The organism is Virgisporangium aurantiacum, assembly GCF_016863635.1.
Lineage (GTDB): Bacteria > Actinomycetota > Actinomycetes > Mycobacteriales > Micromonosporaceae > Virgisporangium > Virgisporangium aurantiacum.
Window position 1 is genome coordinate 173015 of record NZ_BOPG01000033.1, and the last position, 56835, is coordinate 229849.

The 56835-nt window shown below is 71.7% G+C and carries 49 protein-coding genes (2 of these 49 only partly in view); 30 read left to right on the forward strand and 19 right to left on the reverse strand.

Annotated features, from left to right (window positions below; all coding sequences use genetic code 11):
- Window positions 1-6 carry the 3' end of a hypothetical protein gene (locus tag Vau01_RS26440; RefSeq protein WP_203997504.1) on the forward strand. 630 nt of this gene lie to the left of the window's left edge, so 6 of the gene's 636 nt are visible here — the last part of the coding sequence; its start codon lies beyond the left edge, outside the window; its stop codon occupies window positions 4-6.
- Here Vau01_RS26440 and Vau01_RS26445 read toward each other — a convergent pair.
- Complete coding sequence (locus Vau01_RS26445) at window positions 3-194, reverse strand: hypothetical protein (RefSeq protein ID WP_203997507.1); 192 nt, start codon at window positions 192-194, stop codon at window positions 3-5. The two genes, Vau01_RS26440 and Vau01_RS26445, sit on opposite strands and share 4 nt — an antisense overlap.
- A 469-nt stretch (window positions 195-663) precedes the next feature.
- On the opposite strand from Vau01_RS26445, the gene Vau01_RS26450 reads away from it, so the two are divergent.
- From Vau01_RS26450 to Vau01_RS26460, 3 genes are all read left to right on the forward strand, one after another.
- Window positions 664-1743: a hypothetical protein gene (locus tag Vau01_RS26450; RefSeq protein WP_203997510.1), complete on the forward strand. Its 1080-nt coding sequence runs from the start codon at window positions 664-666 to the stop codon at window positions 1741-1743.
- 74 nt (window positions 1744-1817) lie between these two features.
- Entirely contained in the window at window positions 1818-3116 is a 1299-nt protein-coding gene (locus Vau01_RS26455; RefSeq protein ID WP_203997512.1) for a DUF1996 domain-containing protein, read from the forward strand.
- Window positions 3113-3679 carry a DUF305 domain-containing protein gene (locus Vau01_RS26460; RefSeq protein ID WP_203997515.1) on the forward strand — a complete coding sequence of 189 codons (567 nt, stop codon included), beginning with the start codon at window positions 3113-3115 and terminating at the stop codon, window positions 3677-3679. Before Vau01_RS26455 ends, Vau01_RS26460 begins: the two co-directional genes overlap by 4 nt.
- Here the strand turns inward: Vau01_RS26460 and Vau01_RS26465 are convergent, their stop codons facing one another.
- Window positions 3680-4606 carry an NAD-dependent epimerase/dehydratase family protein gene (locus tag Vau01_RS26465; RefSeq protein WP_203997518.1) on the reverse strand — a complete coding sequence of 309 codons (927 nt, stop codon included), beginning with the start codon at window positions 4604-4606 and terminating at the stop codon, window positions 3680-3682.
- A 71-nt stretch (window positions 4607-4677) separates the two neighbouring features.
- Between Vau01_RS26465 and Vau01_RS26470 the strand changes: the two genes are divergently transcribed.
- Window positions 4678-5649: a GlxA family transcriptional regulator gene (locus Vau01_RS26470; RefSeq protein WP_203997522.1), complete on the forward strand. Its 972-nt coding sequence runs from the start codon at window positions 4678-4680 to the stop codon at window positions 5647-5649.
- Window positions 5650-5655: 6 nt separating this feature from the next.
- Here the strand turns inward: Vau01_RS26470 and Vau01_RS26475 are convergent, their stop codons facing one another.
- The gene (locus tag Vau01_RS26475) at window positions 5656-6465 is read right to left on the reverse strand and encodes a hypothetical protein (RefSeq protein WP_203997525.1); all 810 of its coding nucleotides are present in this window, start codon (window positions 6463-6465) and stop codon (window positions 5656-5658) included.
- Between the two features lie 108 nt (window positions 6466-6573).
- On the opposite strand from Vau01_RS26475, the gene Vau01_RS26480 reads away from it, so the two are divergent.
- On the forward strand, window positions 6574-7950 hold the full coding sequence (locus Vau01_RS26480; RefSeq protein ID WP_203997528.1) for a glycoside hydrolase family 43 protein: 1377 nt from the start codon (window positions 6574-6576) through the stop codon (window positions 7948-7950).
- 67 nt (window positions 7951-8017) lie between these two features.
- A complete protein-coding gene (locus Vau01_RS26485; protein WP_203997530.1) occupies window positions 8018-11665 on the forward strand; it encodes a S8 family serine peptidase in 3648 nt (1215 codons plus the stop codon).
- Window positions 11666-11714: 49 nt separating this feature from the next.
- On the opposite strand, the gene Vau01_RS26490 is transcribed toward Vau01_RS26485, so the two are convergent.
- Complete coding sequence (locus Vau01_RS26490; RefSeq protein WP_203997533.1) at window positions 11715-13520, reverse strand: carbohydrate-binding module family 20 domain-containing protein; 1806 nt, start codon at window positions 13518-13520, stop codon at window positions 11715-11717.
- 307 nt (window positions 13521-13827) lie between these two features.
- A complete protein-coding gene (locus Vau01_RS26495; protein WP_203997536.1) occupies window positions 13828-14874 on the reverse strand; it encodes a LacI family DNA-binding transcriptional regulator in 1047 nt (348 codons plus the stop codon).
- A 130-nt stretch (window positions 14875-15004) separates the two neighbouring features.
- On the opposite strand from Vau01_RS26495, the gene Vau01_RS26500 reads away from it, so the two are divergent.
- Window positions 15005-17023 carry an amidohydrolase family protein gene (locus tag Vau01_RS26500; RefSeq protein WP_203997539.1) on the forward strand — a complete coding sequence of 673 codons (2019 nt, stop codon included), beginning with the start codon at window positions 15005-15007 and terminating at the stop codon, window positions 17021-17023.
- Between the two features lie 50 nt (window positions 17024-17073).
- On the opposite strand, the gene Vau01_RS26505 is transcribed toward Vau01_RS26500, so the two are convergent.
- Both Vau01_RS26505 and Vau01_RS26510 read right to left on the reverse strand, forming a co-directional pair.
- Entirely contained in the window at window positions 17074-18249 is a 1176-nt protein-coding gene (locus tag Vau01_RS26505; RefSeq protein WP_203997542.1) for a WD40/YVTN/BNR-like repeat-containing protein, read from the reverse strand.
- A complete protein-coding gene (locus Vau01_RS26510; RefSeq protein WP_203997545.1) occupies window positions 18246-18731 on the reverse strand; it encodes a sigma-70 family RNA polymerase sigma factor in 486 nt (161 codons plus the stop codon). Before Vau01_RS26510 ends, Vau01_RS26505 begins: the two co-directional genes overlap by 4 nt.
- 315 nt (window positions 18732-19046) lie before the next feature.
- On the opposite strand from Vau01_RS26510, the gene Vau01_RS26515 reads away from it, so the two are divergent.
- The gene (locus Vau01_RS26515) at window positions 19047-21413 is read left to right on the forward strand and encodes an ATP-binding protein (protein ID WP_203997548.1); all 2367 of its coding nucleotides are present in this window, start codon (window positions 19047-19049) and stop codon (window positions 21411-21413) included.
- Here Vau01_RS26515 and Vau01_RS26520 read toward each other — a convergent pair.
- Complete coding sequence (locus tag Vau01_RS26520) at window positions 21410-22411, reverse strand: hypothetical protein (protein ID WP_203997551.1); 1002 nt, start codon at window positions 22409-22411, stop codon at window positions 21410-21412. The two genes, Vau01_RS26515 and Vau01_RS26520, sit on opposite strands and share 4 nt — an antisense overlap.
- On the reverse strand, window positions 22408-22974 hold the full coding sequence (locus tag Vau01_RS26525) for an RNA polymerase sigma factor (RefSeq protein WP_203997554.1): 567 nt from the start codon (window positions 22972-22974) through the stop codon (window positions 22408-22410). The genes Vau01_RS26520 and Vau01_RS26525 overlap by 4 nt, the downstream gene beginning before the upstream one ends.
- A 95-nt stretch (window positions 22975-23069) precedes the next feature.
- On the opposite strand from Vau01_RS26525, the gene Vau01_RS26530 reads away from it, so the two are divergent.
- Window positions 23070-24575, forward strand: coding sequence for an MDR family MFS transporter (locus Vau01_RS26530; protein WP_239151863.1), 1506 nt, complete (start codon window positions 23070-23072; stop codon window positions 24573-24575).
- A 1-nt stretch (window position 24576) separates the two neighbouring features.
- Here Vau01_RS26530 and Vau01_RS26535 read toward each other — a convergent pair whose 3' ends face one another.
- Window positions 24577-25359: a hypothetical protein gene (locus Vau01_RS26535; protein WP_203997557.1), complete on the reverse strand. Its 783-nt coding sequence runs from the start codon at window positions 25357-25359 to the stop codon at window positions 24577-24579.
- Complete coding sequence (locus tag Vau01_RS26540; RefSeq protein ID WP_203997560.1) at window positions 25356-25865, reverse strand: SigE family RNA polymerase sigma factor; 510 nt, start codon at window positions 25863-25865, stop codon at window positions 25356-25358. The genes Vau01_RS26535 and Vau01_RS26540 overlap by 4 nt, the downstream gene beginning before the upstream one ends.
- An 80-nt stretch (window positions 25866-25945) precedes the next feature.
- On the opposite strand from Vau01_RS26540, the gene Vau01_RS26545 reads away from it, so the two are divergent.
- The 6 genes from Vau01_RS26545 (at window position 25946) to Vau01_RS26570 (ending at window position 32106) form a co-directional block, all read left to right on the forward strand.
- Window positions 25946-26785: an ABC transporter ATP-binding protein gene (locus Vau01_RS26545; protein WP_203997563.1), complete on the forward strand. Its 840-nt coding sequence runs from the start codon at window positions 25946-25948 to the stop codon at window positions 26783-26785.
- A complete protein-coding gene (locus tag Vau01_RS26550) occupies window positions 26782-27756 on the forward strand; it encodes an ABC transporter substrate-binding protein (RefSeq protein ID WP_203997565.1) in 975 nt (324 codons plus the stop codon). Before Vau01_RS26545 ends, Vau01_RS26550 begins: the two co-directional genes overlap by 4 nt.
- Window positions 27757-27764: 8 nt before the next feature.
- A complete protein-coding gene (locus Vau01_RS26555; protein WP_203997568.1) occupies window positions 27765-29831 on the forward strand; it encodes an iron ABC transporter permease in 2067 nt (688 codons plus the stop codon).
- A 289-nt stretch (window positions 29832-30120) separates the two neighbouring features.
- A complete protein-coding gene (locus tag Vau01_RS26560; RefSeq protein ID WP_203997571.1) occupies window positions 30121-30894 on the forward strand; it encodes a hypothetical protein in 774 nt (257 codons plus the stop codon).
- On the forward strand, window positions 30891-31265 hold the full coding sequence (locus tag Vau01_RS26565) for a GntR family transcriptional regulator (RefSeq protein WP_203997574.1): 375 nt from the start codon (window positions 30891-30893) through the stop codon (window positions 31263-31265). Before Vau01_RS26560 ends, Vau01_RS26565 begins: the two co-directional genes overlap by 4 nt.
- A gap of 55 nt (window positions 31266-31320) precedes the next feature.
- The gene (locus tag Vau01_RS26570; protein WP_239151864.1) at window positions 31321-32106 is read left to right on the forward strand and encodes an ABC transporter permease; all 786 of its coding nucleotides are present in this window, start codon (window positions 31321-31323) and stop codon (window positions 32104-32106) included.
- On the opposite strand, the gene Vau01_RS26575 is transcribed toward Vau01_RS26570, so the two are convergent.
- Window positions 32048-32629, reverse strand: coding sequence for a helix-turn-helix domain-containing protein (locus Vau01_RS26575; protein WP_203997577.1), 582 nt, complete (start codon window positions 32627-32629; stop codon window positions 32048-32050). The genes Vau01_RS26570 and Vau01_RS26575 overlap by 59 nt on opposite strands.
- 66 nt (window positions 32630-32695) lie before the next feature.
- Between Vau01_RS26575 and Vau01_RS26580 the strand changes: the two genes are divergently transcribed.
- Entirely contained in the window at window positions 32696-33598 is a 903-nt protein-coding gene (locus Vau01_RS26580; RefSeq protein ID WP_203997580.1) for an NAD(P)/FAD-dependent oxidoreductase, read from the forward strand.
- Here the strand turns inward: Vau01_RS26580 and Vau01_RS26585 are convergent.
- Window positions 33570-35258 (reverse strand): AMP-binding protein, encoded by a 1689-nt coding sequence (locus Vau01_RS26585; RefSeq protein ID WP_203997583.1) that lies wholly within the window; start codon window positions 35256-35258, stop codon window positions 33570-33572. The two genes, Vau01_RS26580 and Vau01_RS26585, sit on opposite strands and share 29 nt — an antisense overlap.
- Window positions 35259-35382: 124 nt before the next feature.
- Between Vau01_RS26585 and Vau01_RS26590 the strand changes: the two genes are divergently transcribed.
- Both Vau01_RS26590 and Vau01_RS26595 read left to right on the forward strand, forming a co-directional pair.
- A complete protein-coding gene (locus Vau01_RS26590; protein ID WP_203997586.1) occupies window positions 35383-36822 on the forward strand; it encodes a pectinesterase family protein in 1440 nt (479 codons plus the stop codon).
- Window positions 36819-38240: an RICIN domain-containing protein gene (locus Vau01_RS26595; RefSeq protein ID WP_239151865.1), complete on the forward strand. Its 1422-nt coding sequence runs from the start codon at window positions 36819-36821 to the stop codon at window positions 38238-38240. The genes Vau01_RS26590 and Vau01_RS26595 overlap by 4 nt, the downstream gene beginning before the upstream one ends.
- A gap of 1 nt (window position 38241) precedes the next feature.
- On the opposite strand, the gene Vau01_RS26600 is transcribed toward Vau01_RS26595, so the two are convergent.
- Window positions 38242-40362, reverse strand: coding sequence for a sigma-70 family RNA polymerase sigma factor (locus Vau01_RS26600; protein WP_239151866.1), 2121 nt, complete (start codon window positions 40360-40362; stop codon window positions 38242-38244).
- Between the two features lie 310 nt (window positions 40363-40672).
- Between Vau01_RS26600 and Vau01_RS26605 the strand changes: the two genes are divergently transcribed.
- Genes Vau01_RS26605 through Vau01_RS26615 form a run of 3 tightly spaced genes read left to right on the forward strand, consistent with a single transcriptional unit; the run spans window position 40673 to window position 44429 of the window.
- Window positions 40673-42604, forward strand: a complete 1932-nt coding sequence (locus Vau01_RS26605) for a hypothetical protein (RefSeq protein WP_203997592.1) — start codon at window positions 40673-40675, stop codon at window positions 42602-42604.
- Window positions 42605-42613: 9 nt separating this feature from the next.
- Window positions 42614-43147: a hypothetical protein gene (locus Vau01_RS26610; RefSeq protein WP_203997595.1), complete on the forward strand. Its 534-nt coding sequence runs from the start codon at window positions 42614-42616 to the stop codon at window positions 43145-43147.
- A gap of 46 nt (window positions 43148-43193) precedes the next feature.
- Window positions 43194-44429 carry an NAD(P)/FAD-dependent oxidoreductase gene (locus Vau01_RS26615; RefSeq protein WP_203997596.1) on the forward strand — a complete coding sequence of 412 codons (1236 nt, stop codon included), beginning with the start codon at window positions 43194-43196 and terminating at the stop codon, window positions 44427-44429.
- Here the strand turns inward: Vau01_RS26615 and Vau01_RS26620 are convergent.
- Window positions 44418-45209: a class I SAM-dependent methyltransferase gene (locus Vau01_RS26620; RefSeq protein WP_203997599.1), complete on the reverse strand. Its 792-nt coding sequence runs from the start codon at window positions 45207-45209 to the stop codon at window positions 44418-44420. The two genes, Vau01_RS26615 and Vau01_RS26620, sit on opposite strands and share 12 nt — an antisense overlap.
- 72 nt (window positions 45210-45281) lie before the next feature.
- Between Vau01_RS26620 and Vau01_RS26625 the strand changes: the two genes are divergently transcribed.
- The 5 genes from Vau01_RS26625 (at window position 45282) to Vau01_RS26645 (ending at window position 50693) form a co-directional block, all read left to right on the forward strand.
- A complete protein-coding gene (locus tag Vau01_RS26625; protein ID WP_203997602.1) occupies window positions 45282-45869 on the forward strand; it encodes a TetR/AcrR family transcriptional regulator in 588 nt (195 codons plus the stop codon).
- Window positions 45870-45889: 20 nt separating this feature from the next.
- The gene (locus tag Vau01_RS26630) at window positions 45890-47059 is read left to right on the forward strand and encodes a hypothetical protein (RefSeq protein WP_203997605.1); all 1170 of its coding nucleotides are present in this window, start codon (window positions 45890-45892) and stop codon (window positions 47057-47059) included.
- A complete protein-coding gene (locus tag Vau01_RS26635) occupies window positions 47052-47378 on the forward strand; it encodes a hypothetical protein (protein ID WP_203997608.1) in 327 nt (108 codons plus the stop codon). Before Vau01_RS26630 ends, Vau01_RS26635 begins: the two co-directional genes overlap by 8 nt.
- A 70-nt stretch (window positions 47379-47448) precedes the next feature.
- Entirely contained in the window at window positions 47449-49905 is a 2457-nt protein-coding gene (locus tag Vau01_RS26640; protein WP_203997611.1) for an Hsp70 family protein, read from the forward strand.
- Complete coding sequence (locus Vau01_RS26645) at window positions 49902-50693, forward strand: hypothetical protein (RefSeq protein ID WP_203997612.1); 792 nt, start codon at window positions 49902-49904, stop codon at window positions 50691-50693. The genes Vau01_RS26640 and Vau01_RS26645 overlap by 4 nt, the downstream gene beginning before the upstream one ends.
- A gap of 58 nt (window positions 50694-50751) precedes the next feature.
- Here Vau01_RS26645 and Vau01_RS26650 read toward each other — a convergent pair whose 3' ends face one another.
- Window positions 50752-51690, reverse strand: a complete 939-nt coding sequence (locus Vau01_RS26650; RefSeq protein WP_203997616.1) for a serine hydrolase domain-containing protein — start codon at window positions 51688-51690, stop codon at window positions 50752-50754.
- A complete protein-coding gene (locus tag Vau01_RS26655) occupies window positions 51691-52932 on the reverse strand; it encodes a cytochrome P450 (RefSeq protein ID WP_203997618.1) in 1242 nt (413 codons plus the stop codon).
- A gap of 93 nt (window positions 52933-53025) precedes the next feature.
- Here Vau01_RS26655 and Vau01_RS26660 point away from each other — a divergent pair, with 93 nt between their 5' ends.
- From Vau01_RS26660 to Vau01_RS26670, 3 genes are all read left to right on the forward strand, one after another.
- Window positions 53026-53790 carry a hypothetical protein gene (locus Vau01_RS26660; protein ID WP_203997621.1) on the forward strand — a complete coding sequence of 255 codons (765 nt, stop codon included), beginning with the start codon at window positions 53026-53028 and terminating at the stop codon, window positions 53788-53790.
- Window positions 53775-54527, forward strand: coding sequence for a metallophosphoesterase (locus Vau01_RS26665; RefSeq protein WP_203997624.1), 753 nt, complete (start codon window positions 53775-53777; stop codon window positions 54525-54527). The genes Vau01_RS26660 and Vau01_RS26665 overlap by 16 nt, the downstream gene beginning before the upstream one ends.
- Before the next feature lie 92 nt (window positions 54528-54619).
- Window positions 54620-55357, forward strand: coding sequence for a class I SAM-dependent methyltransferase (locus tag Vau01_RS26670; protein WP_203997627.1), 738 nt, complete (start codon window positions 54620-54622; stop codon window positions 55355-55357).
- Here Vau01_RS26670 and Vau01_RS26675 read toward each other — a convergent pair.
- The gene (locus Vau01_RS26675; RefSeq protein WP_239151900.1) at window positions 55354-56163 is read right to left on the reverse strand and encodes a P-loop NTPase; all 810 of its coding nucleotides are present in this window, start codon (window positions 56161-56163) and stop codon (window positions 55354-55356) included. The two genes, Vau01_RS26670 and Vau01_RS26675, sit on opposite strands and share 4 nt — an antisense overlap.
- 13 nt (window positions 56164-56176) lie before the next feature.
- Window positions 56177-56835, reverse strand: partial view of an Lrp/AsnC family transcriptional regulator gene (locus Vau01_RS26680; protein WP_203997632.1) — the 3' portion only. It continues 298 nt past the right edge of the window; only the last 659 of its 957 coding nucleotides appear in the window; the start codon falls outside the window, past its right edge; its stop codon occupies window positions 56177-56179.

Genomic DNA, 56835 nt, shown 5'->3' on the forward strand with positions numbered 1-56835 from the left:
GGTTAGGTGGGATCCCCCGCCTCGTCGGACGTGTCGAGCGCCCGGCGCCGCTCCTCGACGACCCGGTTGATGGTCGCCGGTGGCACGCCGGCGTCGAGCGCCTCGTCGCGGATCCGGCGGAGCTCGGCGAGGATGGCGCGCTGCATCCGCTCACGCTGTTCCGGCGTCAGCGGCACACCGGTCGACTCGCCCATCCGCCGAGGATAGCCGGGTCCGCGCAGGTCAGCGCCCCCGCAACCGGGCGAGGCCGGCGCGGGCGACGCCGGCCCGGCCGACGCGCACGGCAGCAGCCGGACGAGGCGGTCGTGCTGTTGGTGGGTGAGTCTCAGCACCATTGGTCGCGACCGGTCGGTCCGGAACAGGTGGTTGTGCACGATGTGCTGTTCATGACCCGGAACTGACGGACGGCGGGTGACGGCGGTCCTCCGAGTGGCCGGTAAGCCATCGTCCGTTATGCGACACCGTGACCCACGCCGACACGTCGATCTACCCGTGCCGGTGCATGGCCGACCAAAGGTGCTGTTCCGGTGTCCGAAGCGCTGTGTTTGTGCGGAGCGTCTCGCCGTAGCGGCGTGGATCCGGCAGGCTACGTCGTGTTACCGGAGTTGCTCGCGATCGTTGTTGATGTGAAGCGAATTCAGACAACATGAGGGGGATCGGTTGATGAAGCGCGTCGCAACGGCGGACCGGACTCCGCGGTCGGTGGTCGTTCCGCGGCAGTGGCCCGCAGGATCCGCCGGCGGGGGAGCGGTGGAGCACGTCCGCGCGTTGGCCCGGGCCGGCGAACTCGCCGCAACCGCCGCCGCGGCCACCGACGACGATCGCCGCCACCTGACCGCGGCGGTGTATCGGCTGACCTGGCCGGTGGTTTTCGAGCAGTTGACCCGGCGCATCGAGATACAACGCGGGCATCCGGCGTGTGCGACGTCGTTGCGGCGGATGGCCGCGGACTGTCTGGACAAGTTCGAGGACGACGTCGAGGCCGTCGTGTTCTATGTGCTCAAATACGCCACCATGGAGATTTCGGATCTGGAGGCCTGGACGTGCAGCCGGCTCACACCGGCCACCGTCGACGCGCACCGGCGCCGTCGTGGTGCGCGCGGCGCGTTGCAGCGTCCCCGGTTGCCGCGCTGGCTGGCCGACGCGCTGGGCCACGACCGCTGGCTGACCGAACTGGCGACGGAGATCCTGATCTGGGTCGGCGTCACCGCCACCGCCGGCACCTGCCTGTGGCCGTTGGATTCCTGGACGCAGCGCCGTGCGGTCACCACCGGCGACTGGCGCGGAGCCGACCAGGCGACCGTCGCGGCGGAGGTGGAGTACGTGCTGCGCGTCATGCGGCAGCGGCCGGCCTGGTACGCGTCCTATGTGGAGTGTCCGCTCGGGCACAAGCAGCCGTCGGTCCATTCCGCACCGCCCGGCGACGGCGGCCGTGGTGTCGAGCCCGCCCCGCTGGCGCTGGTCGAGCGGCACGAGGTCGAAGACGCGCGGCTGCGTGACCTGGCCGCCTCGGCCGTCGAGGCGATCGGCGCGCGCATCGCCGGCGGCGAACCGGCACCGGCGGCGGTGGTCGACGTCCTGACGGTGGCGTTCGGCGGCAGCGACGATCTCGACCTGCTGAACGCGGCCGGCGCGGACGCCGACACCGCCCTCACGCTCCTCGGCGATCCGCGGGTCGTCGAGCGGGTGGCCGCGGCGGTCCTGTCGATAGTCGAGGAGATCGCGGAGGAGGATGCGCATTGACATACGTCACTTAATCTCTACCCTGGAGGCGGGAGAGAGCGCTCTCTCAACCCTCCGCCGAAGGGTTAACCCCCATGCTCTACGCCCGTCCGAGACCGCTTCGCGCGGCAGCATTCACTCTTATCCTGCTCGGCAGCATCCTGACGACCACCGCCGCTCCGGTGGCCGCCGTGCCGGCTGCTTTGGCGGACACCAACATCTCCCAGGGCCGCACGGCCACCGCGTCGTCGACGGAGAACGGTGGCACGCCCGCCTCCGCCGCGGTCGACGGCAACACCGGCACCCGCTGGGCGAGCGCCTTCGCCGATCCGCAGTGGCTGCAGGTCGACCTCGCCGCCGCGGCCACGATCAGCCGGGTGGTCCTGACCTGGGAGGGCGCGTACGCCCGCGCCTTCACCGTGCAGACGTCGGCCAACGGAAGCAGTTGGACCACCGTCCACACGACGACCGCCGGAACCGGCGGCGTGCAGACCCTCACCGTCTCCGGCAGCGGGCGCTACGTGCGGGTGTACGGGACCCAGCGGGCCACCCAGTGGGGCTACTCGCTGTGGGAGTTCCAGGTGTTCGGCTCGTACACCGGGACACCGCCGCCGACCACTCCGCCGCCGTCCGGTCCGATCGTGCGGGTCTCCGAGTTCCTCGCCGACTGCCCGTTCAGCCACCGGCTGCCCGACGACCCGATCGTCTTCCCGAACCTGCCCGGCGCGTCGCACATGCACAGCTTCTTCGGCAGCCGGGTCACCGACGCGTACACCGAGCTGGCCGACCTCCAGGTGGGTGCGAGCAACTGCAACCCCTCGGTGGACACGTCGAGCTACTGGGTGCCGACGTTCTACGTCGACAACGTCCCGGTCGAGCCCACCATCACCACGTTCTACTACCTCGGTGAGGGCGTGCGGGACGACATCGTCGCGCAGACCCAACCGCTGCCGCTGGGGCTGCGCATCGTCGCCGGCAACGCCAAGGCCACCGGCCCGAACGAGTCCATCGCCCGCTGGTCGTGCCTGCACCACAACGAGGCCGGCGCGTCGAAGGACTTCCTCACCTGCCCGGCCGGCAGCATGATCGAGTCCTATCTGGACTTCCCGCAGTGCTGGAACGGCCGCGACCTCGACTCGGCCGACCACAAGAGCCACATGGCCTACCCGGTGAACGCGGCCTGCCCGTCGACACACCCGGTGGCGGTGCCTAAGCTGCGTCAGGTGTTGCGCTATCCGGCGAACGGCAACCCGGCCCGGTTCCGGTTGGCGTCCGGTGCCGGCTACACGATGCACGGCGACTTCTTCAACGCCTGGCCCGAGGCCGAGATGCTCCGCCGGGTCCAGAACTGCATCCGTCCGGTCATCAAGTGCGGCGCCAACGGATATCCGTGACCCGATCCCGGATCACCCTGGCCGCGCTGGTCGCGGCCGCGGTGACGCTACCGGCGCTGGCCGCCTTCCACCTCTGGCGGCCGGCGCCGTCGCCGCGCGCGGCCGCGTCGGCCAGCGCGGCGCCATCGCCGGGTCTTCGGGGGACGGACGCAGCATGGCTGTCGTTGATGATCGCCATGAACGAAAGCACCCTGATCCTGCTGGAGCGGGCGTCGACCCGCGTGACCGATCCGCACCTCGCCACGTTCGTGACGACGCTGGTGGCGTCGCACCGCGCCGAGCTGGCGGAGCTGCTCGGCATCGCCAACCGCCAGAACGTGCTGATCACCAACGAACACGAGGGTCACGAGCTGCCCGGGATCGTCACACCGGCCGACCTGGCCCGCATCGAGGCATCGGCCGGGACGGCCTTCGACGACGCCGTCCGCGAATGCCTCCGCGAACACCTGGAGCAGGGCGCCCGGCTGGCCGGCTCCGAACAACGCGCCGGCAAGGACGACGAGACCCGCCGGTTCGCCGTGCGCATCGAACAGGCCCGGAAGGCCGACCTCGCCCGCATGTGACTAGGACTTGTCCCGGCCCGGCGCGACCAGCTCACGCAGCACGGTGTCGAGCGGGGTCGGGCGGACGCCGAGTACCGCGTCGGTGGCGGTGGTGTCGAGGAGCTGCGGGTTCTCGGTGCTGTACAGCATCTCGACGAGCTCGCCGAGCACCGGCGTCGCCGCGGCCAGCCCGGTGAGCTCGTCGGCGTGGATGCGGCGCAGCTTCGGCGCGGGCGCGCCGGCCAGCTCCGCCAACCGGGTGGTCAGGGCGCGCACCGACAGCGTCGAGGTGACCGGCGCGTGCCAGGCCCGGCCCCATACCCGGTCGTCGCGGGTCGCGGCGACCAGGCTCCGGGCGACGTCTTCGGTGTACGCCCAGCTCTGCGGCGCGTCGAGGTCGCCGGGGTAGGCCGCGACGTCGCCGGCCAGCACCGGCCCGGGCACGAACAGCGTGTAGCCGCTCACCGCGCCGGCGCCCAGGAACGTGCCGGCCCGCACCTCGGTGACGCGGGCCCGGCCGGCGTCGTGCGCGCCGAGCGCGTCGAGCCACATGCGGGCGCGCACGCGTCCCTTCACGGTGGTCGCGGCCATCGGCAGCTCCTCGGTGAGCCGACCGGTGACCGCGCCGTACCCGTACACGTTGCCGAGCATCACGTAGCCGGCACCGGTGCGCTCGACGGCGGCGAGCAGGGCGGCGGCCATCGGCGGCACGTCGGTCGCCCACCGGTCGTAGGCGGGGATGGCGCAGTTGACGAGCGCGCGGGCACCCGCGGTCAGCTCGGTGAGCCGGTCGGCGTCGGTGATGTCGGCGGCGATCCGTTCCACCAGCGGATGGTCGGCCCCGCTGCCGCTGCGGGTGAGCTGCCGGACCCGTTCGCCGCTCTCGGCGAAGCGGCGGGCGGTGGCGAGGCCGGTGGCGCCGGCTCCGGTGACGACGACGAAGGACATGGTCCTCACGGTGCCGCCCGCCGACCGGTTACGGTAGTGGCCCGATTGCCAGACATCCGGAGGTTCCGGCCATGCACCGGATCGCGGTCGTCGCAGTGCCGCCGGTCACCACGTTCGACCTGTCGATCCCGGAACTCATCTTCGGCGCGGTCGAGGTCGGCGGCCGGCCCGCGTACGAGGTGCGCATCTGCACGGCGGAGCCCGGTGTGCTTCCGGGCAGCGGCAGCCTCGCGGTGATCGTCCACGATGGACTCGACGTCGTATCGGCGGCCGACACCGTCATGGTCACCGGAACCTCGGCGCGCGATGGCCTGGACCCGCGCGTGCCGGCCGCGCTCCGCGGCGCCGCCGCCGCCGGAAAGCGGATCGCGTCGATCTGCACCGGCGCGTTCGTGCTCGCCGCGGCGGGGCTGCTCGACGGTCGCCGGGCGACCACCTACTGGGCGCAGTCGGCCGACTTCCGGCGACGGTACCCGGCGGTGCGGCTCGAACCCGACGTGCTGTTCGTCGAGGACGGCCCGCTCCTGACGTCGGCGGGGCTCGCGGCCGGTATCGACCTGTGCCTGCACATGATCCGCGCCGACCACGGTGCCGCCGTGGCCAACGCGGTCGCGCGCCGCGCGGTGGTCGCGCCGGTGCGGCCGGGCGGCCAGGCCCAGTTCATCGAGACGCCGTTGCCGCCCGAACGCGGCACGTCGCTGGCCGGCACCCGGGCCTGGGTCCTCGGCCACCTCGACGACCCGCTGACCCTCACCGACCTGGCCCGGCACGCCCGCACCAGCGTGCGGACGCTGACCCGGCGCTTCCGCACCGAAACGGGCCTGAGTCCCCTCCAGTGGCTGCTGCACCAACGCATCGACCGCGCCCGCGAACTGCTGGAGGCGACCGACCTGCCGATGGACCTGGTGGCCCGGCGTAGCGGGCTCGGCAGCGCCGACTCGCTGCGGCAGCACGTGCTGCGCCGCACCGGCCTGACCCCGACGGCGTACCGGCGGTCGTTCACCCGAATGCCGGCCCGACCGGCGGCGCGGGAGCGCGGGTGACCGCTCTCAGCCGCGCAGTCGTGAGGTTTCGGCCACGTTCAGGGTCAGCTTCGAGGCCATCGCGATGGCTTCCAGGTCGCCGCGCAGCAGGGCGGCCGCGACGTCGGGCTTTCCGATCGAGACGAGCCGGGACGCGGCGACGCCGGCGAGTTCCGTGTCGCCGTCGATCAGCTTGCGGGCCATGCGGGCCTGGAGCACGTTCAGTTCGGCGAACGCCGACCGGTCGAGCGACGTGATGATCTCGCTGTCGAGCCGTCCCTGCAGGGCGAGGTCGGTCGCGACCGACCGGAGCCAGTCCGGCCACCAGCGGTAGGTGCCCAGCGCGCGTCCCGCCCGCACCGCCTGCTCCGGATCCTGGCCGCGCTTGAGGAGCTCGATGGTGAACGCGGTGTGCAATGTCGACGATCGCAGCGACGCGAAGATCGCGTGCAGCAGCTTGTCCATGCCGACGCTGGCCTCCGCGTCCGCCGCCGCGGCGCCGTACCGCTGGCGCATCAGGTGGCAGATCGCCCGGCTCTCGCGCACGCCCGGTTCGTCGTCCTGGCCCAGGTCGCGGCGCTTGATCAGCAGGGTCTCCAGCCGCTCGGTCACCTTGAGCGCGGCGGCCTGCAGCTCGGGCGTGGGCCGGATGAGCGACGACACGACCCGGGTCAGGGCCAGGTCGGCCTCGCGACGCAGCATGCGCTGCGGGATGCGGGGGAGGATCAGCTCGGCCAGCCGCTCCGTCGCGACGGCGGAGTCGAAGTCGCCGCAGTAGTGCAGCAGCCCGTCCCACCACTCCGGCGAATGCGGGTCGGGGTGGGTCATCGTGGTCATCGCCGCTTTCCAGGGGTGGTATTCGTCTGCTCGGCTGGCACATCGGCGGCGACCGCCGCGTCCTGAGACTTTTGTTGACTTGCCGGTTGTTAGCGATAACATCGATGGATGTCCCTATCGCGACGAGACTTCATGGTCCTCACCGGCCTCACTACGACGTTCAGCGCCGCCGCCGCCGTCGCCGGTACCCGGGAGGCGTCGGCGGCCAACTCCGCCTACGTGTTCGCGTACTTCACCGAGTCGCCCAACCAGACCGCCGCCAACTACGGCCTGCACCTCGCGGTGAGCACCGACGGGCTGAACTGGCAGCCGCTGAACCAGAACAACCCGGTGGTCACCCCCACGGCCGGCACGCTCGGCCTGCGCGACCCGTTCATCCTGCGCAAGCAGGACGGCACGTTCGTGATCCTGGCCACCGACCTCAACGGCACCGACTTCAGCCAGAACAACCAGTACCTGCACGTCTGGGACTCGACGAACCTGACGAGCTTCACCGGCTACCGCCGGGTCAGGATGCACGGCCTGAACACGCACACCTGGGCGCCGACGGCGTTCTGGGACCAGGCCCGGGGCCAGTACGGCATCGTGTACTCGGCCAACAACGGCGCCGACGTGTTCATGGTCAACTACACGTCGGACTTCCGGACGGTCACCACCAACCAGGTGTACTTCAGCCCCGGATTCGGGGTGCTCGACGGCGACGTCGTGGTCGACGGCTCGACGTTCTACCTCTACTACAAGAACCTCTCCACCGGCCTGCTGTACGGGGCCCGCTCCGGCACCGGCGCGCCGAACAGCTACACCACCTACACGAGCGGCCTGCGGCAGGGCAACCAGATGGAGGCGCCGCTGCTCATCAAGGACAACAGCGGCAGCGGATGGCGGTTGTGGGGCGACTCGTTCAGCCCCGTCAACAACGACTTCTACGCGTGGTCGACGTCGAACGTCGGCGCCAACTCGTGGACGGCGTTGAACCAGCGCACCTACACCCCGCCCATGAACGCCAAGCACGGCTCGATCGTCGGGATCACGAGCGCCGAGTACAGCGGCCTCACCGCGCGCTGGGGCCTGCCGAACTGGGTCCGCCTGAAGTCGTCGAACTTCCCGGACCGGTTCGTGCGGCACGCCAACAACCTGGGCCGCATCGACACCTACCCGATGGAGCCGTACCAGGACCAGATGTGGCGGATGGTGGCCGGCCTGGCCGACGGGGCCGGCGTGTCGTTCCAGTCGGTCAACTACCCGACCCGCTACCTGCGCCACTACAACTACGAGATCCGCCTCGACGTCAACGACAACACCGCCGCGTTCCGCGCCGACGCCACGTTCTCCCGCGTCGCCGGTCTCAGCGACTCGACGTGGTCGTCGTTCCGCTCCTACAACGTCGCCGACCGCTACCTGCGGCACTCGAACTACGTGCTGCGGATCGACCCGATCAGCACCGCCACCGACCGCGAGGACGCGACGTTCCGCGTGACGTCCTGAAACCGGGAACAGATCCGCCCCCGTCGGTGAATAAGAAATGGAGGATCACCGATATCGGGGAGAGTTGATGATTGGACGTAGGTTCGTGGCGCGGGCCACGGCCGCGGCGGTGCTGGCCGCCACGGCCGTCACCGCGGCCGTCGCCACCGCGGCGCCACCCGGAAGCGCCGGGCCGCCCGCCGTTCCGCCCGGCGCGCAGGGGTCATGGGTCACGCTCATCACGGGGGACCGGGTGCTCGTCGGCGCCGCTGACTTCGTCGAGCCGGTGCGGCGGGCGCGGCCGGCGCAGTTCCAGCGGTTCACCCGGCACGGCGACCGGTACGTCGTGCCGTCCGACGCGGGCCTGCTGGTGCACGCCGGCAAGCTCGACCTGGAACTGTTCAACGTCACCGGCCTCGTGCGGCAGGGCTACGACGACGCGCGGGTCCCGACGGTGCCGCTGCTCGTCAAGTATTCGGGTGCCGCCAAAGCGGCGCCGGGCGGTGCGGCCGTGCGGCGGGCGCTTCCGGGCGTGCGGATGGCCGCCGTCGACGCGAAGAAATCCGGCGCCGGACGGATGCTGACGGACCTTTCCGGGGTCGAACGCGTCTGGCTGAACGCCAAGGCCCGGGTGACGCTCGACGAGAGCGTCACGCGGATCGGCGCACCGGCGGCCTGGGCGAAGGGCGTCACCGGCACGGGAGTGACGGTCGCGGTGCTCGACACCGGCATCGACACCGACCACCCCGACCTCACCGGCCGGGTCACCGCGTCGCGCGACTTCTCCGGCAAGGGCAACGTCGAGGACGGCAACGGGCACGGCACCCACGTCGCGTCGACGGTGGCCGGGTCGGGCGCCGCGTCCGGCGGGAAGTACCGGGGCGTGGCGCCCGACGCGTCGCTCGCCGTGGGCAAGGTGCTCGACGACACCGGCTTCGGAACCTTCGACGCGATCATCGCCGGTATGCAGTGGGCGGCCGCCGAGGTGCACGCCGACGTGGTGAACCTGAGCCTCGGCGGGTACGGCAGCGACGGCACCGACCCGGTGTCGGCGGCCGTCGACGAGTTGACCCGGCAGTACGGCACGCTGTTCGTCGCCGCCGCGGGCAACGACGGCGCCGACGAGTGGGTCTCCACCCCGGCCGCCGCCACGTCGGCGCTGGCCGTCGGTAGCGTCAGCAAGACCGACGTGCTGAGCGGGTTCTCCAACCGCGGTCCGCGCATCGGCGACGGCGCGGTCAAGCCGGAGATCGCGGCGCCCGGCGAGGGCATCGTGGCGGCCGCGCCGGCGGGTGTTCCGCCGCTGGGCGAACCGATCGGCGACGCGTACCAGCGCCTCGACGGCACGTCGATGGCGACGCCGCACGTGGCCGGTTCGGCCGCCCTGCTGGTCCAACAGCACACCGACTGGGCACCCGCCCAGCTGAAGGACGCGTTGATGAGCACCGCCGTCGAGGTCGCGGATGCCGGTCCCTACGCGGTGGGCACCGGTCGGGTGGACGTGGGCCGGGCGACCGGCCAACCGGTCACCGCCACCGGCAGCGTCTCGACGTACCTGAGGTGGCCCAACCTCGGCACCTCGCGCACGCAGCCGGTCACCTGGCGGAACACCGGATCCGCGCCGGTGACGCTGACCCTCGCCGCGTCGGTGACGCGCCGCGACGGGGCGCCGGCACCGGCGGAGACGCTGCGGCTCTCGGCCACCACCGTCACCGTGCCCGCGGGCGGAACGTCCACTGTGGACGTCACGGCGTCCGCTGTGGACGGTGCGGCCGGCACCTACGGCGGGGTGCTCGTCGCGCGCGACGCGGGCGGCGGCGTGGTCACCCGCACCGCCCTGTCGGTGCTCCAGGAGGAGGAGCTGTACGACCTGACGGTCAGCCTGATCAACCGGGACGGCGTGGCGGCGGCCGAGGGCGACTTCCCGAGCGTCACCATCTTCGACCTCGACGACGGAGACTTCTTCTACTGGGGCCTGTCCGGCACGGTACGGCTGCCCGCCGGGCGGTACGCCGTCCACACGACGATCGAGACGCCGCGGGCCGGGCAGGAGTCGTCGTTCAGCTTCATCAGCCACCCGGAGCTGGTCCTCGACCGGAACGTCGCGCAGACGTTCGACGCCCGCGACGGCAACCCGGTGTCGATCACCGTCGACAACCCGGCCGCGCGGGGCGGGTCGTACATGACCCAGGTGACGAGCCGCATCAGCGACTGCGACTGCGTGCACGGCGTCAGCTTCTCGCTCGATCCGCGGTTCGACACGGTGTACGCGGCGACGGTGCCCGGCACCGGCTCGCCCACCTACACGTTCGGGCAGGCGCGCCGGGCGCTGGAGCCGGAGCTCGAACTGTTCGCCGACGACGGCCAACCGTTCGAGGTCGCCACCGGCTGGCTGAGCGGATCGCCGACACCGGCGGAGGCCGCGACCCTGCCGATGGTCTACGGCGGGCAGGCCAGGCCGGAGGACCTGGCCGGTATCGACGCCACGGGGAAGATCGTGCTCGCCGAGCTGCCCGGTGACCTGACGTACGAGGAGGTGTACCGGCGGACGGCGAACATCCGGGCGGCGGGCGCGCGGCTGGCGTTCGTCACCGTCCAATCGTCTTTTGCGACCCGGGCCGGAGCCGAGCCGGAGCCGGCACCGGCGCTGCCGACGCTGCGCGGTTTCGGCCGGACCGCGGCGCGGTTGGCGGCCCTGGTGAAGAGCGGCCAGACGACCGTGCGGTACGCGAGCCGGCCGGCGTCGTCGCTCCGGTACGAACTCGCGTACGGGGTGCGGGGGCAGCTGACCACGGCGCAGGAGCACCGGCCGCGGACGAAGGATCTCGCCGCGGTGCGCACGGCGTACCACGACAACGTGGCCGGTGCCGTGCGGTACGTCGTCGCGTCCGTCGACTACCTCGACACCCAACTCGGTGGCGGCTGGTCTGCGCCGGTGCTCGCCGGGCGGGAGACCGTCGAGTACTTCACCCCCGGAACGTGGCGGCTGTCGTCGGGCGGGTACTGGGGTCCGCGGGACTCGATGGGCGAGACGATCGACCTGGCGGCCCGGCGCACGTACCGGATCACCTGGAACAAGGCGGTCGCCGGCCCGGTGTTCCCCGGCACCGTGCGCACGCGCGCGGGCGAACGGCCGTGGGTGTGGCGGGACAGCGACGCGATCGACGTGATCCTGCCCCTCTACGGCGACGCGGCCGGCCACCCACGCGTCCCGTTCCCCGAGGACGGGACCGACACCGGTTCGATCAGCCTCTACCGCGACGGCGCGTTGGTGGGCACCGTTCCGGCGCCCGACCAGGCCCGGTTCGAGGTACCGCCCGGGCCCGGCACGTACCGGCTGGTGGCGGAGACCAACCGCGCGGTGGACTGGTGGCCACAGTGGACGACGGTGTCGGCGGCGTGGACGTTCCGCTCGTCGGCGGCCGGCAACGGCAAACCCCTGCCGCTGCTGACCGCCCGCTTCACCCCCGACGTCGACGTCCGCAACCGGGCACCGGGCGGCTGCCCGTTCACGATCCCGGTGCAGACGTCGTCGGCGGTGAAGACGGTGACCGTCGACGTCTCCTACGACGACGGCCGCACGTGGCACCGGGCGGCGGTGCGCGGCTCCGGTGACCGGTGGACGGCGTCGGTCTTCCACCCGAGGTCCGGTCAGGTCTCGCTGCGGGCGACGGCGGTCGACGCCGCCGGCAACCGCGTCGAGCAGACGGTGCTACGGGCGTACACGATCGCCTGATCGGTCGGGGCGGCCCTCGGTTCACGAGGGCCGCCCCTCCGCCGGGCGGCTACCGCCAGGTGCTGGTCAGCGTCACGGCGGTGGTGGGTGTGTAGGTGCGGTTGGCGCCGGCCTCCCAGGTGACGGTGCCGTTCGGGTCCTTCTTGATGAGTTTGTATTCGATCGGCTGCCCGGTCGGTAGGGCGACCGTCGCCTTCCAGACGGGGTAGTCGGCGGCCGAGAGGGGCACGGCGTTCGCCGGATTCCACGAACCGAGTTCCGGGGTGGATCCGGCCACGAACACGTTCTGGCCGAACCATGTCGTCACGGTGGCGTGGAACGAGACGGCGACCGTGCCGCCGGGCGGGTTCGACGGGCCACCCGTGGTGCGCGCGTTCACGTGGAGCGCGACGCCGCGGTTGGCCGGGATCGTCGTGGTGAAACTTCCGCCGGACACCGCGATCACGCCGCCGGTGCAGGTGTTGTTGACGAACGTGCCGCGCGCGACGTTGCAGTAGTTGCCGTCCGGAAGGCTCGTGGCGAACGTGCGGGTCCACGCGCTGTCGGTGGCGTTGAAGGCGGCGTAGCCGCGGCTGCCGCGGGCGAACGCGAGGCGCCCGTTGCCGTCGGTCACCTGGTTCGCGATTCCGGTGCCGTCGGTGGCGTTGCGGAAGCTGGGCATGCCGGCGACCTGCTCGTTGCGGTGCTCGCAGATCCACTGCGTGCCGCAACTGGCGGCGTTCGTGGTGCCGTTCGACGAACTCGGCGGCCCCTGTGCATTCTGGCTGAACGCATAGCTCGACATGAGCTGCGGCGTGCCGTACGGATGGGCCATCATGAACGCGTCGGCGAGGTAGTAGCGGTCGCCGTTCTTGTAGGTGAGCGTCGGCGTCGACCGTTGGGTGTCGTGGTTGTCGACGAACACGACGGCCTGGCCGCCGGTGAGCCCGCCGTAGTTCTGCAGGTTGGCGAACTGCGCGATGTTGCCGCCCTGGAAGCCCGAGGACACGGCCCGCTGGTAGTCGAAGTTGGTGACCTTGCCCAGCGGCGCGTACGCGGTGTACGGAATGGTGCCGTCGCCGTACACCTCGTGGAAGATATCGGGACGCCCACCGAACTCGGGCACGTCGTGCAGCCGCGAGATGATGTCGGCGAGGTGCGCCTCCTGCACGTGCTTGGCGGCGTCCACCCGGAACCCGGCGACCCCGAGGTCGATCACGGAGTTCATGTACTTCGCTATCTTGCGGCGCACCTCCGGGTCGCCGGTGTTGAGGTCGGCGAGGTTCAGCAGTTCGCAGTCCTGCACCTCGGCCTTGTTGCCCCAGTTGCTGATCGCCGTGTAGCACGGGCCGAAGTCGGCGTACACGTAGCGGTCGCCGGAGCCGTCGTTGAACAGGTTCGGGTAGTCGTACTTGGTGTAGGGCGTACCCGCGCTACCCGGGCCGTTGCCGGCGGAGGCGGTGCCGGTCATGTGGTTCAGCACGACGTCCACATAGATCTTGACCCCGACGGCCCGGCAGCGCTGGATCATGTTGACGAACTCGGCGCGGGTTCCGCGCCGCGTCTGGTCGAGGCGGTAGGAGACGGGCTGGTAGTCCTGCCACCACGGGTAGGTGGCGCCTTCGGCGCTGGGCAGCACCACGTGCTCCTGCGGCGGCGACACCTGCACGCCGCCCCAGCCGTTGGGGCCGAGGGTGGTTTCGCACTCGCTCGCGATGGACGCCCACCGCCACTGGAAGAGATGGACGATCGACGTTCCGTTGGCGGTCGCGGCCCGCGCGGGCGTCGCGGTGGTGGCGGCGACAAGACCATAGGAGAGGACGAGGAGGGTGACGGCTGCCGCTGCCCAGGCGACAGCCCTTCTACGGATCGGCATGGCGGACTCCGAAGACAGGCGGGACAAGGCGGGAGGCCCCCGAAGAAAGTTGTTGCAAGATCTGCAACCTCTTTCAACCCCATGCCGAATCTAGCAACGTAAATACGTGCCGTGAACCCCCAAAGCCGAACACATTCACGCCAATGCCCGTGCGCCCCCTGAAAGAGGTTTCAGTCACTTCTCAGCCGCTCGCAGCCCGCCCGCAGGCAGCACGCGTCGATCTTGCAGTTGTGTCCGCTCAGAGACGGGGCAAAATACCGCGAAAGGGCGGGCACAACTGCAAGATCGACTTGGGTCTGGGGGCGGTCTATGCGGGGATGGAGCGGGGGCGTTGCGTGGACGGGCGTGCGGCGGCCGTCGAGGAGCGGACGATCAGGTCGGGGCGGTAGACGAACTCCGACCGCGGGGCGGCGTGGCCGTTGATCTCGTCGATCAGCGTGTTGACCGCGGCGACCGACATCGGGGAGACGGGTTGGCGGACCGTGGTCAGCGGGGGGTCGGTGAACGCGATCAACGGCGAGTCGTCGAAGCCGATCACGGACAGGTCGCCGGGAACGGTCAGACCTCGTTGGCGGGCGGCCCGGATCGCGCCCAGCGCCATGAGGTCTGACCCGCACACGATGCCGGTGACGCCGTCGTCGAGGAGGCGGGCCGCGGCGGCCTCGCCGCCCTCGACGCCGAACAGGGTGAGGGCGGTCATCGCGTCGAGTTCGTGGTCGGTGGCGTCGAGCAGACGGCGCATCGCGCCGCGGTAACCGGCGATCTTGCGTTGCACGGGGAGGAACCGTTCCGGGCCGGTGACCAGCCCGATCTTCTGATGGCCGAGCGCCACCAGGTGCGACACCGCGAGGTCGCCGGCCTCCCGGTCGTCGCAGGAGATGAACGGGGCCTCGATGCCCGGCATGTAGCCGTTGATCAGGACGATCGGCAGCGGGCGGCCGACCAGCTTGCGGTACCGCGCCGGGTCGGACGTGGTGTCGGCGTGCAGGCCCGACACGAAGATTATCCCGGAGACCTGCCGGTCGAGCAGCAGTTCGACGTACTCGTCCTCGGTGACGCCGCCCGGGGTCTGCGTGCACAGCACCGGCGTGTAGCCGCGGTGGGCCAGCGCCGACTCGATCGTCTGGGCGAACGCGGGGAAGATCGGGTTCTCCAGTTCGGGCACGACCAGCCCGACCAGTCCGGCGCTGCGCTTGCGCAGCCGCTCCGGCCGTTCATAGCCGAGGACGTCGAGCGCGGTGAGCACCGCCTGGCGCTTGTCGGGCGAGACGCCCGGCCGGTCGTTGAGGACCCGCGACACGGTGGCCTCGCTGACGTCGGCCTGCTGGGCGATGTCGGACAACCGTGCGCGCATAGTCCGGATGCTAACTGACTGAAAATCCAGGATCTTGACAGTCGCCGATGTCTGCGCGGAGTCTGTTTACCAGCCAGTAGCTTCCGGCAGCCGCCCGGTAGAAAGCCTCCCGCCGCCCAAGGGGGTACCCATGCGTCGTCGCCTTGCCAGGTCCACCGTCCTCGTACTGCTCGCACCCGTCGCCGCCGTCGTCGCCGCAAGCAGCCCGGCCGCCGCCGCCCCGATCACCGCCGCATCCGAGGCGCTCGACGGCGCCTGTGTCGCGCTCCGCGTCTTCGACGGCAACAACTCCGTCGGATACGTCGTGCGCGACGGCGACGGTTACAAATTCTCCGGGACGGCCACCGCCGCCACGCCGGTGCGCCTCGAAGCCACCCAGCTCAACCGGTACGAGCTTCTCGACAACCGGGGCCAGCCGCTGTACCAGAGCATCGTCGGCTTCATCCTGGCCGGCGGAGCGTACGGCGACCGCGCCGATTACACCGTCGCCAAGTCCGGGAGCCGGTACAAGTTCACCGCCACGGCCACCGGCCAGGCCATGGGGTCGTTCCTGTGGCGCCTCGGCTCCGGGAACTCGAACAACTCGGTCGAGCTCACGACGTCCAATAACTGTTTTTCCCAGCCCGACATCGCCACCGCCGTGAGCGGCACCGCGGCGCCCGGCGTCGACAGCGCCGGCCGCCTCGTGGGGACGATCGACGCGCACGCCCACATCACCGCCGGCGCCGCCTTCGGTGGCCAGCTGCACTGCGGCGACGCGTGGGCGTCCGGCGGCGTCGAGGTGGCGCTGAAGGGATGCTCGACGCACCAGAGCCTGAACCTCGGCGCGCTGTTCGAGGCGATCGTCGGCGGAACCGACGCGGTCGACTCGCGCGAAGACGGCTGGCCGACGTTCGGCGACTGGCCGCAGCCCAACTCGTTGCTGCACGAGCAGTCGTACTACCGGGGGATCGAGCGGTCCTGGCGGTCGGGCCAGCGGGTGATGAACGCGCTGCTGGTCGCGAACCGCGTCATCTGCGAGCTGTTCCCGTACCGCGACACGTCGTGCGACGAGATGGAACAGCTCCGCGCGCAGTCCCGGTACCTCACCTCGATGCAGGACTACATCGACGCGCAGAGCGGCGGCGCCGGCAAGGGCTGGTTCCGCATCGCCACCACCCCGGCGCAGGTTCGAAGCATTGCGGCGCAGGGGAAGCTCGCGGTGATCGTCGGGGTCGAGAACTCCGAGCTGTTCGGCTGCCGCGAAGGCGCGTCCGGTTGCACCACCGCGGCGATCGACGCGGGTCTCAACGAACTGCAGGCGATGGGCGTCTCGGGCATCTACCCGGTGCACAAGTTCGACAACGCGTTCGGCGGCACGAGGTTCGACTCCGGTACGCAGGGCGCCGCGGTGAACGTCGGGCAGTTGCTGAGCACCGGGCACTGGTGGCAGGCGACGTCGTGCACCGGGCCGTCGGACAACGAGCAGCCGATCACGAGTGACGACATCGCGCGGCTGCTCGGGCTCGGCGGGATCAACCTGCCGCCCGGCACGATCCTCCCGGTCTACCCGAGCGGGAAGATCTGCAACATCCGCGGCCTCACCGACCTCGGCCGCTACCTGGTCCAGAAGATGATGGACCGCGGCATGGTCATCCACATCGACCACATGAGCGTGAAGACGGCGCAGGCCGTGCTCGACATGGCCGACGCGGCCGACTACCCGGGCCTGGCCTCCGCGCACTCCTGGTCGGACCCGACGCTCATCAACCGGATGATCGGGCTCGGCGGCTTCGTGGCCACCATCGCCGAGAAGCCCGGTGACTTCGTCGCCGAGTGGCGGGCCAACCGGTCGTCGTCCAACGGCGGTTCGATGACGGGCTACGGCTTCGGCAGCGACGTCAACGGGTTCCACCTCCAGCCGGAACCGCGCACCGGCGCCCCGCTGGCGTACCCGTTCACCGCGCTCAACGGCACCACCGTGAGCCGGCAGACGTTCGGGTCGCGCACGTTCGACCTGAACACCGACGGCGTCGCCCAGTACGGCCTCTACGCCGACTGGTCCGTCGACCTCGTCGGACAGGCGGGCGGCGACGGTGCGGCGCTGCGGCAGCAGCTGATGAGCGGCGCCGAGGCGTACACGAGGATGTGGGAGCTGGCCCGGGCCTGAGCCGCACGTTGAGCGAGGCCGCCCCAACCGGGGCGGCCTCGCACCGGCGTCTAGCGGGGTGGCGGGATCTCGTACCAGCCGGTGCCGTCGTACACCTGCGTCGTTTTCTCGCTGTCGGTCCCGTAGGCCAGCCCACGCCCGAGACCCCCCGACGAGGGCCTCGAGAGGGGGATCGTCGCCGGCCCGGTGAAGGTCTTGCCGCGGTCCGTGCTGACCCACCCGTCCATTCCGGCGAGCACGCCGGCGAGCACGATCAGTTCTCCCGTCGCGGTCTGCGTGACGCCGATGGGCGACTCCATCGGCAGCGTGCGCCAGGTCCAGTCCTGCCCGCCGTTGTCGGTGCGGTAGAGGTCCATGCCTGTGCTCGTCAACCTCTCGAAGTAGGCCTTGCGCGGCCCGGTGGGTACGAGGTTCCCGCCATGCTTCAGGGGCAGGTCGAACGGTTCCGACCAGGTGCGCCCCCGGTCGTTGCTGCGCGCGGCCCGCAGCTTGCGGCCCGAGTTCGGCGTCTCCTTCTCGACCACCCAGATGGTGTCCGGGTCGGCCCAGTCCGCCTCGCGGTACTGCTTGAACGGCGGGTCCGTGCGGAGTGTCAGCAACCCGCCGGTGTCGGGGTCGACCGCACGGGGCCGGTCGCATCCCGACTCACATTCCAGCGTCGTATCCGGCCGACCCGGCGGGAACGCGCCGACCTCACGGTCGGCGGGCGCGGGGGTCCAGGTGCGGCCGGCGTCGGTGGTGAACCAGCCGCGGCCCGCGATCGCGACCCGGTAGGTGGCGGCATCGAGGACCGTCTGCTCGAACGGCACATCGGTGCTGGGATTGCAGTCCGCCAGCGGCGGCGGGCCGCCGGGAGTGGTCCAGGTGCGGCCGGAGTCGGTGGTGAGTTGAACCACGACGGCGCAACCGGTCTGGCCGAATGAGACGGCGGTTGTGCGGTCGAGCACGGTCATGAACCGGTGGAACCGGGGCGGGCTGGGCAGGGGCGGGCTCGTGTACGTCTGCGTCGGGCGCGGCTGGGGAAGGTCGGTGATGGCCGGCGGCTCCGGATGTCCCGAGCCCAACGGGAGCGCCAGCGTCGCGGCGGCCACCGTCGAAGCGACGGCCGCGGCGCCGGTCACCCACCGCCGGCGCTTCCGCCGGCGCGCGGTCCGGGCCAGGTCGGCCAAGGGCGGTGGACGCAGGTGCGCGGCCACGACCTCGGGATCGAGCGGGGTGAGCGTCATGCCGGCTCCCTCTCTTTCAGGTGACCCGCGAGCGCGGCCCGCCCCCGCGACAGGCGCGACTTGACCGTCCCCACCGAGACGTCGAGCGTGCGGGCCACCTCCTCCACGGGCAGGTCGGCCAGGTAGTGCAGCGCGATGGCGTCGCGCTGGGCCCGGGGCAGCCGGCGCAGCGCGGTCATCAGCATCACGTGGTCGGGCGACAGGTCCGGCACCACGGCCGGCGGCCCCTGGCGGCGCAGCACGGTGTCGAACAACCGGCGCCGCCGGTGCCGGGTCCGGGCCACGTTGACCGCGACCCGCCGCAGCCACGACTCCGGGTTCTCGAGCGCGGCGGCCCGGCGCGGGTCGCCCAGGAGCCGGACGAACGCCTCCTGCACCGCTTCCTGGGCTTCGCCGAGATCACCGGTGACCGCGTACAACTGCACGACGAGCCGCCGGTAGCTGCTGGCGTAGATCTCGGCCACCTGAGCCGGTGGATCCATCGGTCGCTCCCTCCGTCACCACATCCCACTCGCGGGAGCGGCAGAAGGTTCCCGGAAGGTTCCGGGAACGCCAAGGGAGAGCGAGGCAGGGGTCCCGCACGACGTCGCGAACGCCCGATTGCCTGGCTGAGCCGGTTATCGACGGCTCATTGTCCGCCAGGCAACAGGCCCCCGTTGCGCACGACGCCGACGGGACCCGGGGTACGGCCCGATCCGGGGCGGTCCCCGACGACTACGGTGGCGGACAGTGACGTCGCCGCCCAGGGTTTTCATCGGCACTTGGTCGGCACTTCGGCGTCGCCGAGGGAGGTGGCCGTGTTTGGTGACGTGGTCCGGGGGGAGCGGCGGCGGCTCGGCCTGTCGCAGGAGGAGCTCGCCGAGCGGACCGGCATCGGCGTGCGCAGCATCGGGAAGATCGAGGCCGGGCGGATCGCGAACCCCCGGCCGGCCACCGTGCGGCGGCTGGCCGACGCGTTCGGGCTCACCGGCGACGAGCGGGACCGGTTCTGCTCCGCCGCCACCGTCACCGCCGATGCGACCCCCGCGGCCGGCGCGCCGGCCACCGCGACCAGGATCCCGCCGGCCCGGCGGGTGACGCCGGCCCAACTGCCGGCCGACGTCGCCCGGTTCACCGGCCGGCAGGCCCAGCTCGACCGGCTCACCGCCGCGCTCGACGCAGCGGCCGGCGCCAACGCAGCGGCGGCCGGCACGGCCGCCGCCAACGAAGGCTCAGCGGCCGGCACGGCCGGCGCCGACCAAGGTGCCGCCGACCGGCACCCGGCCGCCGTGGTGATCAGCGCGATCGCCGGAACCGCCGGCATCGGCAAGACGGCGCTCGCGGTCCACTGGGCGCACCGGGTCCGCCACCGGTTTCCGGACGGCCAGCTCTACGTGAACCTGCGCGGGTTCCACCCCAGCGGCGTCGTGATGGACCCGGCCCAGGCGATCCGGGCGCTGCTGGAGGCGCTCGACGTCCCCCGTCCGCGGATACCGGCCGACCTCGATGCGCAGGCCGCGCTGTACCGCAGCGAACTCGCCGACCGGCGGATGCTCGTGGTGATCGACAACGCCCGCGACGCCGAGCAGGTCCGCCCCTTGCTGCCGGGTGCGCCCGGGTGCTTCGTGCTGGTGACCAGTCGCAGCCAGCTGACCAGCCTGGTCGCCGTCGAGGGCGCCCACCCGCTGACCCTCGACCTGCTCACCGAGGGTGAGGCGGAGCAACTGCTGGCGAGCCGGCTCGGTGCCGACCGCCTGGCCGCCGAACCGGGCGCGGTCGCCGAGATCGTGACGCGGTGCGCCCGCCTGCCGCTGGCCCTGGCCATCGTCGCCGCGCGGGCGGCGACCAATCCGCAGTTCCCGCTGCGGGCCATCGCCGACGAGCTGCGCGGGCTCGACGCGCTCGCCGACGAGGACCCGTCGGGCGACATCCGGGCGGTGTTCTCCTGGTCGGTCGCCACGCTGACCCCGGCGGCGGCGCGGATGTTCCGGCTGCTGGGGCTGCACCCGGGTCCCGACATCTCCGCGGCGGCGGCCGCGAGCCTGGCCGGCGAGCGGCACGTACGGCCGATGCTCGCCGAGCTGACCCGCGCGCACCTGGTCGTCGAGGCCGTGCCGGGCCGGTACACGCTGCACGACCTGCTCCGCGCGTACGCCGCGGAACTGGCGACGAACGAGGAGTCCGAGGTCGAGCGGCACGCGGCGGCGCTGCGGATGTTCGACCACTACGTGCACACGGCCCACGCCGCCGACCGCCTGGTCGACCCGCACCGCGACGCCAGCGCACCGCCGGCACCCGCGAACGGGGTGACGCCGGAGCCGTTGGCCGACCACCAGCAGGCGCTGGCCTGGTTCACCGCCGAGCAGGTCGTGCTCTACAACGCCGTGCGGCACGCCGCCGCGTCCGGGTTCGACGCGCACGCCTGCCAGCTGGCCCGCCGGACCGCCGAGTTCCTCGACCGGCGCGGGCACTGGCGCGACTCGGTCGAGACGCAGCACGTCGCGCTGGCGGCCGCGCGGCGACTCGGTGACCTGCCGGCGCAGGCCGAGACGCACCGGGTGCTGGCCCGGGCGCACACCCGGCTGGGCGACTACGACGATGCGCACGTCCACTACCGGCTCGCCCTCGACGTCTACACCGCGGCCGGCGACGAGGCCGGCCAGGCGCATACGCACAACAGCATCGCCGACGTGTGTGAGCGCCAGGACCGCTACCAGGATGCGCTCGACCACGCCCGGATGGCCCTCGACCTGCACCGCGGCCTGGGTCACCGGCGCGGGGAGGCGGCGGCGCTGAACGCCGTCGGCTGGTACCAGGCCCAGCTCGGCGACCACCGGCCCGCGCTGGAGTCGTGCGAACAGGCCCTGCGGCTGCTGGAAGAGCTGGGGGACCGGTACGGGCAGGCCGCCACGTCGGACAGCCTCGGGTACGTGCACGACCGGCTCGGCCACCACGACCGGGCGCTCGACTGCTACCGGCACTCGCTCGAGCTGTTCCGCGATCTCGGCGACCGGTACTGGGAGGCCACCCTGCTCACCCGCATCGGCGAGACGCACCGCGCGATGGGTGACACCGACGCGGCCCGCGCGGACTGGCAGCACGCGCTGACGATCCTCGACGACCTGGCCCACCCGGACGCCGAACAGGTCCGGGTGGGCCTCCAGAAACTGGACGACCGCCTTTAAGGCAGGTCGCCGATGTTGTCGACGATGCCGCCCCGGCCGCGGACCTGCAGCCGGAACACGTCACCGGCCTTGATGTGCCGCGTCGCGTCGAGCGACTCGGCGACGTGGTCGGCGAAGGCCACCAGGCGCTCGCCGATCATGGCGTACGTCGTCGGGTCGAACAGCATGTCCTGCCTGAGGTAGTCCTCCTGGTGGAAGGTCAGCGCGATCGCCGGGCGCCCGTCGAGGTTGGCGGCGTCCGGGTCGATCTGGACGCCGGGTTGGCGGGCCAGCCACCGGTAGATCGCCGCCTCGACGACCGGCGGCAGGACGCAGTACATGAGCAGCGCCTCGACATTGGCGTCGACCGACTTCGGCGCGATCTTCCACGCGTCGAACTTCTCCGGGGTGTCGAGCCCGAAGAGGGCGGCGCAGGGGTAGGTGACGTACTGGATCCGGCGTGCCTGCTCGATCGTGTTGATCCGGCCGCCGTTCTCCCGCGCACTGATGACCTGGCCGTCGACCCGGTTCCAGTGCTCCCGGCGCAGGGTTTCGGTCTTGCCGGGCACCAGCGCGCCGTTCGGCTCGGCGTCGGAGATCTCCCGCTGGTTCACGGTGGCGATGACCTCGACGTACATGAACTGGTCAGGACGCGGCGTGACCCACGGCCGCCGGCCCGCCGCCCAGGCCACGTTCTCGAGGAACTCCGCGGCGCCGGCCGGCCTGGCGTACGGCGGCGCGGCGGCGGGGGTGGCGGCGTCGGCCGCCGGCCGGCCGGTCGCCTGCCCGGTGCCGCGCGGCTCATCGTCCGTCACCGTGCTTATGACAACGACACCCACCGCGACCGCCGCCGCGGCCGTGACCACCGCGGTGGCGCGGAGCGCCCAGTGCGACCGCCGGCGGACCGGCCCCGGGTTGCTGATCCGGTCGAGCAGCGCCGACCGGGCCCGGTCGTGGGCCGTCGCGGACGGCAGCTCGTCGGGTCCGAACACGTCGTGAAGGACATCGATCTCGTTCATAGCGCGTCTTCCTCTCCCAGTGCCGTGCGCATCTCCCGCCGCGCCCGGTGCAACCGCGACCGGACCGTGCCGGCCGGAACGTCGAGCGCCGTCGCCACCTCGGGCTGGCTGAGGCCGGCCCAGGCGACGAGCAGCAGTACGTCGCGATCGGGCCCGGCGAGCCGGGCCAGCGCCGCCGCCAGCAGCCCCCGCGCGGTGGCGGCGTCGAGCCGGCCGGCGACGTCGATCTCCGCGGCGGGCCGCTCGGGCGGAACCTTCGACATCGCCCGGTACCGCCGCGACTCCGCCCGACCGTGCCGGGCGATCAGGTTCGAGGCGATGCCGTACAGCCACGGCCCGGCGTCGGGCCGGGCCGGGTCGTAGCCGGCGAGCCGGCTGAACGCGACGAGGAACGTCTCGGACGCCACGTCCTCGGCCAGGTCGCGACCGAGCCGCCGGGCCGCGTACGCGTAGATCCGTGCGTAATGTCGGTCGAACACCACCGCGAACCGCTCTGGTGACCGGCGGGCGGCGGCGATCAGTTCGGCGTCGGTGCGCATCCTCACGTCGACGTCTGTCTCCATCGGCTGTCACCATCCTTCCGACGCTTCTTCGCCGTCGGGGCCGGAAGTGTTCGCGCCGACTTGTTGCCGGGTGCCCGACGAGCGATCTTGGAGACGTGACGACGACGAAAGCGGCCGGGGTCGGCTTCCGGTCCGACCGGGGGCCGGTGCTGGCCGCCATCATGCTCTGCACCGGTCTGGTGGCGCTGGACTCGACGATCATCGCCACCGCCGTGCCGTCGATCGTCCGCGACCTGGGCGGATTCTCGCAGTTCCCGTGGCTCTTCTCGATCTACCTGCTCACGCAGGCGGTCACCGTGCCGCTGTACGGGAAGTTCGCCGACTCGGTCGGGCGCAAGCCGGTGATGTTCCTCGGCATCGGGCTGTTCCTGGCCGGGTCGGTGCTGTGCGGGATCGCCTGGAGCATGCCGGCGCTGATCGTGGCGCGCGCCGTGCAGGGGCTGGGCGCGGGCGCGGTGCAGCCGATGAGCATGACCATGGTCGGCGACATCTACTCGGTGGCGGAGCGGGCCCGGGTGACGGGCTACCTCGCCAGCGTCTGGGCGATCTCGGCGGTCGTCGGCCCGACGCTGGGCGGGGTGTTCGCCGAGTACCTGTCCTGGCGGTGGATCTTCTTCGTCAACCTGCCGCTGGGCGCGATCGCCGCCTGGACGCTGGCCCGCCGGTTCCGGGAGAACGTCGTCCGCAGCCGGCACCGCGTCGACTACCTCGGCGCCGCGCTGCTCACCGCCGGGTTCTCGCTGGTCATCCTCGGCCTGCTGGAGGGCGGGGTCCGGTGGGCGTGGGCCTCGGTGCCGAGCGTGGCGATCCTCACCGCCGGCGGCCTGTTGCTGGTGGCGTTCGTGCTGGTCGAGCGCCGGGCGGCGGAACCGGTGCTGCCGCTGTGGGTGGTGAGCCGGCGCGTCCTGGGCGGAGCCAACCTCGCCTCGCTCGTGGTCGGCGCGCTGCTGATCGGGCTCAGTTCGTACCTGCCCACGTACGCGCAGGGGGTGCTGGGCGCGGGTCCGCTGGTGGCCGGGTTCGCGCTGGCCGCCCTGACCATCGGCTGGCCGATCGCGGCGAGCCTCAGCGGGCGGTTCTACCTGCGGATCGGCTTCCGCAACACGTCGCTGATCGGCGTGTCGATCGTCATCGTCGCGGCGGTGTTCGCCGCGCTGCTCACCGCCGGGTCACCGATCTGGGTGGCGGCCTGCGCGGCGTTCGTGATGGGCCTCGGCCTGGGCCTCACCACCAGCCCGACGATCGTGGCGGCGCAGTCGGTGGTCGGCTGGGACCGGCGGGGCGTGGTGACCGCCTCCAACATGTTCGCCCGGTCGCTGGGCAGCGCGGTCGGCGCCGCCATCTTCGGCGCGATCGCCAACGCGACGCTGGCCGCCCGGTTCGCCGACCCGCCGGGGGAGGTCGCGGGGCAGGTGCCGAGGGACCTGTCCGCCGACAACCTGATCCTCGACGCGGGGTCCGGCCCGGCGGGCGAGTTCGTCCGGGAGTCCCTGTTCGCCGCCAGCCACCACGTCTTCCTCGGGCTGGTCGGGCTCGCGGTGGTCGGGCTGGTCGCGATCCTGCTGCTGCCGCGTCGCACCGAGCCGTTGACGTTCGACTGAGCTACCGGTACGGCGTGCCCAGTTTCGCGTCGATGGCGGCCAACACCGCGGTGATCGGGTCGGCGACGGCTGGAACGCACTTGTGCCGGTGGAGGATCAACGCCCGGGCGGTGCCGTCCGGAGAGTGGACGAAGACGACGTCGATCTGCCACGGCGGCGGCGCCACTGGCCCGGGCGAGCAGGAGCCCGACGGGGAGGCCGTGGGCACGCTCGGCGCGCTGCCCGATGCCCAGGGCGGCCCGTCGCTCGATGCCCAGGGTGGATACGGCTGGGTGGTGGTGACGAGGGCGTTCCGGAACGTCGTCACGTCAGCGACGTCGGGCCCGGCGATCAACGCGTTCCCGCCCTCGCTCAGGTCGAACGTGGTCTGGGAGTAGCGGCACAGCGTCACCGCGGAGATCTCCGGCAGCCGTCCGCCGACGAACGCCTCGACCAACGGCAGGCGCCGGAACGCGACGGCCGGCGGGCAGGTGCCCGGGCCGGGCATCGGGAAGTCCTTCGGCGGATCACTGTGTGGTGGCGGCGGCACGGGCGGCCCCGGCCGGTTGCTCACCGGGCCCGTTCCGGAGGACGCGGGGCCCGCCCCGAAGGGTCCCGGGTCGGCCGGGGTGAGCACCGCGATCGTGGTGCCGATCGTCACCACCGAGGCGAGCGCGGCGAGGGCGGTGCCGGTCACGGTCATCCGCCGGCGGGCGGCCGCCCGGCCCCGGATCGCGGCCAGCCGGTCGGGCGGCGCCGGAAGCGGCGGCACCACGTCCAGCAGGGTCTGCTTGATGTCGTTCATCGAACGCCCTCCTCGGCGACGTGTGGATCGAGCCGCAGTGCGGCGAGGGCCCGGCCGGCCTGCACCCGCACCGTCGCCGGCGAGCAGCCCAGGAGGCTCGCGGTCTCCGCGACCGAGAGGTCCTCGACGTAGCGCAGCACCACCACGGCCCGCTGCTGCCGGCTCAGCCCGGCCAGCGCCCGCCGGATCGCGTCGCGGTCCGCGGTTCGACCGGCGAGTTCACCCGGTGCGGTCGGGTCGGGCGGCGCCTCCGTCGGAACCTCGAACCGCCAGTGACGCCGTTGCCAGGACAGGAACTTCGTGACGAGCACCCGCCGCACGTACGCCTCGGGGTGGCCGCCCGCGACGATCCGCCGCCACTTCGGCCACACCACGGCGAGCGCCGTCTGGAGCAGGTCCTCGGCCCGACCGGCGTCGCCGGTCAGGAGCCACGCGGTGCGCAGGAGGTGCGGCGACCGGTTGGCGACGAAACCCGCGAAGTCGTCGTCGGGAGTCGATGCACTCACACCTGTCAAACGCCGTGGGCGGGCCGGAAGGTAAACAACCGGCTTTTACAAGTCTAGTTAGGCTAGGCTAACCTTCACCCGTGCGGGACGATGATCGACGGGACGGCCTCCGCGGCGAGCGGTTGACGCTCGGCTACCACGGCGCGCCGGTGGTGCACGAGGCCTCCATCACCGTGCCGGCGGGCGCGGTCACCGCGCTGGTCGGCCCGAACGGCAGCGGCAAGTCGACGCTGCTGCGGGCGCTCGCCCGGCTGCACCGGCCGGCCGGCGGCGACGTCCGGTTCGACGACGGGTCGTCGGCGCTCGCGCTGCCGGCCAGGGACTTCGCGAAGCGGGTCACGCTGCTGGCGCAGAGCCGGCCGACGCCCGGCGGGGTCACCGTCCACGACGTGGTCGGCTACGGCCGGCACCCCTACCGCGGCCGCTGGCGCGGCTTCCGGGAGAACCCGGATCCCGACGGCGTGCGCGCCGTCGCCTGGGCGATGGACGTCACCGGCCTCACGTCGATGGCCGACCGCCCGGTCGACGAGTTGTCCGGCGGCGAACTGCAGCGCGTCTGGCTGGCCACGTGCCTCGCGCAGGACACCGGGGTCCTGCTCCTCGACGAGCCGACGACGTTCCTCGACCTCCGGTACCAGGTGGAGATCCTCGACCTGGTGCGCGATCTCGCCGACGAGCACGGGGTCGCCGTCGGGATCGTCCTGCACGACCTGAACCAGGCCGCGGCCGTCGCCGACCGGGTGGTGCTGCTGCACCGCGGGAAAGTCATGGCCGCGGGTGACCCGGCCGACGTCCTCACACCGGAGCGGCTGACCACGGCGTACGGCATCGAGGTCGACGTCGTGGTCGACCCGGAGACCGGGCTGGTCACCACCCGGCCGGTCGGCCGGCACACCAAGATCAAAGGAAGAGCGACATGAAACGTGTTCTGGCCGCCGTCCTGGCCGGCGCTTTACTGCTGACCGGCTGCGGCACCACCGAGGAGCCGGTGAAGAAGGGTGACACCACGACCGACCCCGGCGGCCCGGTCACCTACACCGACGCCCGCGGCAAGACGGTGACGTTGAAGGCGCCGGCGACCAAGGTGGTCAGCCTGGAGTGGGGCGAGACCGAGATGCTGGTGAGCCTCGGCGTGCAGCCGGTCGGCGCCGCCGACACCAAGGGCTACACCACCTGGAACACGGCCGCGAAGCTCGACGCGTCGGTGAAGGACGTGGGCATGCGCGGCGAGCCGAGCGTCGACTCGATCGCCGCCCTCCAGCCCGACCTCATCGTGATGGAGCAGGACTCGACCGCCGCGGTCATCGATCAACTGGAGAAGTTCGCGCCGGTGCTCGTCGCCAAGGGCAGCGACGCGAGCCGCAACCTCGACCGCATGCGCGACGACTTCGCCCTGATCGCCGCCGCCGTCGGCAAGGCCGACGAGGCGAATAAGGTTCTCGACGACTTCGACAGGGCCCTCGCCGACGGCAAGAAGAAGATCGACGCCGCCGGAGCCGCGGGGAAGAGCTTCGCGATCGCCGACGGCTGGAAGGAAGGCAGCACGGTCAACATCAGGATGTTCGGCCAGGGTGCGCTCGTCTCCCAGCTCGGCATCCGGCTCGGCCTGAAGAACGTCTGGACCGGCAAGGTCGACGAGGCGTGGGGCCTGGGCCAGACCGACGTCGAGGGCATGAACGTCCTCAAGGACGCCGACCTGCACTTCTTCTACAACGCCTCCGACGGCGACGACGTGTTCGCGCAGGGCCTGGCCGGCAACGCGATCTGGGACTCGCTGTCGTTCGTGCAGAAGAAGCAGCTGCACAAGATGCCGAACGGGATCTGGACGTTCGGCGGCCCGGCGTCCTGCAAGCAGTACATCGAGCAGCTCGTCAAGGTCTACGCCCCTTGAGCCAGGTCATGGAAAGGGCGACCCCGGTCGCCCTTCCACCCGTTCGACCGGTGCGGGTCACCGGGCTCGCGATCGGCGCGGTGACCGTCGTGCTGGTGCTCGCCCTGATCCACCTGACCCAGGGCACCAGCGACCTCGGCGCGCTCGACCTGGTCCGCTGGATCTTCGGCGCTTCCGATGAAGATGCGGCGAAGATCCTCGTCGCCGCCCGGCTGCCGCGGTTGCTCGCCGGCGTCGCGGTCGGCGTCGCGCTGGGCTTCGCCGGCGCCACGCTGCAGTCGCTGGCCCGCAACCCGCTGGCCTCGCCCGACACACTCGCCGTCAACGCCGGCGCGCACCTGACCGTGGTGGCGGCGGCCGCGTTCGGGCTCTCCCTGCCGATCCTGCCGTCGGGCGGGCTGTCGTTCGTCGGCGGGCTGCTGGCGGCCGTCTTCGTGCTCATGCTCTCGGCCGGCGGCGCGTCCGGCCCGGCCCGGCTCATCCTCGCCGGCACCGCGACCGCGTTCGCGCTGAACGCGCTGACCGTGCTGTTGATGCTGCTGTTCCAGCGGGAGACCGTCGGCTTCTACGCGTGGGGCAACGGCACGCTGGTGCAGGGCGACTACGACGCCGTCGTGCAGACCGCGCCGGTCATCGCGCTCGCCGCGCTCGGCTGCCTGATCCTGGGCCGGCGCCTCGACATCCTCGCCCTCGGCGACGACACCGCCACCGTCCTCGGCCTGCACGTGCGGCGCACGCGGCTGATCGGCACCGTGCTCGCCGTGCTGCTGTCCACCGCCGCGGTCACCATCGCCGGCCCGGTCGGCTTCGTCGGGCTGTGCGCGCCGGTGATCGTGCGGCTGCTCGCCCGCGCCGTGCCCGGACTGCACCGGCACCGGCTGCTCATGCCGTTCTCGGCGGTCGCCGGCATCGTGATCGTGATCGGCTCCGACATCCTGCTGCGGTCGGTGCTCGGCGCCCAGGCCGGCGTCGACGTGCCCACCGGCGTCGTCACGTCGTTGTTCGGCGCGGTCGTCCTGGTGTGGCTGGCGCGCGGCCACCGCGAGGCGCGGCCGTCGTCGACCCACCTGGCCAGGGTGCGGTCGGCGCGGTTCGTCGCGGTCGTCCTGGTCGTCGCGGTCGTTCTGGTTCCGGTGGTCACCGTGGTCGGTCTGCTTGCGGGTGACGCGTGGCTGCTGGGCGGTGACGTCGTGAACTGGCTGGCCGGCCGCTCCGGCCCGGCGGTGACGTACGTGCTCGACCAGCGGTACCCGCGCGTGCTCGCCGCGCTGCTGGCCGGTGCGGCCCTGGCGGTCGCCGGTACCACGGTGCAGGCGGTGTGCCGCAACCCGCTGGCGGAGCCGGGGATCCTCGGCGTCACCGCGGGTGCGGGCGTCGGCGCGGTGGCCTTGATCACCACGGTTCCGGCCGTGAGCGTGTGGGCGATGACCGGCGTGGCCGGTGCCGGCGCGCTGGTCGCGTTCGCGATCGTCTACGGCCTGGCCTGGCGCGGCGGCCTCGACTCCGACCGGCTGATCCTGATCGGCTTCGGCGTCTTCACCGCGGGCACTGCGATCATCACGTTCATCATCATCGCGACCGACCCCTGGAACACCGGCAAGGCGCTCACCTGGCTCTCCGGCTCCACCTACGGGCGCACGGCGCTGCAGGTGCTGCCGGTCGCCATCGGTCTCGTCGTCCTGACCCTCCTGCTGGCCGGCTCGGTGCGCCGCCTCGACCTGCTCGCCCTCGACGACGACACGCCGCGGGTGCTGGGCGTCCACCTGGAACGCGTCCGGTTGCTGACGCTCACCGCGGCCGCCCTGCTCACCTCGACGGCGGTCGCGGCGATCGGCGTGGTCGGCTTCGTCGGCCTGATCGCGCCGCACGCCGCGCGCGCCCTGGTCGGTGGACGGCACAGCCGGGTGCTGCCGGCGGCGGCGCTGCTCGGCGCGCTGCTGGTGAGCGTCGCCGACACGGTCGGCCGGACGGTGATCGCCCCGGCCCAGATCCCGGCGGGGCTGGCGACGGCGATGATCGGCACGCCGTACTTCATCTGGCTGCTGTGGCGAACGCGGGTCCGCCCCGTCGGCTGATCCGTAGACGACGCTCGTTTGGGTATTCGCGCCCCCGGCGCAAGTCGACGCTTGCAGGCACGCCTGGCGGAAACGGGGCGATTTGCGAACTTTGCCAGGCGGTCGCTGTCCGGTTCGCGAGACGTTTCCGGATCCTGGACTGCCAGAGGGCCCATAACCCCCGCACGAGTCCAAGATTCACAAAAGACAGATCCCCAAGTGTGAGCACCGCGCGGGCAGGCGGGGCTTGACTTTGTCTCATTCTATGTCGCACTCTCTTGGTACAACGAGTGCGACATAGGAGAGCCCCATGGACAAGCACGTCACGGCGTGGCTGCGCCGGCACGAACTGGACGACGCACTGGCGACGTCCGTGCTCGCCACGCGGTTGGCCGTCCGGTGGCGGGCCCGCCTGGTGGGCAGCATCATGCTCGCCCTGTTGTTCATCGTGGCCGCGCTGGTGCAGACGTTCCAGCTGACCACGGAGGACTACGGCCCGCTGCGCCCGACGCTGCTGGTGGTGCTCGCCGTCTTCGTCGGCGGGCTGGTGGTCACCCAGTTCCTGCTGGACCGGTGGGTGCGCCGGGTCGACCAGCGGATCGGTGCGACGCTGTCGCGGCGGGCGACCCACCCGGTGCACCCGGGCTGGCGCTCGGTGGTGGGGCGGTCGCACGCGGCGTTGGGGATCGGGTCGTTCCTCGGGGCGGTGGCGTTGGCGGTGAGCGCGCTGACCGTCACCGATCCGGTGGTGCGGTACGGGGCACTCGTGCTGCTCACCGGCGTGTGCGGCGTCGGCGCGGTGGTCGCGGTCCAGTTGCGGCACCTGCTCAGCCGTCCGGTGGTGGCCGACGACGCGGCGTCGCTCACCGCCGACGTCATCATGCGGATCGAAGATGCGCGCGACACGAACGTGCCGTCCGTCCTGTGGTCGCTGCCGATGGTATTGCTCTTCGGTATGGCGCCCGGTTGGTGGGGCGCCGCGGCGCTCGCGTTCATGCTCGCCGGGCTGATCGGACTGGTGGTGGTGCAGATGAGGACTCCGGGCAGTGCGGCAACGGCGCGGCAGGTGGTGGGCGTCCGATGATCGTCATCGACGCCAACTCGCCCACGCCGCCGTACGAACAGTTGCGCGTGCAGGTCGCGCGGCAGATCGGCGACCACACGCTGGCGGTCGGCACCCGCCTCCCGACCGTCCGGCAGCTGGCCGCCGACCTCGGTCTCGCGGTCAACACGGTCGGTCGCGCCTACCGGGAACTGGAGGAGGCGGGGCTGATCGAGACCCGCGGCCGGGCCGGCTCGTTCGTCTCGGCGGCCGGCGAGAAGGGACGCGAGCGGGCCCAGCGGGCGGCGGCCGACTACGCGGCGGTCGTCACCAGCGTCGGCATCGACGTGGAGGAGGCGGTCCGGATCGTCCGCGCCGCCCTGACCTCCGGCCACCCCGCGGCGGCCGGTTGACGCCCGCGCCCGGCCACCGCCCGCCGAGGCGGAGACCGTACGGCAAGATCTGTTCATGGGTGTGACCGTGGGGCCGGCGCTGGTCGCCGCCGTGGTCGTGCTGGTGGCGGCGGCCGCGGCCGTCGTCCGCTATTTTTCGTTCGCGGTGACCCGGGACGTCGTGGTGGCCTCGGCCCGCGCGGTCGGCCAGCTCGCCGCGGTGTCGCTGATCCTGGCCGCGGTGCTGGAGTCGGGCTGGTCCACCGCCGCCTTCATCGGCCTGATGCTCACGGTGGCCGCGGCCACGTCGGGCCGCCGGGTCGCGGGTGGTATTTCGTGGGGACGGTGGACAGCGGCCCCGATCGCGGTCGGAGCGCTGCCGGTGCTGGCGATCGTGCTGGCCACCGGCGCGGTCCCGCTGACGACGATCGCGGTGCTGCCGGTCGCCGGAATCCTCATCGGCGGCGCGATGACCGCCACGTCCCTGGCCGGCCGCCGCTCGGTCGACGAGCTGCGCAACCGCCACGGCGAGTACGAGGCGGCCCTGGCCCTGGGCTTCACCCCCCGCAGCGCGGCGCTGGAACTGTGCCGGCCGGTGGCCGCCCAGTCGCTGGTGCCGGCGCTGGACCAGACCCGCACGGTCGGGCTGGTCACGTTGCCGGGTGCGTTCGTGGGCGTGCTGTTGGGTGGCGGCTCGCCGGCACAGGCGGGTGCCGTGCAACTCCTCGTCCTGGTCGGCCTCCTGCTGGCGGAGGCCATCGCCGCGGTGCTGATGGTGGAGCTGATCGCCGCCGGTCGGCTGCCTACTTCCGGGGGGACGCCCGCAGGTGGGCGCGCTCGCCCTGGGCGCCGAACAGGCTGAGGAACTCCACCGCCCCTGCGTCGGCGGCGCCGAACCAGTGCGGGACGCGGGTGTCGAACTCGGCCGCCTCGCCGGGTTCGAGCACCAGATCGTGCTCGCCCAGCACCACCCGCAACCGTCCATTGAGGACGTACACCCACTCGTAGCCGTCGTGGGTCTTGAGGTCGGGCTGCCTGCGCCGGCTGCGGGCGGGGATCACGAGCTTGTACGCCTGTATTCCGCCGGCCCGGCGGGTCAGCGGCAGCATCGTCATGCCGAAGCGCTGGACCGGGCGCAGGTGGATGCGCGGGTCGCCGGTGGGTGGGGCGTCGACGAGCTCGTCGAGCGTCACGCCGTGCGCGCGCGCCAACGGTAGCAACAGTTCCAGCGTCGGGCGGCGGCTGCCGGACTCCAGGCGCGACAGCGTGCTCACCGAGATCCCCGTGTTCGCCGACAGGTCGGCCAGCGTGGTCTTCCGTTGCTGGCGCAACGCGCGCAGGCGGGGGCCGACCGCGTCGAGGGTGGTGTTCAGGTCCTCGTCCATGGGTCCAGCTTGCCATGTTGGCAACAAGATTTGCGAGGACGCGGGTGCCGCGCGCATCGTCGGGTCATGAGAGATTCATACGACGTGGTGGTTGTGGGCGGTGGTGCGGCCGGGTTGAACGGTGCCCTGATGCTGGCCCGCTCGAAGCGGTCGGTCGTGGTGATCGACGCGGGTGCGCCCCGCAACGCGCCCGCCGACGGCGTGCACGGTCTGCTGGGCCACGACGGGCTGCCGCCCGCGGAACTGTTGCGGCGGGGCCGGGCCGAGGTCCGGAGCTACGGCGGCGAGGTGATCGAGGGGGAGGTGGAGACGGTCAGCCCCGGCTTCACGGTGACCCTCACCGACGGCCGCACGGTCGGCGCGCGCCGGTTGCTCGTGACCACCGGCCTGGTCGACGAGCTGCCCGACATCCCGGGCCTGCGCGAGCGGTGGGGCCGAGACGTCGTGCACTGCCCGTACTGCCACGGCTGGGAGGTGCGCGACCGGCCCATCGGCGTCATCTCCAGCGGCCCGATGTCGGTGCACCAGGCATTGCTGTTCCGCCAGCTGAGCGACGACGTCACGTTCTTCACCCACACCCGTCCGGCACCGGCGGCCGAGGATGCGGCAAAGCTCGCCCATCGCGGAATCTCCATAGTGGACGGTGAGGTGGCGGCCCTGGAGACCGCCGGCATCCGCCTCGCCGACGGCACGGTGCACAGCGTCGGCGCGGTGGCCGTCGCCACGCGGATGGTGGCCCGCGCCGGTTTCCTGGAGAAGCTGGGCCTGCGTCCGATCGAACACCCCAGCGGCGTCGGCGAGTACGTGCCCGCGGAGGCCGCCGGCCGCACCGACGTTCCGGGCGTGTGGGTGGCCGGCAACATCACCGACCTCACCGCCCAGGTGGGCGCCTCCGCCGCGGCGGGCGCCCTGGCCGGTGCGGCGATCAACGCCGACCTGGTTACCGAGGAGGCGACTCCGCTTCCGTGAACTCGTTCGGGTTCGGCGCGCCGGCCGCCTCGCGCTCGCGGAGTTCGATGCGGCGGATCTTGCCGGAGATGGTCTTCGGCAGGTCGGCGAACTCGATGCGCCGGATCCGCTTGTACGGGGCCAGGTTCTCGCGGCAGTGCCGGAAGATGGCCTGCGCCGTCTCGTCGGTGGGTGCCCAACCGTCGGCGAGCACCACGAACGCCTTCGGCACGGCGAGCCGCACCGGGTCGGGCGTGGGCACCACCGCGGCCTCGGCCACGGCGTCGTGCTCGATGAGGACGCTCTCCAGTTCGAACGGCGAGATCCGGTAGTCCGACGCCTTGAAGACGTCGTCCATGCGCCCGACGTAGGTGATGTATCCGTCGGCGTCGCGGGAACCGATGTCGCCGGTGTGGTAGTAGCCGCCGGCCGTCGCCTCGGCGTTGCGCTCCGGATCGCCGTGGTAGCCGGTCATCAGACCGAGGGGTCGGTGGGTGAGGTCGAGGCAGATCTCACCCTCGTCGGCGGGCTTTCCGGTGGCCGGGTCGATGAGCACCACCGTGTACCCGGGCGTTGCCCGGCCCATCGATCCGGGTTTCACCGGTTGCCCCGGCGTGTTGGCGACCTGCACGGTGGTCTCGGTCTGCCCGAAGCCGTCGCGGACCGTGACGCCCCACGCCCGCTGAACCTGCTCTATCACCTCGGGATTCAGCGGCTCGCCGGCACCGACCACAGTGGACGGTGGGGTGCGCAGCGTGGTGAGGTCGGCCTGCACGAGCATGCGCCACACCGTGGGCGGCGCGCAGAAACTGGTGACGCCGCACCGCTCCATCTGGGCGAGCAGCGCCGCCGCGTCGAACCGCGTGTAGTTGTAGATGAACACGCACGCGAGCGCGTTCCACGGCGCGAACACGTTGCTCCAGGCGTGCTTCGCCCAGCCCGGCGAGGAGATGTTCAGGTGGACGTCGCCGGGGCGCAGACCGATCCAGTACATCGTGGACAGATGGCCGACGGGGTACGAGGCGTGCGTGTGCTCCACCAGTTTCGGCAGCGCCGTGGTGCCCGAGGTGAAGTACAACAACAGCGTGTCGCTGGCGCGGGTCTCGCCGTCGGGCGTGAACGCGGGATCAGATGAATAGGCGGCCGCGTAGTCGAGCCAGCCCTCGACCGGCGCGCCGACCGCGATCCGGGTGTAGTCACCGGACACATCGGCGAACTTGGCCGTGTTGGCGGAGCCGACGATGACGTGCGCCGCGTTGCCGCGGTCGAGCCGGTCGCGCAGGTCGGCCGGGCCGAGCAACGGCGTCGCCGGGATGACGACCGCGCCGAGCTTCATCGCCGCGAGCAGGCACTCCCACAGCTCGACCTGGTTGCCGAGCATGAGGATGACCCGGTCGCCGCGGCGCACGCCCTGCCCGCGCAGCCAATTGGCGACGCGGTTGGAGCGCCCGGACAGCTCCGCGAACGTGAGCTTCCGTTCCGACCCGTCCTCCTCGACGATCCACAGGGCGGGTGAGTCGCCCGCGGGCCCGGCGGCCGCCGCGTCGAACCAGTCGATGGCCCAGTTGAAGGTGTCCAGTTCGGGCCAGCGGAACTCGCGGTAGGTCGTGTCGTAGTCGTCACGGTGGGCGAGCAGGAACTCGCGAGCGGCACCAAAGGCGGCGGCGGACGGACTCGTCATGCCCTCACCGTAGACGCGCCCGCGTTCGACCGCAGCCGTCGAACGAAACCGTCGAACAGTCTTTCGAACACAGTCGAATCTCGGTCTTTCGGTAATCCTCCCGCGCTCTGCGCATCTATCGGGCATGCGTCTCAGAATCACGCTGGCCGCGACCGCCCTGCTGCCAGCCGCCGCCGTCATGTTCATGTCCGCACCCGCCGAGGCAGCCACGCCTGCCAACGGCGGCATCTACACCCTCGCCAACGGATCCTCGGGCAAGTGCCTGGAGGTCGCCGGCGGGTCCGTCGACAATGGAGCGTTGCTGCAGCAGGCCGCCTGCGTGTCGGGCTCGGCGCGGCAGCAGTGGAAGGTCCAGGCCAGCGGCACCGTGTTCAACCTGGTCAACGTCGGCAGCACGCGGTGCGCCGACGTGCCGAACAGCTCCACCGTTTCGGGCACGCAACTGCAGCAGTGGGGCTGTGGCGACGGCACGAAGACCAACCAGCAGTGGACGTTCACCGCGTCGGCCGCCGCGAGCGGCAAGTTCCGGGTGACCGGCGTCGCCGGTGGCCTCTGCATCAGCAACCGCGACGGGTCGACCGCGGGCAACAACCCGGTCGTGCAGGAGACCTGCTCCGACGTCGCCCGCATGCAGTGGCTCTTCAACCAGACCGGTGGCACCACCCCGCCGCCGACGGGCACGCCGACCGTCGCCGCCGACGGAACCGGCACCTACCGCACGGTGCAGGCCGCGATCGACGCGGTGCCGGCGAACAACACCACCCGCCGGGTCATCACGATCAAGGCCGGCACGTACCGCGGTGTCATCCGCGTCCCCTCGAACAAGCCGTACATCACGTTGCAGGGGCTGGGTTCGGGGCCGTCGAACACGGTGATCGTCTTCAACAACTACGCCGGGAACGGGTCGGGCACCTCGGGCAGCGCGTCGGCGTTCGTCGACGGGCACGACTTCGTCGCCCAGAACCTCACCATCTCCAACGACTTCAACGAGGACCCGGCGGTCACCGGTCACCAGGCCGTGGCCCTGCACCTCAACGCCGACCGGGCGGTCCTCGACAACGTGCGGCTGCTCGGCGACCAGGACACGTTCCTGGTCAACGACAACACCCGCGCGCTGGTGCGTAACTCCTATGTGGAGGGAACCGTCGACTTCATCTTCGGCGGCGGCACGATCGTGTTCTCGGGCTGCTCGATCTACGAGAAGCGGTCGTCCGGCGGGCCGATCACGGCCGCCAGCACCGCCGCCACGAAGACGTACGGCATGTTGTTCTACCGCTCGACCATCACCGGCGCGGCGAACAACGTCACCCAGCTCGGCCGCCCGTGGCGGCCGGACGCGCAGGTGCTGTACCGGGAGTCGAGCCTCAGCGCCACCATCAGGACGAGCCAGCCGTGGACCGACATGTCCGGCAACCTCTGGCAGAACGCACGGTTCCTGGAGTACCAGAACACCGGCTCCGGTGCCGGGACGAACAGCAACCGCCCGCAGTTGAGCAGTTCGCAGGCCGCGAACTACACCCCGCAGAGATACCTCGCCGGCTCGGACGGATGGAACCCGCTGTGAAGAAGATCCTCGTCATCGCGGCAATGGTCGCCCCGATGCTTTTCGTGGCGCACCCCGCCGACGCCGCCACCCCCGCCAACGGCGGCGTCTACACGCTCGCCAACGGCGCCTCCGGCAAGTGCCTTGAGGTCGCCGGCGGCTCCGCCGACAACGGCGCGTTGCTGCAACAGGCCGCCTGCGTCGCCGGCGCGACCCGTCAGCAGTGGAAGGTGCAGGGCCTCAACCTGGTGAACGTCGGTAGCACCCGGTGTGCCGACCTCCCGTCGAGCTCCACGGTGTCCGGCACGCAACTCCAGCAGTGGGGGTGCGGCGACGGCACGAAGCCCAACCAGCAGTGGACGTTCACCGCGTCGAGCGCGGCGAGCGGCAAGTTCCGCGTCACGAGCGCGGTGAGCGGTCAATGCGTCAGCAACAAGGACGGCTCGACGGCCGCCAACAACCCGGTCGTCCAGGAGACCTGCTCCGACGTCGCGCGGATGCAGTGGACGTTCAACCAGATCAGCGGCGGCACGGATCCGGGTACGCCGGGCAACTGGTCGAACACCGCCGACGGCTTCGCGGCCGGCACCACCGGTGGCGCCGGCGGAACGACCGTCACCGTCAACAATCTGGCCGACCTCAAGACGTACGCCGCGTCGAGCGCACCGTACGTGATCCGGGTCAACGCCACGATCACGGTGACGCCGTACGGCTACGAGATCCCGATCGCGTCGAACAAGACCATCATCGGCGTCGGACGGTCCGGCCGGATCTTCAACGGCGGGCTGCACCTCAACCCCGGCACCCGCAACGTCATCATCCGCAACCTCACCATCGGCGACACGCTGGTGGCCTCCGACGATCCCGACGACAAGGACTTCGACTACGACGGCATCCAGATGGACACCGCCGACCACATCTGGATCGACCACAACACGATCCAACGCACGAACGACGGTCTCATCGACAGCCGGCTGGACACCACGAACCTGACCGTGTCGTGGAACAACCTGGGCAACACCAACAAGGCGTTCGGCATCGGCTGGACCACCAACGTCACCAGCCGGATGACGATCCACCACAACTGGATCCACGACACCAACCAGCGCAACCCCAGCACCGACAACGTGGCGTACGCCCACCTGTACAACAACTACCTGCAGAACATCGCGTCGTACGGCAACCTGTCGCGGGGCGCGACGAAGATGGTGCTGGAGAACAGCTACTTCGAGCGGGTGGCCAACCCGTACTACAACGACACGTCGGCCGCGCAACTGCGCCAGAGCGGCAGCGTCGTCGTCAACTGCACGGGCCGGCAGCAGACCAACGGGTCGGCGTTCACGCCGTCGAGCTTCTACTCCTACACGCTCGATCCCGCTGCGAACGTCCCGTCGCTGTTGCGCACGTACAGCGGTCCGCAAGCGAACATCGGGGTCTGACTCAGCGGCCCGCCATCGACGCCCCGCGCCCGTTGCGGGTGGCGAGGTAGTCGGTTCCTGGAAGGCCCCCGTCGGCGGCACGGGGGCCTTCCGCCGTCGACGCGTCGACCGACCGGAACAGCGCGGCGGTGGAGTCACCCTCCTGCCAACTGTTGTTGTCGGCCCGCGCGGTCGGGCCGACGCGCGCGGCGTCGGCGTTGTCGACCGCGACGTTGAGACGCAGCACCGCCGCGATGTCGGGCAGCGAGAAGCCGGCCGACCGGTTCCGGAACGCCGTGTTGTTCGACAGTTCCAGCGCCGCCCGGTTGCCGTCGTTGCTGAACCCGTGCCCGGTGTTGGCCCATGCCGCGTTGTGGCGGACCTTGTGCGCGGCCTCCAACGGATCCGGTCCGCCGCCGAACGTGAACCCGTTGGCCCGATTGCCGAACGCCCAGTTGTACTCGACGCTCACCGGGCTGCGGAACGCACCGAGGTCGTAGCCGCCGGCCGCGTTGCCGTACGCCCGGTTGCCGCGGATCAGGTTGCCCCCGCCCGCACCGAACTGCACGCCCAGCCCGATCCCGGCGGTGCCCGTCGCGTCGTGGTTGTCGAAGAAGTCGCTGTCGAGCACCTGGTTGCCGGTGGTCCCGTCGTCGCGCAGCATCAGCCCCGACCGTCCATTGTGGTGCGAGGAGAGCCGCCGGAAGACGGTGTCGCGGCAGGCCCGGCACACCCACGCGTGGGTCGGCGCGGCGCGGATCTCCAGCCCCTGCACCGTCCAGTACGCGGTCTGCTGGGTGACCGCCCACTTGTCGGCCGGTATCCCCGACGCGTCGAGCACCGCGTGCTCGGACCGGAAGTTGCTCAACGTGATCCGCCGGTCGGCGGTTCCGCTCGTCCGGATCTCGACCGGCGTCGTGAGCCGGTAGACGCCGCCGCGCAACGCGATCGTCTGGCCCGGTTGCACCACCGACACGGCCTTGTTCACCGACGCGTACGGGCGCTGCTCGGTGCCGTCGCCGGCGTCGGACCCGTTCGGCGCCACGAAGATGTCGGCGGCGCCCGCGCCCTCCGGCGGCCGCGACGTCGGCGCGGCGGTCGGACCTTCCGACGCCGACGCGCTGCCGGCCGACGGATCGGACGGGGCGACGGCTACCGGCGGCTCGACGGTCAGGGCGTCGGGCGACGCGGGGGAGTAGTGCACCGCGAACACCAGCCCACCGCCCGCGATCACGGCGGCGGCGGTGGTCGCCGCGGCCACGGCCCGTCGCTGGAGCAGCGCGGGCAGGTGCGACAGCACCATCGGCCCGAACGCCACGGTCCGCACCGCCTTGGCGTGCAGCGCGGCCTGCAGGGCGGCGTGCACCGCGGCCGCCACGGCCACCGGCACCGGCAGGGCGACGACGCCGAGCAGCAGCTTCTCCGGCGCCACCAGGCCCAGCTGGAACCGCCGGCACCGTGGACAGTCCCGGACGTGGCGCGTCAACCGCTTGCGCCAGACCGGATCCGGGTCACCGGTCCAGCGCCGGGTCACCTCGGCGAGTTCGGGGCAGCGCGGCGTCGCTCCCAGCGCCCGCACGACGGCGCGTACCGCGTCCAATCGGCTCTTCATCCGCCGCACCCGCACAGCCGCGTGCGGCGGCGTGACCCCGAGCGCCGCGGCGAGGTCGGCGCGGGTGAGGTCGCCGGCGACCTCCTGCCACCACAGCCCCAGCAACTGCCGGTCGTCGGCGTCGAGCCAGTGGGTGGCCCGGGTGAGGTCGGCCCGCTGGCCGGTGAGTTCCAGCTCGGCGAGCGTGCGGTCGGCGAGATCGCCGCCGGGATCGGGAACGTCGACGGGCTGCGGGTGCCGACGCAGCTGCGCCCGTCGGCGCCCGCGCAGGTGCAGGTGGACCTGGCGGTGGGCGATCGCCAGCAACCACGGCCGGAACCGCTCCGGGTCGCGCAACGCGGGCAGGCCCCGGATCGCCTGGATCATCGTCTCCTGCACGAGATCGTCGACGTCGGTGTCGCCGTTGAGCACCCGCCCGATCACGTTGTAGACGAGCGCGAGATGACCCTCGACCAGCGCCTGAACCGCAGCCGTGTCGCCGGCTTGAGCGGCCCGGACGAGCGCTGAGGTATCAGGATCATCCTCGGTCACGGCCGGATCGTACTCCCGGACATCGGTGAATGTCTCTGCCCTGCGAGCGGGTACGGCCGTTACGAGTTCAGTTTTCGCGCCGGAGAACCTGTTGCGTTTTCGCGGTTGGACACCCTTCGGGGTTGGCTCCATGATCGTTAGCGGTGCGACGTTTTTGCTGTTTTCAGCGACTCGGGACAGCAAAAACGTCGCACCGCTTTGGATCATGGAGCGATCGAAGCGGCATCGGCGGGGAAGTTCGTCCACGTCATGTCCGAAAGGTTGCCCGCGTGCCGGTGACGACGGTGGCGGCGCGTGGAAACGTCGAGGGATGCCCGACCGTCGCAGCCACGAAGAGCCGGGTGAGGGCGAGCACGCTGATGCGCGTCCACCCGTGACCGTCGCGGCCGCGCCCGCGACGGACAGCGCCGTCTCCGCGTTGCCCAACACCGCGATGTCGGCGATGTTCGGCGGGGCCGCCGCCGGGCCAATGCCGTTCGGGCCCCTTGCCGCGCCCGGCCTCAGCAACAGCCAGCTCGCCGGCTTCCTGAGCGGCGCGGGGCCGGTCGGCGCCGACTACATGGCCCAGATCGTGCCGCCCGGGCCCGGACCGACCGGCACGGGATTCATCGACCACAGTGACGGCTCCAACGTGCGCACCGGTCCGGCCGAGGCGGGCGGGAAACTCGTGCATCCGCAACCGCTGCCGCCGGCCACGCGGGTGTTCCTCAGCGGCGCCTACCCGGGCTCGCCCGACTGGCACTACGTCACCGCGTACCTCGACGACGGCATGGTCCGCGGTTACCTGCAGGGGTTCCGCGTCACCACCGACCTGCCCGAGCCGACCGCGCGCCTGCACCAGGTCCGCAGCGGTGAGACGGCCGAGAAGCTCGCCGCGGAGGAGTTCGGCGGAGCCGTCGAGGACGGGCACGACCTGCGCTTCTACGAGAACGTGCTGCTGTTCGTGAACCAGCAGAAGGGCCGGGCCGGCGTCACCGGCAAGTTCCAGGACCCGGGCATTCTGGGCGGCGGCGCGAACAACGTCCAGCTGGTCGCCGGGCACCGGATCTGGCTGGTGAGCCCGGCCTACGCCAAGGCGTTGAAGGGCGTGGTGCCGTCCGGGTCGCTGACCGGTGGCGCGGTCGCGAAGGCGCGGCGGTTCGCCGTGCACCTCGAGGACATCATCGACAGCGTCACCGGGTCGCCGCAGTACCTCGGCGCGGTGGCCGGCGAGTACGCGCAGGCGATCCGCGACCACCTGCCGGAGATCATCGGGATCGTCGCCGGGTTCGTGATGGCCGAGATGGCCTCGGCGTTCCTCGCCGCGACACCGACCGGCGTCGGGCAGATCGCGGCGGTGCTGATCCAGCTCGGGCTCGCGGCGTTCGGCGCGGTCGGCATGGTGGAGGCGGGCGTCGAGGCGATCAAGCACGCCGACGCCTGGCTGACCCAGGCGTGGACGGCGTCCGGCGACGCGGCGAAGGTCGCCGGGGCGAGCAAGGAGTTCCTGCGGATGCTCGTCTGCATCGCGATGGCCGCGCTGTCCTACCTCGGGGTGAAGGGCAACATGGGCAACGCGGTGAAGATCGCGGGCTCGATGGCGCCGCCGATGGCGCCCGCGCTCGCGGTCGCCGGCGGCGGGCAGATCCGCGCGGGTGCCGGCAGTGCCGTCGCTCTCGGCCCGCCGCAGCCTTTCGGACCGGTGGGTACCGCGATGGCGATGGAGGCGCATCCGGAGGGTGGTGGCGGTGGGAAGTACCCGGACACGTGGAAGGACTTCGACCCCGCCAACCACGCCGAGTTCGAGGAGGCGCTGAAGAAGTTCCGCAAGTCCGAGGACCTCACCACCGACCCGAAGCTGCGCGGCGGCGAGGGCCAGCTCTTCCCGCACCCCGACCAGCCGCGCGCGCTCAAGCGCTGGTACCAGAAGCGGCTCGGCGACCTGAAGAAGTCGGTCGAGAAGCTGGAGGAGGCGGGCAAGGTGATCGACGGCAACCCCGCCCTCAGCCGGGACATGACCGTCGTCGACATCTCGCAGAAGGGCAGCGACTGGATCGAGCGGGGCTTCGACCACACGTCGCTGGAGCTCAAGAACGCCCTCGGGGACGAGGCGGTCGCGGCCGCGCGGCAGCGGTGCATCGAGGCGCTCGCCACGGAGCAGAGCGCGACGGCGAAGGAGATTCTCAAGAAGCTGCGGCGGAACTCGGCGAATGTGCACTGGTCTCCGGAGCAGGGCAAGATACTGATCATCGACATGCAGTAGGAAAGGCTCATGACCGATTTCGCCGGCCTGGAACAGCGCCTCGGGCTGAAGAAGTACCTGGCCAGCCCGCTCGGCACGCTGTACTTCACCGCGTCCGATCGGATCATCGTCCGCCGGTTCGACGGCGCGTTGCCGGCGGCGCTGCGGCCGGCCTACACCGACCTGATCGCCGCCGCACAGACGTGGATCGACCGCCATCCGCGCGTCGCCGAACTGGCCCGGGTGCAGCAGCCCACCGGGACCGGTGCCGACTACGTGGCCTGGTCGCTGTTCCCGTACTCGCCGACCAGCAACTACTACGACCTCGACGCACCGGTCGAGCCGCCGGCCGAGTGGGCCCGGCTGTTCGCGGCCGTCGGTGCCGCGCCGCCCCCGCTCGACCCGCGCGACGTGATCGTCGCCAACGTGGTGCGCCGCAGCCTGCTCGAACCGAACGGCAAGACTTTTTTCGACGCGGCCGAGGCCAGGTTTGTCGTGGTGGAGCCGCGTTTCACCGCGGAAGACATCCGTTCGTGGGCCGACATCGACGAACTCGAGGACTAGTCTGAGAAAAACACCGCCATTGTTTTTATCGTCAGGAGGACAGTCGATGTCCGAGCGCGTGTTCGTCATCGTGGGTGCGTCTCTCGCCGGTGCGAAAGCGGCCGAGACGCTCCGGGCCGAGGGCTTCGACGGGCGGGTGGTGCTCGTCGGCGAGGAGAACGACCTGCCGTACGAGCGTCCGCCGTTGTCGAAGGGCTACCTCCTCGGCAACGACCCCCGCGAGCAGGCCTTCCCGCACGACCGGGCCTGGTACGACGAGCAGAAGATCGAACTGCTGCTCGGCCAGGCCGCGACCGCGATCGACCGGACAGCGAAGACGGTGACGCTCGCCGACGGAACCGCCCTGAGCTACGACAAACTCCTGCTCGCCACCGGCTCACGGGTGCGCACGCTCGACATCGCCGGCTCCGACCTGCCCCAGGTGCGGTACCTGCGGCGGATCGAGGAGTCGGAGGCGCTGCGCGCGGCGTTCGCGGAGCGGCCGCAGGTGGTGGTCGCCGGCGCTGGCTGGATCGGGCTGGAGACCGCGGCGGCGGCCCGCGCCGCGGGCTGCGACGTCACCGTGGTGGAGCTCGACACGTTGCCGCTGCGCCGCGTGCTCGGCGACGAGGTGGCGACGGTCTTCCGTGACCTGCACACCGAGCACGGCGTCACGTTCAGGTTCGGCACCGGCCTGCGGGAGTTCGGCGGCCTCGAGGATCGGCTGACGCACGTGGTCACCGAGAGCGGCGAGGAGGTGCCGGCCGACCTCGCGATCGTCGGCGTCGGCATCCGGCCGGCGGTCGAGCTGGCCGAGGCCGCCGGGCTCACCGTCGACAACGGGGTGGTCGTCGACGCGAGCCTGCGCACCGACGACCCCGACGTCTACGCCTGCGGCGACGTCGCGTCGTGGGACCATCCGGGGCTGAAGCGGCGGCTCCGCGTCGAGCACTGGGCGAACGCGCTGAACGGCGGGCCGGCCGCGGCCAAGGCGATGCTCGGCCAGGACGTCACCTACGACCCGGTGCCGTACTTCTTCACCGACCAGTACGACCTGGGCATGGAGTTCGCCGGCTGGTTCGAGCCGAAAGGCGTCGAGCGCGTGGTCTTCCGCGGCGACAAGGCGACCCGCGAGTTCATCGCGTTCTGGACCGCCGGCGGCCGGGTGCTGGCCGGCATGAACGTCAACGTGTGGGACGTCACCGACGACATCCAGGCCCTGGTGCGGGCCGGCTGGGCCGGCACCGCCGTCGATCTCGACCGGCTGGCCGACCCCGACGTCCCGCTCTCCTCACTCGCGTAGGGCGGTGACCGTCACCGTCGTGTAGCGCATCGGGAAGCTGCCGCCGACCGCGTCGACGGCGGCACCGATGCCGGCGAGGATCGCGTCGAGCTGGCCGGCCGGTAGCTGGCTGTGGCCGCCGTGGCTGGGTACCTGGTCGAGCCACTCGTCGCGGGTGTAGACGTGCTCCCAGTCGTGCCGCCACTGCTCCGGTTCGCCGAGGCCGCCCGCCGCCCGGATGCCATCGGCCGCCGTTCCGGCCATGACCGCGTACGCGTCGGAGGCGTCGGCACGGGCGGCCGCGGCCATGGGGGAGTCGGGCAGCACCCGGCGGTAGACCGCGACGATCGCCTCGGCGAGCCCGGACGGCGGCTGGTGCGCGTTCCAGAACACGGCCAGCCGGCCGCCGGGACGCAGCACCTCGGCCGCCCTGGCGGCGCCGGCGACCGGGTCGATCCAGTGCCAGGTCTGCCCGGCGACGACCGCGTCGAACACCCGGCCGGCGGGATCCCAGGTCTCGAACGCGCCCACCTCGACGTCGAGGCCGCGCCGCCGCGCCCACTCCGCCATCCGCGCGTCGACGTCGACGCCGAGCACGGTGCACCCGGCCGCCTGGAACTGCCGGGACGAGATGCCGGTGCCGCAGCCGACGTCGAGCACGCGCCGGCCCGGTGCGTTCTCGACGATCGCGTCGATCACCGCTGTCGGGTAGCGCGGCCGGGTCCGGTCGTAGCGTTCGGCGTCGGCGCCGAACGACTCCGCGATGTGACGCAGCCGGTGCGGTTGTTCCTGAGTGGGCATGCGCCCACCTTAGTGGGCGGACGCCCACTTGGCCAGCCGGTAGAGTTCGCCGAGGAAGAAGGGAAGGCCCGGGTGCCGACTGGGGTGGCGATCCGCGACGTGCGGCAGCAGTTGTTCGACGCCGCCGAGCGGGTCCTGCTGCGCGGCGGGCCGAGCGCCCTCACCAGCCGGGCGGTCACCACCGAGGCCGGCTGCGCGAAGGGCGTGCTGCACCGCCACTTCGTCGACTTCGACGAGTTCCTCGTCGAGCTGATCCGCGACCGCACCGCGCGCGTCACCACGCAGGCCGAGGTGCTGCGGTCGTCCGCCGGAACCGGCACCGTCGCGGGCAACCTCACGGTGGTGCTCACCGACCTCTTCACGTCGGTGGCCGCGTCGATCATCAGCCTCGTCATCTTCCGCGACGACCTGCGCGTCCGGCTACGCCAGACCTACCCGACGGGCGTGCCGCTGCTGGCCGAGGCGGCCGCGATGATCTCCGCCTACCTGCTCGCCGAGCGCGACCTGGGCCGGATCGCGGCCGACGCCGACGTCGACACCGTCGCGCTCACGCTGATCGGATCCGGGCACCTGCTGTTCGCCGGCGGCAACCCGCCCGACGCCGACGCCGTGCTCAAGGTGATGAGCTCGGCGATCGCCGGGGTCACGGCGCATCGATGACGGCGGCGTACACTCCGGCAATGCTGTCCGGCAACGGGGGAGGAGCGGCGTCGCTCGACACGTTGCTCCGTTCGATCGGCGTGCCAGATCTCTATCTGCGCAACGCCTTCCGCATCTCGGGACTGTCCGTCGACGCCGCCACCGGCGAGCTGCGTCGCCGCGCCCAGCAGGTGCGCGCCGTGCAGGCGCTCGGTGGCGCACCGGCCACGGCCGGCCCGCTGCCGCCGTCACCCGCTCCCGACCTCGACGCGGTGCTGCAGGCGCTGGCGCGGTTGCGCGACCCGCTCACCCGGCTCGTCGACGAGTTCTTCTGGTTCTGGCCCGGGAAGGACGGGCCGGATGGCGACCCGGGCCTCGACGCGCTCACCGCCGGCCGGGTCGACGACGCCGAAAACCGTTGGCAGCGAATCGAATCGCGCTCGCCGTACGCGCTGCACAACCTCGCCGTGCTCAACCACGTCATCGCCATCGACGACGAACTCGCGCAGCCGCAACGCAAACTGGTCGGCGCGCCGCGCCGGTGGCGCGAGGCGTACCGGTACTGGATCGACGCGTGGCGCAGCGACGAGCACTGGGCGGTGTTCGGCGACCGGGTTCGCCGCGCCGGTCACCCGGGGCTCGGCGACTGGGTCGTGTCGACGCTGCGGGAACGGCTGCCGCTCGTGCTGTCGTCGGTCAACGCGACGATCGCGGCCGACAGCATGGAACGCGGCCGCGACGAGGAATCGAGCCAGGTGCACTGGCGGATGGCCGCGCACCACCACCTCCCACCGCAACTGCGCGCCCGGGCGCTGCGGGCCGCCACCGACCCGCTGCTGTCCCGGATCCGCACGCACGGCGACCGCGCTCTCGCCGTCACCCGGGAAAACGCGCGGGCCGCGCCGGCGGCCGCGGAGCGTCTGCACGACCAGGCCGCGCCGCTGTTGCGCATGGTGTCGTTGTCGTCGGCGCCCGACGCCGACAACATCCACGACGAGGTCGCGCGCACGTTGTTGAAGCTCGCTTTCGAGTACCACCGCGCCACCGACGACTGGGCGGCGACGCTGCAGATCCTGCGGTGGGCGCAGAACGTCGCGCGCGGCCGGGCGATGCTGCAGTCGGTGCGCGAGAACGTGCAGGGCGTGGAGTTCGTCCTGGCGCACGGCACCAACGTGCAGGTCCGCTACCGGAAGTGGGGATTCGATGGGTGACGAGCCGCTGGAGCACGTGCTCGTCGAGGTGGCGACCGGGCTGTGGCGCCTGCAACGGCGGCTGGATCCGGGCACGCCGGAGGCCCGGCAGGTGCGGCGGATCTTCGACACGCTGGGCGACGCCGACATCCGCGTCGACGACCATCACGGCGTCACGTTCGATCCCGGCCTGGCGATCGACGTGGTCGCCTATCAACCGACCGAGGGCGTCACCCGGGAGCAGGTGATCGAGACCGAACGGCCGTCGATCTACCGGGGCACCGCGACCCTGCAACGGGGTCGGGTCATCGTGGGAGTGCCTGTCGAGGGGACGACATGAGCGAGCTTTGCGAGCGAATCATCAGCAGAGTGCAGTGTGAACTAATCGCCGCGCGAAGCGGGGCGATCGCGTGAGCACCATCGATTACGGGATCGACCTGGGCACCACCAACAGCGCGATCGCCGTGCTGCGTGGCGTCGACACCGAGGTCGTCAAGAACAACGACGACCGTGACACCACGCCGTCGGCGGTGTGGATCGACCGGCGCGACCGGCTGTACGTGGGCCGGGTCGCGCGCGAGCGCGCCGAGGTCGATCCGGCCAACACCAGCCTGGAGTTCAAGCTCCGCATGGGCACCGCCGACACGATGACGCGGTTCGCGGCGAGCGGACGCGAACTGTCGGCCGAGCAGTTGTCGGCGGAGGTGCTCAAGTCGCTGCGCGGCGACGTCCAGCAGCGGCACGGCGTCGACCTCACCGCGGCCGTCATCACCGTGCCCGCCGCGTTCGACCTGAGCGCCTGCGAGGCGACCGGCCGGGCCGGCACGCTCGCCGGGTTCGCCGGCACCCCGTTGCTGCAGGAGCCGACGGCGGCGGCGTTCGCGTACGGCTTCCAGCGCGAGAACGACGCCCGCTGGCTCGTCTACGACCTCGGCGGCGGCACGTTCGACGCGGCCGTGGTGCAGATCCGCGACGGCGAGTTCACCGTGCTCACCCACCGCGGCGACAACTACCTCGGCGGCAAGCTCATCGACTGGCAGATCGTCGAGACGCTGCTGCTGCCGGAGCTCCGGCGCGAGTTCGGCCTCGACGACGTGCGCCGCGGAAACCCGCGCTGGGCGGCCGTCGTCGGTCAACTGAAGCTCGCCGCGGAGGCCGCGAAGATCCGACTGTCCAGAGTGGACGTCGCGGAGATCTTCGTCGAGATCGACCTCGGCACCGGCCAGCGCGAGGAGTTCTCCTACGACCTGCGCCGCGCCGACGTCGAGCGGCTGACCGAGCCGTACGTGGTGCGGTCGGTGAACCTGTGCCGCAAGGCGCTCGCCGAGGCGAACCTGACGCCCGGCGATATCGGCAAGGTGCTCCTGGTCGGCGGGCCCACGCTGTCGCCGTACGTCCGCGAGCGCCTGAAGGACGGCCTCGACATCGAGGTCGACCACAGCCAGGATCCGCTCACGGTGGTCGCGCGCGGCGCCGCGATCTTCGCCGGCACCCAGCGCCGGCCGTCGGCGGCGGGTCCGGTCGGGCCGGGCACGCTGACGGTCGCCCTGGAGTACTCGCCGATCGGGCCCGACACCGATCCGCTGATCGTGGGCCGGCTCTCGGGGGCCGGCGAGGGTTACCGCGTCGAGGTGGTCAACCCCGACGCGCAGCCGGCGTGGCGCAGCGGGCAGGTACCGGTCGGCGCCGACGGCATCTTCAGCCTGCAGGTGGTGGCGGAACGGGGACGCCGCAACACGTACCGCATCGAGGTGGTCGCCGCGGACGGCACCGCGGTACCGGTGAGCCCGGACTCGTTCGACTACACGGTCGGCGCGGTGGAGACGAGTCCGCTGCTGACCAACTCGATCGGCGTGGGCCTCGACGGCAACACCACCGAGTGGGTGCTCAACCGGGGGACGCCGTTGCCGGCGCACGGCCGGGTGCGGCTGCGCACCACCGTCGAGGTCCGGCGCGCCACCGGTGGCGGGATGATCCGGATCCCGTTGCTGGAGGGCGAGCACCCGCGCGCCAACCGCAACCGGCGGGTCGGGATTCTGGAACTGGTCGCCCATCAGTTGCCGTCCGACGTGCCCGAGGGCAGCGAGGTGCAGGTCCGGATCGACATCGACCCGTCTCGCCTGATCACCGCGCGCGCCTACGTCCCGCTGCTCGACGAGGAGTTCGAGGAGGTGGTGGCGCTGCGGTCGGAGACCGTGGAGACCGTGGCCGAGCTGCGCGCCGCCGTCGACGGTGAACTGCAGCGGCTGGCCCAGGTGCGTGAGCGGCAGCAGAAGACGTCGAGCCCGGTCGCCGAGATCGCGCTGTTCCGCATCGACAGCGAGAACCTCGAAGCCGACCTCGCCGGCCTGCTCGCCGCCGCCGAGGGCGACCCCGACGCGGCCGCCACGTGCGGCCGTCGCCTCCTCGACCTGCGCGCCGCGATCGACGAGGTCGAAGACGCGCTGGAGTGGCCCGAGCAGGCCCGCGACGCCGAAGGGCTGGCCGACGAGGCGACCCGGCTGGCGGCGCGGGTCGGCGACGAGCACGACCAGCGCCGCATCGACGAGGCGGTGGCCGGCTCGAAGTCCGCGATCGAGGCCGGCGACGCCCGGCTGCTCACCATGTACACCGAGGAGATCCGGCAACTCGCCGTCGCGATCCTCGACCGGTCCGGCCAGCTCGACGTCCTGATCTTCCACGACCTCGAGTCGCGCCGCGCCGACTTCGTCGACCAGGCACTCGGCACCTCGCTGCTGAGCGACGGCCGCATGGCGATCGCGACGGGCAACCGGCAGGCGCTGCACAACATCAACGTGCGCCTGCGCGGCCTGCTTCCGGTGCCACCCCCGCCACCGGACCCGTTCAGCACGGTACGTACCGGATGAGTTCTCCGATCGAGCCCTGGGCCCGTCCCGCGTTCCGGCCCACCGGACGGCCCGCGGCCGTCGCGCTGGTCGCCTTCGCCGACGACGACATTCTCGGCGCCGACGCCGACCTCCGCCTCTCGGGCACCGTGCCCGCGGGCGCGCCGGTGGCGGCGCTCGACTTCCGCGGTCATCATGTGTCCGGCAGCGCGGAGTGGATCGACGGTTGGCGCACCGGCGGCCTCCGCACCGTCGCCGAACGCGACCTCGGCGATCCGGCTCGTCCCGGCGACCTGGCTCGTCTCGATGCCGCGACGTCCTGCTACCTGGCGTCGATCGAGGTCGACGACCCGGCCGACCTGACCCACCTGCAACTGGCCTGGGCGGTGGCCTCGGCACTCGCGCGGAAGGGCGCGTTCGCGGTGCTCGACGTGTACGCCGCCACCTGGTGGGCCGGCCCGGCGGTGGCGGCGCTGGCGCCGGACCGGCCGTTCACCGTGCAGCAGGAGGTGAGCCTCACCGCGGAGACCGAGCCGACGCCGGGCTTCGGGCACACGGTGCACACCCGGGGCCTGGTCAAGGTCGGGCGGCCCGACCTCATCACCGGCGTCCCCGTCGACGACATCCAGCACACCGCGCAGATCCTCAACCACCTCGGCCGCATGCTCGCCGAGGGCCACCTGCTCGAACCCGGCCAGCACCTCCGGTTCGACGGCGAACGCACGCTGCGCGTCGAGCCCTACGCCCCGGGCGACAACGCACCCGACGTCGGCCTGAACGACCACGCCCTACTCCTGGTGGACGTCTGACAGCTTTCATGGGTGCCCGGTCGAGGGGCCACGTCAGCGACGGCCACCGCGGCCAGGACTAGTTGATCTCTGGACTGGGCGGCCGGGTCGCCGGATGGCGGGCATCCGTGGACGCGAGGTTCAGGATCTGTTCCTCGGCCAGCGACTGGTCTTCGACGGCGACCAGTACGGCCACCACGCGGTTGTAGCGCGGCACCAGATAGGCGGCCGCTGCGTAGCCGGGGCCCTCGCCGGTGTGGCCGACGACGTGGGTCTGCCGGGAGCCCATCACGCCCAGGCCGTACCCGGGGCTCGGGTGCAGCGGACGGCCGGGAACGTCCAAGGGGCGCAGGCGGGTCATCGCTTCGCGCGCCGGGGCGGCGAGCAGCGTGTCGGTGGCCAGGCAGGCGCGGAGAAGGCGGGCCAGGTCGCCGGCCGTGGCGGCGAGCAGGCCGTGGGCCACCCAGCCGGGATGGTACGCGTCGGCGACGGCCGCGTCACCGAGGTAGGCGCTCGTCGACGGGGCGACGCGGCGCAGATCGTCCACTGTGGACAGCGGGAACGTCGCCGCCAGGCCTGCCGGTGCCAGCACGGTCTGCCGCACGGCGGCGGCCCACGGTTGGCCGCGCTCGGCCTCCACGATCCGGCGCAGCGCCAGGTAGCCGACGTTGGAATAGTTCCAGCCGGCACCGGGGCGGAACAGGAGACCGCGACGCGCGGCGAGGTCCACATAGGACTCGTCGGGCCACGGCGCCTCGCCGGCGCGGACGGCCACATCGTATTCGGGGGCGTAGGACGGTAGGCCACTCGTGTGGCCGAGGAGGTGGGCCACGGTGATGTCGGCCGCGCCGGGTAGGCGGGGCAGCCACCGCGACACCGGCGTCGACAGGTCCAGGCCGAGTTGGAGCACCTGCACGGCCAGCACCGTCTTCGTCACGCTGTAGATCGGGAACGGCTGGACGCTACCCTCGACCGACGGATCGCCGGCACCGTCCAGCAGGGCCGTCGCCTGGAGCATTCAGAAACTGTAGGACAGGTGCTTGACGCCGTTGATGAAGTTGGAGTGCAGCCGCACCGGGTCGCCGGCCTCGATCTGTGGCACGCGGCGCAGCAGTTCGCCGAGCAGTACGTGGATCTCCAGCCGGGCCAGGTGGGCGCCCAGACAGAAGTGTGGACCGGCGGCGCCGAAACCCAGGTGGGGGTTGGGATCGCGGGTGATGTCGAAGCGGTACGGGTCGGTGAACACGTCCTCGTCGACGTTCGCGGAGCAGTAGTACAGCACCACCTTGTCGCCCTCGCGGTACCGGTGGCCGTTCAGCTCGAAGTCACAGGTTAGCTTGCGGCGCATGTAGATGACGGGCGTGGTCAACCGCACGATCTCCTCGACCGCACCCGGAAGCCGACCGTCCAGGTCCGCGAGCAGGTGGGCGCGCACGTCGGGGTTGACCGTCAACAGGTGCAGGGCGCTGGCGATGGAGTGGCGGGTGGTCTCGTTGCCGGCGACGAGCAGCAGGATGAAGAACGAACCGATTTCCTGCATGGTGAGCCGTTCGCCGTCGACGTTGCCGTGCACGAGGGCGGAGGTCAGGTCGCCGGTGGGGGTCTTCTCGCGGGCGGCGGCGAGGTCCTGGACCAGTTGCTGCAGTTCCATCCCGGCGTTCAGCAGCTTCATGCCGGTCTCGGTGGGGTCCTCGCCGGCGTACTCGGGGTCGAACCCGCTGAGGATGATGTTCGACCGGTCGAGCACGTACTGATGCTCGCTTTCGGGCAGCCCCATGAGGTCACAGATGATTTTCAACGGGAGGCGGGCAGCGACCAGATCGACGAAGTCGCCGCCGGGCCCGTTCTCGACGAGGCGGTCGACGAGCCGGGTGGAGACGTCGCCGATCTGGTCCTTCAAATTGGTGACCGTCGTGGACGTGAACGCCCGCGAGACGATCCGCCGCAGCCGGGCGTGCTTCGGGTCGTCCATGTTGATCATCGAGCCGAAGTACTCGACGAAGTCCTCGGGCAGGTCCGGGATCGTGGTGGCGCCGCCCTGGCCGGAGGAGAAGACCTTGGCGTTGCGGCTCGCGGCGACGACGTCGGCGTGCCTGACGAGCGCGTAGTACCCCGGGCCGCGCGGCGCCCATGGAAGCTCGATCTCGGTGAAGAACGCGGGCGTGTCGAGCCTGCGCAGCCGCTCGAACGCCGCCGCCCGCTCGGTCTGCGGCTGCGCCCAGAACTCCCGGGCCGATAGATCAAAATCTATGACATCCATGCATACAGATTGCGTCGCCCGGCGGAAGGGGGTCAACGGGACCGGAAAGTTGATTTCCGGCTGTACCGTCGGCGCCGGACGACGGGGGGATCGATGATCGGTATGGAGCTCCTGCTGCCCTGGAGAGCGGCGGCGCTCCTGTTCACGCCGCGCTACCGGCTGCTGCCTGAGGACCCGGTGATAAGCATGCTCGGCCGCATACGGGCGTTCGCCGGCCTGGCCATGACGCTCGGCATCGCCGTCTGGTACGGCGCGTTCGCCGACCTCGGCCTCGAGCCGCTGCTCAACAGCCTGGCGTCCACCGCGTTCCTGGCGATCCCGAGCCTGCTGATCTGCATGGGCATCGTGGTCGCCGCCACCCGCCGCGGCGGGCGCAGAGCTGTCGTGTGGCAACTGCGCTGGCCGGTGCTGACGCTGAGCATGTTCGCCATGGTGATGGCCGCGCTGCTGGCCTTCAACGCGGGCGGCTCGAACGTGGTCATGCGGTACGACGACAACATCCCGCTCAACAGCAAGGTGGCCGGCGGCGTCGTCGGCCTGTGGTTCCTGTTCTTCGCGTTCCGCAGCGCCTACCTCATCAGCCAGTACTGGTTCAACGCCGTCGACGGGCACCCGTACCTGCAGCCGCTCATGGCCGTGTGGATGGCGTGGGTCCTCGCGATCAACACGATCGCCTTCGGGCGCAACGACGGCGGCATTCCGTCCACCGTCGCTCTCGCGCTTCCGGTGATCGCCGGGCTGGTGACCACCGGGTTCGCGGTGGCCGAGGCCGTGCGGACGCGCGCCGCGATCGCGAACCCGCGGCCGCCGGCGCCCGCGCCGCACCCGGCCGGAGGCCCGCCGTGGTCCGGCTTCTGATCGTCGGTGACGTCGGTGGCTGCGCCGACCAGCTACAACGCGTGGTGCTGCCGGCGCTGGACGACCCCGACACGGTCGTGATCCAGGTCGGCGACCTGATCGACCGCGGCCCCGACAGCGCCGGTGTGCTGGCGATCGTGCGGGAGCACCTGCCCACGGGACGGTGGATCCAGCTCATCGGCAACCACGAGGCGCAGTACCTCGGCATCGAACCGTTCTGGCCCGACCGGATCGCCGACGCCGACGCCGACCTGCTGCGGCGCTGGTGGCTGACCGACCGGCTCCGGGTCGCCTGCGCGGTGCGCGCCGCCGACGGCGAGGAGTTTCTGGTGACGCACGCGGGCCTCACCGTCGACGCCTGGCGCGACCTCGACGAGCCCGTCACCGCGACCACCGCCGCGGATCTGCTCAACACCCGGCCGGAACCCCTGCTCTGGCACGACCAGGGGCCGTTGTGGGCCGAGGCCGGCCCGCACCTGTACGGGTCGTGGCTCGACGCGCCGGTGGGCCCGCCGTTCGGGCAGATCCACGGCCACTCCACGATCGTCAGCTACCAGCGCCGGGCCTGGGCGTGCCCGGAACGGATCCGGGCCCGGTCCACAGTGGACTGGGATTCCCGGCACACCACCACCCGGATCAGCGGCGCCCGGTTCATCGCGATCGACCCGAAACACGGACGAACCGGCGCATCCGGGTGGGCACCGCTCATCCTCGACGACGCCATGCTGCTCACCTAGTTACCGAAGGTGACACTAGCGCGGTTACCCGCAAGTAACGCTAGGATGTCGTCACTTTCCCATAGGACCGGCGAGCGTGGACTGAGACCTTCGTGACCTCCGTTGACCAGGAAACTCCGGCAGACCAGGCCGGGTTCGAGTCCGCGTGGACCATCGCGGACCAGATCCCGGGCTGGCTCACCCGGGCACAGGGCGCGATGCTCTGGCAGGCCGTCCGGCGGCTCGGGCCCGCCGCGCACATCGTCGAGATCGGCAGCCACCAGGGCCGCTCGACGGTGGTGCTGGGCCGCGCGGCGCAGGCGATCGGTGCGCGGGTCACCGCGATCGACCCGTTCGTGGAGGGCCGCCTGTTCGGCGGGGCGTCGACCCGCGACCGGTTCGAGGCGAACCTGGTGCGGGCCGGGGTCACCGACACCGTCACCCTCCTGGCCGAGTACAGCACCAAGGCCCGGCCGAAGTGGACCGGCGGCGCGGTCGACCTCACCTACATCGACGGCAAGCACGACTACTGGACCTTCGCCGACGACCTGCGCTGGGCGGAGTTCATGGCACCCGACGCCGAGGTGCTGGTGCACGACTGCTTCTCGTCGGTGGGCGTCACGAGCGGGGTCGCGCTGAAGGTGCTGCCCTCGCGCCGGTACTCCTATGTGGACAGAGCCGGCTCGCTGGCGCGGTTCCGCGTCACCCGTCCGGCGGCGGCCGACCGCGTCCGGCTCGTGAAGCAACTGCCGTGGTTCACCCGCAACGTGGGGCTGAAGGTCCTGCTCCGGTTGCGGCTCCGCCCGGTGGCCCGGGCGTTCGGCCACGACAGCCCGTACGACCCGTACTAAACAGCCGCCCGGACGGCGGTCGCGGCCTCGCGCAGGGCCACGCCCCTGGGTGATTCGGGTGCGGTCGCCACCACCGGCTCGGTGCCGCCGCCGTCGCCGACCACGCCCATCGGAACCGACCCCAGCCGCACGAGGCCGGCCGCCCACACCGATCGCTCGGGCGCCACCGGCGGGAACACCTCCAGCCGGGACGAGCAGCACGGGCAGGTGAGCGCCGCCATGTTCTCGATGCCGCCGAGCGGGGTGGCGCCGGCCATCGAGAGGGCGGCGAGCACGCGCCGGTTGTCGAGGTGCGCGACGTCCTGCGGCGTCACCACGATCACCGCACGTGCCGCCGGCAGCAGGCGGAACGTCTCCTGCACCACGTCGGACGTGCCCGGCGGCAGGTCGATGACGAGGTAGTCGAGCTCGCCCCACTCGGTGGCGAAGATCAGCTGGGCGAGCAGCGCGCCGGCGAGGCCGGCGGTGAGCGTCACCGCTTGATCTTCAGCGACGATGAAGCCGCTCGACATCACCGTGATGCCGTACCGCTCCACCGGCTCGACCGCCGCCTTGGCGCCCGCCCGCGAGAGCGTCCACCCGCGCGACGGCGCGCTGCGCCGCAGCCCCACCATCAGCGGGATGTCGGGTGCGTGGAGGTCGGCGTCGAGCAGCCCCACCCGCAGCCCGTCGAGGCCGAGCGCCACCGCCAGGTTGAGCGCCACCGTCGACTTGCCCACCCCACCCTTGCCGCTGCACACGGCGATCACCACCGGGGCGGGCGGCGGCGGTCCGGGAGTCGAGGCACGGAGGAACGGCGGCGGCATCACGGCCCCGACGCTAGCGCACCGAGCCGACCTGTTTGACGTGACGCAGCAGCGGCGCGGTCTCCACCCGCTCGACGCCGTCGAGCACGCCGACCCGTTCGGTGAGGTAGCGGTAGAGCGCCTCCATGTCGGAGCAGATCACCGTCGCGACGACGTTGGTGGCGCCGGTGGTCGCCGCCGCGAAAACGATCTCCTCGTGCGAGGCCAGCGCCGCACCGACGGAAGCCAGCCGCGACGGCGCGACGGCCAGCCACAGCAGCACCCGCGCGTGGAAACCGAGCCGGTCGGGGTCGACCTCCACGTCGAAGTACAGCGTGCCGGTCCGGATCAGGTCGTCGAGCCGGCGCCGCACGGCCGACTCGGACCATCCGGTGGCGGTTGCGAGCTGTGCGTGGGTGAGCCGGCCGTCGAGCGACAGCGCGTCGAGGAGCGGCCGGTCGCTGTCGGCGACCGCGGCCGGGCGGTCGTCGTCGGCGGGCGGCGGGGCGAGCCCGGCGACCTCCGCCGGGGTCAGGGGTAGTTGGAGATTGTCGGGGCCGACGGCCCCGCCGGCGAAACTGTGGATGACGCAGTGCGCGCTCACCGACACCAGTCGGGGCGTACGGGGCAGCTTCTGCAGCAGCAGGCTGTCCCGGTCACCGACGACCGGGACCTCGACGTTGCAGCCGATCT

Excerpts from the sequence above, each read along its gene's own strand:
- Vau01_RS26445 (WP_203997507.1), bottom strand. The coding sequence starts at position 194 with ATGGGCGAGTCGACCGGTGTGCCGCTGACGCCGGAACAGCGTGAGCGG.
- Vau01_RS26450 (WP_203997510.1), top strand. The coding sequence starts at position 664 with ATGAAGCGCGTCGCAACGGCGGACCGGACTCCGCGGTCGGTGGTCGTT.
- Vau01_RS26455 (WP_203997512.1), top strand. The coding sequence starts at position 1,818 with ATGCTCTACGCCCGTCCGAGACCGCTTCGCGCGGCAGCATTCACTCTT.
- Vau01_RS26465 (WP_203997518.1), bottom strand. The coding sequence starts at position 4,606 with ATGTCCTTCGTCGTCGTCACCGGAGCCGGCGCCACCGGCCTCGCCACC.
- Vau01_RS26470 (WP_203997522.1), top strand. The coding sequence starts at position 4,678 with ATGCACCGGATCGCGGTCGTCGCAGTGCCGCCGGTCACCACGTTCGAC.
- Vau01_RS26475 (WP_203997525.1), bottom strand. The coding sequence starts at position 6,465 with ATGACCACGATGACCCACCCCGACCCGCATTCGCCGGAGTGGTGGGAC.
- Vau01_RS26480 (WP_203997528.1), top strand. The coding sequence starts at position 6,574 with ATGTCCCTATCGCGACGAGACTTCATGGTCCTCACCGGCCTCACTACG.
- Vau01_RS26485 (WP_203997530.1), top strand. The coding sequence starts at position 8,018 with ATGATTGGACGTAGGTTCGTGGCGCGGGCCACGGCCGCGGCGGTGCTG.
- Vau01_RS26490 (WP_203997533.1), bottom strand. The coding sequence starts at position 13,520 with ATGCCGATCCGTAGAAGGGCTGTCGCCTGGGCAGCGGCAGCCGTCACC.
- Vau01_RS26495 (WP_203997536.1), bottom strand. The coding sequence starts at position 14,874 with ATGCGCGCACGGTTGTCCGACATCGCCCAGCAGGCCGACGTCAGCGAG.
- Vau01_RS26500 (WP_203997539.1), top strand. The coding sequence starts at position 15,005 with ATGCGTCGTCGCCTTGCCAGGTCCACCGTCCTCGTACTGCTCGCACCC.
- Vau01_RS26505 (WP_203997542.1), bottom strand. The coding sequence starts at position 18,249 with ATGACGCTCACCCCGCTCGATCCCGAGGTCGTGGCCGCGCACCTGCGT.
- Vau01_RS26510 (WP_203997545.1), bottom strand. The coding sequence starts at position 18,731 with ATGGATCCACCGGCTCAGGTGGCCGAGATCTACGCCAGCAGCTACCGG.
- Vau01_RS26520 (WP_203997551.1), bottom strand. The coding sequence starts at position 22,411 with ATGAACGAGATCGATGTCCTTCACGACGTGTTCGGACCCGACGAGCTG.
- Vau01_RS26525 (WP_203997554.1), bottom strand. The coding sequence starts at position 22,974 with ATGGAGACAGACGTCGACGTGAGGATGCGCACCGACGCCGAACTGATC.
- Vau01_RS26535 (WP_203997557.1), bottom strand. The coding sequence starts at position 25,359 with ATGAACGACATCAAGCAGACCCTGCTGGACGTGGTGCCGCCGCTTCCG.
- Vau01_RS26550 (WP_203997565.1), top strand. The coding sequence starts at position 26,782 with ATGAAACGTGTTCTGGCCGCCGTCCTGGCCGGCGCTTTACTGCTGACC.
- Vau01_RS26555 (WP_203997568.1), top strand. The coding sequence starts at position 27,765 with ATGGAAAGGGCGACCCCGGTCGCCCTTCCACCCGTTCGACCGGTGCGG.
- Vau01_RS26560 (WP_203997571.1), top strand. The coding sequence starts at position 30,121 with ATGGACAAGCACGTCACGGCGTGGCTGCGCCGGCACGAACTGGACGAC.
- Vau01_RS26565 (WP_203997574.1), top strand. The coding sequence starts at position 30,891 with ATGATCGTCATCGACGCCAACTCGCCCACGCCGCCGTACGAACAGTTG.
- Vau01_RS26570 (WP_239151864.1), top strand. The coding sequence starts at position 31,321 with ATGGGTGTGACCGTGGGGCCGGCGCTGGTCGCCGCCGTGGTCGTGCTG.
- Vau01_RS26575 (WP_203997577.1), bottom strand. The coding sequence starts at position 32,629 with ATGGACGAGGACCTGAACACCACCCTCGACGCGGTCGGCCCCCGCCTG.
- Vau01_RS26580 (WP_203997580.1), top strand. The coding sequence starts at position 32,696 with ATGAGAGATTCATACGACGTGGTGGTTGTGGGCGGTGGTGCGGCCGGG.
- Vau01_RS26585 (WP_203997583.1), bottom strand. The coding sequence starts at position 35,258 with ATGACGAGTCCGTCCGCCGCCGCCTTTGGTGCCGCTCGCGAGTTCCTG.
- Vau01_RS26590 (WP_203997586.1), top strand. The coding sequence starts at position 35,383 with ATGCGTCTCAGAATCACGCTGGCCGCGACCGCCCTGCTGCCAGCCGCC.
- Vau01_RS26605 (WP_203997592.1), top strand. The coding sequence starts at position 40,673 with ATGCCCGACCGTCGCAGCCACGAAGAGCCGGGTGAGGGCGAGCACGCT.
- Vau01_RS26610 (WP_203997595.1), top strand. The coding sequence starts at position 42,614 with ATGACCGATTTCGCCGGCCTGGAACAGCGCCTCGGGCTGAAGAAGTAC.
- Vau01_RS26615 (WP_203997596.1), top strand. The coding sequence starts at position 43,194 with ATGTCCGAGCGCGTGTTCGTCATCGTGGGTGCGTCTCTCGCCGGTGCG.
- Vau01_RS26620 (WP_203997599.1), bottom strand. The coding sequence starts at position 45,209 with ATGCCCACTCAGGAACAACCGCACCGGCTGCGTCACATCGCGGAGTCG.
- Vau01_RS26630 (WP_203997605.1), top strand. The coding sequence starts at position 45,890 with ATGCTGTCCGGCAACGGGGGAGGAGCGGCGTCGCTCGACACGTTGCTC.
- Vau01_RS26635 (WP_203997608.1), top strand. The coding sequence starts at position 47,052 with ATGGGTGACGAGCCGCTGGAGCACGTGCTCGTCGAGGTGGCGACCGGG.
- Vau01_RS26645 (WP_203997612.1), top strand. The coding sequence starts at position 49,902 with ATGAGTTCTCCGATCGAGCCCTGGGCCCGTCCCGCGTTCCGGCCCACC.
- Vau01_RS26650 (WP_203997616.1), bottom strand. The coding sequence starts at position 51,690 with ATGCTCCAGGCGACGGCCCTGCTGGACGGTGCCGGCGATCCGTCGGTC.
- Vau01_RS26655 (WP_203997618.1), bottom strand. The coding sequence starts at position 52,932 with ATGGATGTCATAGATTTTGATCTATCGGCCCGGGAGTTCTGGGCGCAG.
- Vau01_RS26660 (WP_203997621.1), top strand. The coding sequence starts at position 53,026 with ATGATCGGTATGGAGCTCCTGCTGCCCTGGAGAGCGGCGGCGCTCCTG.
- Vau01_RS26675 (WP_239151900.1), bottom strand. The coding sequence starts at position 56,163 with ATGCCGCCGCCGTTCCTCCGTGCCTCGACTCCCGGACCGCCGCCGCCC.